Source organism: Finegoldia sp. BIOML-A2, assembly GCF_009678315.1.
GTDB classification, from domain to species: domain Bacteria; phylum Bacillota; class Clostridia; order Tissierellales; family Peptoniphilaceae; genus Finegoldia; species Finegoldia magna.
Map to the genome: position 1 here is coordinate 1 of NZ_WKZE01000011.1, position 49,721 is coordinate 49,721.

A 49,721-nucleotide genomic window follows, 5' to 3' on the forward strand; every position below is an offset into this window, starting at 1 on the left:
TGACATTTAAATGAAGATACCAAGATTTTTTCATCAGTTTTTTCACTCTTAGTTATATAATCTATTGCCAAATTTAGGGTTGATTTTATAGGATGTATTTTTGTAATTGCCATACTAATCACCAGAACCTTCTTTTGATTTATTAAGAAGTAGGGAATGGATCTGCCATATTTCTCTTGATAATTTTTCTATCTGCTTATTCATAGATTCAATTTCATTCTTGTAAATAACACCAGTTGTATTAGTAGCTTTTGCAATCTGGTTTATATTATTTGTTGCATTTGAAAGTAGCCATTGTAGGTTTCTGAATGGTTCTAAATCTACAACATAAATTTCTTTTTCTAAGACACATTTTCTAAGAAAGTGGGACATAGTTTTGCAATTAGCAAGTTTCATTTTTTTTTCAAAAACTTCTTTTTCTTCTTTGGTTAGTTTTATTTCTATTCTTTCATTTCTAAATCTATTTGCCATTTTATTCTCCTTTATAAAATATATTTCGGGGTCTTAGGGCTCTCCCTAACAAGGTAAAAATTAAAAAAATGGAGCATTCCGTAAAGGTTTGCTCCATTAATTTTTTCGTAAGTGTCCGTACACTTACTGTGCTTGCTATTAAAGTTATAAGCGTTAAGCGTTTATTCAGTTTTATTAATTATACCGCATTTAAAGAAATTAATAAAGAAGTATAAGCGAAGCTATTGACAATGATTATCAGAGTTGATACAATAATACCGACAAGAGTGTCGGTTTGGAGGTTATTTATGAAATGAAAATGGAAGCTGATGAAAGAAAAAAGCAGATTAGACAAGCAGCTATTAAAGTCTTTTTGGATAAGGGATTTAGAAATACAGTTATGAATGACATTATGGAAGCTACTGGGCTTTCTAGAGGTGGCTTGTATCATCATTATGGTTCTACGCATGAAATCTTATACGACATTATGATGGAAGGTAATTTAAATAGAAAAGATATTATTCAAAAATCAATTTATGATGAAGGATTAATATTAAGTCCACAGTTGTTTTCAAGAATGATTATAGACAAGATACTTGCAGATAATGATTATGTAAAGCTTTATGTTATGTTTTTATGTGAGTTAAAAGAAAATGATGATCTGAAAGAATTATATGTGAAAATAAAAAAAGAGTCCATACAAGTATTTAAAGAATTGTTTTCTACTTTGTTTAACGTGTTACCTTCTGATGAAACATTTGAATTTATGATTAATATTATGAATTCTGGATTGATGGCTTGCGAAATTTTGAATGCACGTGAGAATTTTACAAAAAATAAGATATATCTAACTGAAATGATAGAGACTTATTTTATAAATGTAATGAAAAAAGATGATGAAAGGAGTTAAATTTATGGATCTATTAAAAAAATACATTAAGAGAAATAAAGCACCATATTTTATTTCTGTCTTGTTTGCAATACTTGGAGTAATTTCAAATCTTTTTGTATATATTATTCTAAGTAAGATGATTATATCATTAATTGATGGTAGCCAAGATTTTTATTACTATATAAATAAAATTTTCTTGATACTTTCATGTCTTATAATCAAAGAAGTGTTTATGTTTTTGTCAACAATGATTTCTCATAAAACAGCCTATAAAATAATACGAGATATAAGAAAAAGCCTTATGGAAAAATTATTTAATATGCCATTAGGAGATATATTGAATGAATCTACTGGTAAGTTAAAAGACATAATTGTAAATCAAGTCGATAATACTGAAACAACATTGGCTCATATGATACCTGAGATGACAGCTAATTTAATCGGACCTATAATATTATTTGTTTACATGTTAATTTTAGATTATAGACTAAGTTTAATATCTTTAATTCCATTAGTTATTGGTGGATTTTTTATGACAGGGCCGATGAAAAGAATGAAGGTAAAGTTTCCACAAGCAGTTAAAATTGGCCAAGATATGAATAATTCCGTGGTTGAATATATAAATGGAATAGAGGTTATTAAAACATTTAATCAAGGCGAAAAATCTTATAGAAAATACAGGGACAATGTGTATAAAAAGGCAAATTACTATTATGATTGGATGGGAGAAAATACAAGAGACTATGCGATAAGTATGTCTATTGCTCCAGTTGGTATTTTGACAATTATACCATTTGGTTTATATTTCTGTATGAATGGTTCACTAGATGGTGGTGTATTTTTAACATTGATAATCCTTTCTTTTGGGACTATCCAAAATATTATGAGAGTAATGACTTTTGAAGATGATATTGGAAGAATGTCAACTATTTTCGAGGAGATTAAAAATATACTTTCTGCGAGAGAATTATCTCATAAAAATGCAAATTTAGATATAAAAAATCATAATATAGAGATGAAAAACGTAGATTTTTCTTATGAAAAAGACAAGCAAGTCCTAAGCAATATAAATTTAAACATAGAAGAAGGAAGTGTGAATGCTTTAGTAGGCGAATCGGGTTCGGGTAAGTCGACTATTGCAAAACTAATTTCAGGATTTTGGGACGTAGATAGTGGTTCTATAAGTATAGGAAATGTAAATATCAAAGATATGTCCCTTGAAAAGTTATCTACTGTTATTTCCTATGTAGCACAAGATAATTTTCTTTTTGATATGTCAATTAAAGATAACATCAGAATAGGAAATAAAAATGCCAGTGATGAGGAAATAATTGAAGTATGTAAGAAAGCAGCCTGCCATGATTTTATAATGAACTTGTCAGATGGATATGATACAAGGGTAGGAGAAGCTGGTAAACATTTGTCTGGAGGAGAAAGGCAAAGAATATCAATTGCAAGAGCTATGATAAAGAATGCTCCAATAGTTATTTTAGACGAGGCTACCTCTTATATCGATCCTGAAAATGAAGCCTTGATTCAAGATGCAATATCAGAGCTTGTTAAAGGGAAAACTCTAATTATAATTGCCCATCGTTTAAAGACAATAACAGATGTAGATAATATATTTGTAATTAAAAATGGAGAACTTGCATGTAAAGGAAGTCATGAAGAGCTTTTGAAGGAATCAAAAGATTATCACAATCTTTGGGAAACTGCCTTGAAAGGAGAAGAAAATGCTTAGTGTTTTTAAAAAAATATGGAATTTTTCTATTGAAGAACAAGTGTATCTAAAAAAATCAATCTTTGCTAATTTTTTCGGTTCTATTTTTAATGCTCTACAATTTGCAGCCATTTATTATGCGATTTTTGGGATAGTAAACAAGGATATAAGCTTTAAAACAATAGGAATATCAAGTTTATTTTTATTAATTAGTATAGCAGGAGTAATTATTTCAAAAAATTCCTCTATGCTCAAACAAACACATGCCGGATATTTTATGGCTGGACACAAGAGAATTGAATTAGGTGAAAAAATAAAAAAAGTTCCCATGGGATTCTTCTCAAGTTTAAGTTTAGGAAATTTAACAACTATTGCGACTACTAACTTAGATAATGTAGAGACTTGGGTTCCAACTTTGTGTATTATGGTTTTCGGTGGCATGCTTAATGCTATTGTTTTTATCTTATCCTTATTTTTGTTTTCTTATAAGGTAGGTATTGTAGCAATAGTTGGTTCTATTGTATTTTTAATGATCATTGCTCGTATGCAAAAAAGGTCAAGTAAAAATGCAGATAAGATTCATGAGATTCAGGTATCACTTACCAAAGAAGTCTTATCAACATTGCAAGGAATGCAAATTATAAAATCATATAATCTACGAGGAAGTAATAATAAAAAACTTGACAAGAGCTTTGATAGTGCTAGTGAATATTCTTTTGATTTAGAAAAAACTATAATGCCATATAGTTTATTAGCTAAAATCATAATAGCTATAACAATTTGTTTGATGTTGTTTATTTCAATAAAATTATATTTTGTTGAAAATGGTCAAATAGTCAATACTATTATGATACTTATAGCAAGTTTTGTAATATTTGACGGACTTATTACATCTGGATCTGCTATTGCAATGCTAAGAATGGTTGAGAATGCAATAGATTCTTATTCTTATGTAAATGATATGGAAGATATGAAAGAAGGAAGTATTACAGAGCCAATAAAAAATCACAATATAGTCTTTAAAAATGTTTCTTTTTCTTATGATGATAGACCAATTTTAAAAAATGTATCAGCAGAGATAAAAGAAAATACCATGACTGCTATTGTAGGACCATCTGGATCTGGCAAGACTACATTTTGCAATCTTATTGCAAGATTATGGGATGTAAATTCTGGCGAAATTTTAATAGGTGGAAAGAATATTAAGGACTATAAGATAGAAAACTTAATGAATTCTATTTCCATGGTATTTCAAGACGTCTATCTCTTTGAAGATACAATTGAAAACAATATAAAATTTGGAAAACAAAATGCAAGCCATGAAGAAGTAGTTCAAGCTGCAAAGAAGGCAAGGTGCCATGAATTTATAGAAGCTTTACCAGAAGGATATAACACTATCATTGGAGAAGGTGGAGCAAGTCTATCAGGCGGAGAAAAACAAAGAATTTCCATTGCAAGAGCCATGCTAAAAGACGCGGACATCATAATCTTTGATGAAGCAACAGCAAATATAGACCCGGAAAATGAAGATAAGCTTAAAGAAGCAATAGAATCATTAACAAAAAATAAGACAGTAATAATGATTGCTCATAGACTAAAGACAATTAGAAATGCTGACCAGATTTTAGTCTTAAAAGATGGAGAAATAGTAGAACGTGGTAATCATGAAGAACTGATTAAAAATAATGGACTTTATTCTGACCTTATAAATGCAAAAACTAAGGCGGAATCATGGAAATTAAATAATTGATAGGAAGAAATATTTAAAGTCTCTGAACATGAAAAATATTTAGAGCAGGTGGACAAGAAAAACCACTTGCTCTTTTTTTCGTTCCTAAATCAATATGGGAATTTTGAAGATAATCTAGAAGATAAAAATGTTGATGTAGAAAAAGTTGTAGCTACACCAATGATGATTGAAGCATAAAAAATGTATCAACCATTACCCTTTAAACAGGATTTAGGTTGATACACAAAATTATTTACAGACCCTGTTATTGTGTAATTAAGACTATAAGCGTTAAGCGTGTTATTTATAGTAAATAAAATTATACCATACTCAGAATATAATTTCAGGGCACTATTGACAAAAGTATAAGAAAATGATAATCTTTATTAAAGAACGAGTGTCGGTCAATAGGTGGTGAGGTTTTGGCAAAGAGAAATGTAAAAGATCCAGAAGAAAGAAAACAGGAGCTTATAAACATAGCATCCAGACTTTTTGAAAAGTATGGGTATGAGAAAGTTTCTGTTAGAGATATTCTCGCAGAAGTTAATGGAGCGCCGGGAATGTTTTATTATTATTTCAAATCAAAAGAAGATATTTTCTTGGAGTGTATGGAAACTTACTTTGATGAAAAATTAAAAAATAAGTTAGGTATCCTTCAAAACAAGGAAATAGATTACGAAGAAAGAATAAAAATTCTAAGAGAACTTATAGTAAAAGATATCGGTCAGTTCACGACTAGATATAATTTTTCAAAAGAGAATTCAATTACAGATAACTCGTACAGGCTATGGGAATTGATTCATTACATTGGGAAATTTATAGATGTCTATTCAGAGTTTATAATGGAAGGAATTGAAAATAAAAAAATAGAAAATAATATGGGAATAAACAGAGAAAATGTGAGAAGTTTCGCAGCTTTTATTTTATACGGAGCTGTTGGAACAATATATAATGACTATATTATTAAGGGAGAAAACAAAACAAATTCAAGTGAAGCCTTTGGAATAATAAGCGAACTATTTCAAAGACCTCATTAGAAAAAAATAAAATATAAGTATTTTACAAGGGAAACATCAATGGTGTTTTCCTTGTATTAGTTTTAAGGCAAATGAACGAACTCGTTCGGTAAGGAGGTATGTTTTAGATGAAAAAGAAGAAATCAATCAAAGATATTATTTCCTACAGTGAAATAAAAAAAGGACAACTTGTAGGAGGGATATTATTTGTTAGTCTTGGGATGCTATTAAGTATTTGTCCAATTTTGGTGATATACAAAGTCATAAAATCTCTATTTTTATATGGAAAATTAGAACAAAGTACAATACAGTTCTGCATCTATGGACTTGCAGCAGTGGTATTGTCATATTGCTTAACTTACATTGGCGGTATTTTATGCCATAAGTTTTCATATGTTTTAATAGCTAACTTAAAAAAGAAAATATTATTTCATATTGGAAATCTTCCTTTAGGGTTTTTTACCGGAGACAACAAGTCAAAAATAAGGCAAGTATTAGGATCGGACATGAATCAAATTGAGGGATATTTTTCTCATCAATTACCAAATTTAATTTCAACTTTAGTACTAATTTTAGCAATGATAATTGTTATGTTGAAGATAAATTTAATATTAGGTCTTACGACTTTGTTAATTATATTTGTTGGTTTAGGAATTCAGATTGCAATCATGGCAAAGATTATAAAGTCGGGTGGACTTGAGAAGAACTTTGCAATTCTGGATCAAATAAATTCAGCAACTACTGAATACGTTAAAGGTATGCCGGAAGTGAAAATATTTGGAACGGGAATAAAATCATTTAAAACTTTTTCAAAGTCAGTAGGAGAATATAGAGATTTTACAAGTTCGATGACATCAATGATAAGACCAGGATTTGTCTCATTTAGAATGTTTATTCTATCTGTTGCTACATTCATAGTTCCAGTAGGAATACTTTTAATGTCACGAAATAATAACTTGGATTTTGCTACAGTCTTTATTTTCTATTTGATTCTTGCACCTGCCATTAGCGTACCTGCATTAAAACTGAGAGATTTTGCAGAAGGAATGAATTTACTAAATGAAGTTGTTTTGAGAATCTACGAAATTATAGATCAAAAAGAATTTGCAATTGAAAATAGTGAGGAAGAGATAAAAGGTCATGATCTTGAATTTGAGAATGTAAGCTTTTCTTATGGAAATGAAGAGGTTTTAAAGAATATAAGCTTCTGTGCTAAACAAGGAGAAGTTACAGCATTAGTTGGATATTCGGGAGCAGGTAAATCTACTATTGGAACGCTAATACCGAGATTTTACGATCCTTCAGAAGGTTCTATTAAAATCGGTGGAGTTAATATAAAAAATATTCCGATAAACGCCTTAATGGACAAGATAGCATTTGTTTTTCAAGACAGTGATCTTATCACAGATACAGTCTTCAATAATGTTGCTATGGCAAAGACAGGTTCTACAAAGGAAGATGTCATAAAAGCTTGTAAAAAGGCAAGATGTCATGATTTTATTGTAAAACTTCCTGAAGGATATGACACAGTTTTGGGTAAAGGAACTTATTTATCTGGAGGAGAGAAACAACGTATTGCCGTAGCAAGAGCGATTTTAAAGGACGCACCAATATTAGTATTAGACGAAGCAACAAGTTTTGCTGATTCTGAAAATGAATATCTTATGCAGGAAGCTTTGTCTGAATTGGTTAAGGATAAGACGGTTATCATGATTGCTCATAGGTTAAATACCATAGAGCATGCAAATCAAATTTTAGTAATATCTGATGGAAAAATTGCAGAAAGAGGTAAGCATAAAGATTTAATCCTTGCAGATGGAATATATAAGCGACTCTTTGATATTTATAAGAAGACAAATATTTGGCAAATGGATATAGAAGGGAGTGAGAATGAATGATAAGAAATATTACATTAGGAAAGATGAATAATATAAGAAAATCAATTATTTTAAATGTTTTGGCATCTATTTCAAACCTTATACCATTTATTGCTTTGGCGAAAATTGTAGAAACACTATTTTTAAATAGAGGTGCAAATAGGATAGATACGAGCCTTTTATGGAAGTATTTTGGGATAATGGCAGTATTTTTCTTAATAACATTCATATTGGAAAATTTAGCCACAAAATATACCTATGAACTTGGATACAAGACAAGTGCAGATGGAAGAATAGAGCTTGCAGACCACATAAGAAAACTGCCAATAGGTTATATTTCAGGGAAAAGTTCAGCAGAGATTTTAGATACATTAATGAATGATTTTTTCAAAGTTGAAACGGCAGCAACTCATCAATTACCTCAATTTTTCAGTGGTATATGTGTAGCGGTTCTTTGCTCAATATTATTTTTGATAATCAATGTAAAAATGGGAATAGCAACTCTTATTGGACTACCTATTTCTGTTCTACTCCTCACACTCATGCAAAACTTTCAGAAGAAAATTTATTTAAAAACAAAGAAAATTAGGATAAAAGAGGAAGAAGATATAAACGAATATTTGGATGCCATTAAGACTCTAAAAGCTTATAACAGCTTAGATGATACATTAACAAAGCTTGAAGAAGATATAGATAACTCAAGAAATGCAAATATTAAGAGTGAGAAAGGGGTTGGTTCATTAACTACTATAGCAAGTATGATTTTAAGAATAGGACTTCCTTTGATGAGTTTAGTTGGTTCCTATTTATTTATAAATGGATCTTTGGAAATTGATACATTTTTAATGTTCTTATTTGTAGGCACAAGGATTTTTGATCCCTTGGAGCTTGCACTTGTAAATTATACAGGTCTACAAATGGCATCAGTTTCAGGAGAGAGAATCATTAACTTACTTAACGCTAAACCTATGTCAGGAAATTCCGATGTAAACGAAAGCAACAAAATTGAAATCTGCGATGTTTCATTTTCTTACAAGGAATCTAAGGTTATCGATAATGTTTCATTAGACATTAATGAAAATGAATTAACTGCTTTTGTTGGTTACTCTGGCTCTGGAAAATCTACACTAATTAAATTAATTTCCAGATTTTATGATCCTAATGAAGGGACAATTAAAATTGGTGGAGTAGATTTGCTAACAGCCGACCCTGATAAATTAATGGATAAATTTTCTGTTGTTTTTCAAGATGTGTATCTTTTTAAAGACACAATTTATAACAATATAAAATTTGGAAATGAAGATGCAAGTAAAGATGAAATCATGAATGCTGCAAAAATGGCAGGAGCTTATGACTTTATAGTCAATAAAGATGATGGATTTGACACTATGATTGGACAAGGAGGTGCGACTCTGTCTGGAGGTGAGAAACAAAGAATATCAATAGCGAGAGCAATATTAAAAAACGCCCCAATAATACTACTTGATGAAGCAACATCTTCGCTTGATCCTGAAAATGAACTTATTATACAAGAAGCAATATCAAATTTAATTAAAAATAAAACAGTTGTGGTTGTAGCTCATAAATTAAGGAGCGTAATGGGAGCTGATAAAATTGTTGTTTTAAACAAAGGAAAGGTAGAGGAAGTTGGGAAGCATGAAGAACTTATTAAAAATGAAGGACTATATAAAGACTTATGGAATTATCAAGAAAAGTCTAAAGAATGGAAGATTGTACAGTAACAATGAATTTTAAAGGAGGAAATTTATGAAAACACAAAAGAAATCATCAAAAAATGCAGTTACAGCCGGTGTTTTGATTGCACTTTACTTTGTAACATATGCAGTCATTGGGGCAATATCAATGCCTGTCCCTGTTTTATTTTTACTAATGCCTATGCTTGTAGCACTATTTGCTGCACCAACCTATCATATGCTTCTTGCAAAGACAAAGTCAGCTACTGCTATTGTAATCGCAGCTACTTTACCAAGTATTTTATTAGTTGCAACTGGACATATTCCAATTGCACCATTAGTGGCAGTGCCTGCCGGAATAATTGCTATGTTGATAGCAAAAGGTGGAAATTATACAGACTTTAAGAAAAATACAATTAGTCATATGTTTTTTTCTCTAAACTTATTTGGAGGATTCTTACCAATTTGGGTTATGAGAGAAGCATTTTTTGAAAGTGTAATAAAAGGTAAATTAGATCAAAGCTTTTGTAACACAGTAAGGGCATGGACACCAATATGGATGTTACCAGTTATGATTATAGGAACATTTATATTCTCTTTGATTGGTTCTTATTTTACAAAAAAAATACTGAATAAAAAGTTGGAATCCGCAGGAGTTTTATAATGGAAAATTCAAAGTTTGTTCTGGGGTCAAAATATGACCTCAGAACAAAACTTATCTTGCTTATAGGTGCGAATATTTTAATTTTTTTAGGGTTTGATTGGATCTATCAAAGCCTTATTACATTATTTTTCCTTGTCATTATTATTAGCGATGGTTATAAAAAATCCTCTATAAGGTATATTTTATTTTTTGTAATAAGTGTAGTATTGGAAAAATCTTTAGCCTATTTTAATATGAATTTTCTTTTGAATTTAATTATATTTATCTTAGCAATTGGAAGAAAATTTTTGCCATGTATTATCGTGGGTAAATGGATTTTAAATTCCACATCTGTTTCCAGTGCAGTAGCAACTTTACAAAAATTAAAACTTTCAAAAGACTCGCTCATAATGATTTCTGTAATATTTAGATGTTTGCCTACCATTAAAGAAGAATGGAGTCATATAAATATGGCGATGAAAACTCGAGGAATTAATTTTAACTTAATCAATTTAACAAGAAGACCAACATTAATTATGGAATATTTTTTTGTGCCATTGTTCGTAAGTGTGATAGAAATTGGGGATGAGCTCTCTCAATCAGCCATTATAAGGGGACTCGATGCTCCTGTTAACAAAACAAGTAGACACCTAATTAAGTTTAGAAAAAATGATATTGGTGTTCTAATTCTTATGATTTTAATTTTATCAATAGTAATATTTATGAAAGTGTCAGGGTGGGATTTATGATTGAAATTAGAGAATTAAGTTTTAAGTACAAGGGAGGATCTGATTACTCATTAAAAGATATAAACTTGAAAATCAAAAAAGGGGAATGCATTCTTCTATGTGGCAGGAGCGGTTGCGGAAAGTCGACTCTATTAAAGCTTATGAATGGTATAATACCTGAGTTTTATGATGGGGACATTTCCGGCAGTGTTATGGTCAATGGTATGAATACATTTACCACACCAATTTACAAGTTATCTAAGGATGTAGGTTCAGTTTTTCAAAATCCTAAAACACAATTTTATACAACTAATACAACCGATGAAATCGCTTTTGGTTTAGAAAATTACGGCATAGAAAGAGAAGTAATTAACAAAAGGATTGAAGAAGTTGAAAAAGAGCTTCATCTTGAAAACTTGATGAATAAAAATATATTCAATCTTTCTGGAGGAGAAAAGCAGAAGATTGCTATAGCAAGCATTTACGCATTAAACCCTGAGATATTTATTCTTGATGAACCATCTTCAAGCTTAGACATAGAGTCAATGAAAGAATTATCGCTTACAATAAAAAAGCTTAAATCTTTAGGAAAAACTATTATTATTGCAGAACACAGGTTGTGGTATTTAAAAGACATTGTTGATAGAGCAATATACTTAGAGGATGGAAAAATCATCAGAGAATATAGTATGGATGAAATTGAAAATCTAAGTGAAGATGAACGAATAAGAACAGGACTTAGGCATTCTGATTATAAAGCTATTGAAAGATTTGATGATTTTGAAACTTTAAATAAAGGGACTTTATTAGTGCTAAAAGATCTAATATTCAAAAGAAATACCAAAATAATTTTGTCCATTGAGGATCTTAATTTTTGCTATGGGAATATTATTGGGATTGTTGGAGAAAATGGAATTGGGAAGTCTACATTAGCAAAAATTATATGTGGCTTATACAAAGAAAATAAAGGTAAAATTTTAAAAGATGATGAGAATTTAAATATAAAAAGTAGGCTAAATGAGAGCCTGCTTATTATGCAGGAAGTGAACTGTCAGTTATTCACGGACACTGTCAAAGATGAAATAGTATTAACATCAAATATTAAAGATGATAATGCTTTAGATACTTGGTTAAAAGATATGGAGTTAAAAAATATCAGTGATAGGAATCCTCACACCTTGTCAGGAGGACAAAAACAGAGAGTAATTATCTTATCAGCTTTACTATCAGACAAGAAAATTCTATTTTTCGATGAACCAACCAGTGGATTGGACTATAGAAATATGAAAATAGTAGCTAAAAACATAAAGAAAGTAAAAGAAGAAGATAAGTTGATTTTAATAATATCCCATGATGTTGAGTTTTTAGAGTCAGTTTGTGATAAAGTGATTGATTTCACTTATTTATGAAAATGCATACATTAGTAAATTACAAGAGGGACATATGATAAAAACGCAAGAAAAACGAGAAGTTGTGAATAGTATTTTTTATAATATTCCATAAAATAAATTTTATAATATTTTTTCAATTTAGAGGATTTATGCCTAATAGCATAAGTCCTCATTTTTTTATGCTCAAATTAATCATTAAAACTCAAAAATACTATAAAAAATAAAAATTCAGGTTACCAAAGAGGTCAAATTTCACTATATAAGGTGAGGGGTATTTTGTCATCTTTTTATAAAAATCAAAATACTTTGAAGTGTGAATATTCTTGAAAATACTTATGTGAGATTAGTATATTTCAAATTTAATCCACTAACCATGGTAAAAAAATCAACTTATATAGGAGGTTAAAATGCAATCAATAAAGATTTATAGTATGAGAGTTGCTATGTTATGTAGACTTTATGATCTTAAATTAATTAATGATAAGGAATATACAAAAATTAAGAACAGGTTAGAAAATGATTATAAGAAGATGGATAGAAAGTAATTGTTCTTGTGATATAATAACACTGTAGAAAGATACATAATGGGAAGGAGGTAAAATGAATACTAAAGTAAAAGTAATAAAAGCTTCAAATACAGGAGCAAGAAATAGAAATGCACTACATTTAGATTTAAAACGTGTTGCAGCATATTGTCGAGTAAGCACAGATAGTAAAGACCAACTTGAATCATATAAATCGCAAGTTGATTATTATACAAATCTAATAAAAAATAATAAAAACTGGACTTTGGCTGGCATATACGCAGATGAAGCAACCACAGGAACAACTGCTACCAAAAGAGCTGATTTCATGAGACTAATTAGCGATTGTCAAAATGGAGATATAGACATGATAATTACTAAATCTATATCAAGATTCGCTAGAAATACATTAGATACCTTAAAGTATGTAAGACTATTAAAGGAAAACAATGTTGGTGTAGTATTTGAAGAAGAAAATATAGATACTTTGACAATGGATGGAGAGCTATTACTAACAATATTAAGTTCAGTAGCTCAACAAGAAGTAGAAAATACCTCAGCCCATGTAAAAAAAGGACTGAAAATGAAAATGGAAAAAGGGGAACTTATTGGTTTTCAAGGTTGCCTCGGATATGATTATGATCCCGCAACAAAAAGTATATCTATAAATGAAGAAGAAGCTAAAATTGTTAGATATATCTTCAAAAGATATTTAGAAGGCAATGGTGGTTCGGTCATTGGTAGGGAACTAGAAGAACAAGGATATCTCACCCCTAGAGGTAAAACAAAATGGTCTGATACTACAGTGTTAGGGGTAATTAAGAATGAAAAGTATATTGGCGATATACTAATGGGAAAAACTTTTACAGTTGATCCAATAACAAAAAGAAGACTAGCAAATTTTGGAGAATCTGATAAATACCATATTGAAAATAATCACGAGCCAATTATATCAAAAGAAGATTTTGAAAAGGCACAGGAGATTAGACTTAGAAGAGCACAAAATAGAAACACCATTGCTAATAAGGATAGGAAGAGAGAAAAACTATCAAGACAATATGCTTTTTCAAGTATGCTTGAATGTGGATTTTGTGGAGAGATACTTTCAAGAAGAACTTGGCACACAAGTTCAATATACAAAAAAATTAACTGGCAATGTGTAAGGTCAACTAAGAAAGGTAAAAAATATTGCCCTCATTCAAAAGGAATACAAGAAGCAGCAATAGAAAAAGCATTTGTTGAAAGCTATAGGCAATTATGCCATGCAGATTCAACAGTAATAGATGACTTTTTAAAAATTGTAGAAGAAGAAATAAATGATAATACTTTAGTCAAAGATTTGAAAAAGTTAGAAAACCAATTAAACAGAATCATTAGTCAAGAAAGAAAGTTAGTTGATCTTCATTTAGAAGATAGTATAGACGAAGAAGTTTATGCTAAAAAGTATAAAAAACTTACAAAACAAAAAGAAGAATTACATGATGAAAAGAAAACACTAGAGCTAACTATCAAAGATGAAAACTCTATTAAAGAAAGACTAAAGCAATTTAAGAGGGTCTTAGAAAATAGAGAAATTATAGAGGAATTTAACAGAACAGTATTTGAAAGCATAGTTGATAAAGTCGTGGTTGGAAGAATTGACAAAGACGAAACAGTTCATCCATATGACTTAACATTCTATTTCAAAACAGGGGTTAAAGATAGTCAAGATTCAAATAATTTTAAAGATAAAAGAAAAAATGCCAAAGACAATGACAGTGATAAATTGTGCTCCTACAAGGATGACGAGGATAAAAAATTATGTTCCCAAGCAAAAGACAACGCATGTGGAGACGGTAGCTCTGTTGTCCAAACTAAATACAGAACATCATTTAGATATAGAAATAGGGGAAGATGAATTATCTGAAATTGACTTTTCAAAAGACGCAACTTATGGAGAAATTAAAAAGTATGTGTTAGATAAATACGGACTAAAAGTTTCAAGCCTATATATTGCACAAATAAAAAGGAAACATGGTCTAATAGAGAGAGAAAATTATAATTTTAGTAAGAAAGAAAATCAAAGAGTGCCAAATTGCCCAGAAGAAAAAGAAAAAGCAATCGAAGATGCTTTAGAGCATTTTGGAATGATTTAAATAATATCTAAGATTGAAAATTTTAAAATTAAGACTTAAAAACTTTAAGATTAAAAAGATATGTACTTCTTATATAACCTAAGAAGATTAATTGAAAATCAGGGGAACGATGATGGTAAAATAAAAAATTTTAACAACTAAAGAAGAATTAGGCATTATTGCCAAAGAGGTTTTTATGAAGTTAAAAATACTGAAAAAGACTTGTTAGAATTGAAAATTTTAGATTATTGTGCAGGGTTTCGTGTCATAATAGTGATAGAGGCAAATAGTTATGTAAATATAAAGAGTTCAAGACTTCTACCAAAGTTTAAAACTCAAAAAATAAATAGTTGGTGTGCTGCTTAGAGTAACCATTTTGATAATGTGGATGCGAAACAAAAAGAGATAATCAGACTTCGTAAAAAATTGAAACAGGTTGAAATGGAGAATGATATTTTAAAGCAAGCTGCACTACTGTTAGGCAAAAAATAGACCTCATTATCTCGAACCGAGATAAATATAGAATTAGTGCAATGTGTAGACTACTTGGCGTCACAAGAAGTTTAGTCTATTATCATTTGAACAAAGAAAAAGATGTGAAATTAGATGACGATGAAAAACTAATAGAAGAAATAAAAGAAATATTCAGAAGAAGTAGAAACAACTATGGAACACGCAAAATAAAAAAAGAACTAGGGAAAATTGGATATAAAATATCGAGAAGAAAAATAGGCCGAATAATGAAGAAAAATGGCCTAGTCTCAAACTATACAGTAGCACAATATAAAGTAATAAGATCCAAATGCAACGAATAAGACATCCCTAACCTTTTAAATAGATAATTTGACAATAGAGACTATTTAGAAGCAATAGTAAGCGACCTAACATATGTAAGAGTAGGAAAAACATGGAATTATATATGTTTAATAATAGACTTAAACAGCCGTGAAATAATAGGATACTCATCAGGTAAAAACAAAGATGCAAATCTAGTAGCAGAAGCATTTTACTCAATAAGGCAGCTACTAAATCGTATAAAAATATTTCACACAGACAGAGGAAGAGAATTTAAAAATATAAAAATAGAAGAAATATTAAAGGTATTTGGGATAAAAAGATCGCTAAGTAAAAAAGGAAGCCCATATGATAACGCAGTAAGCGAAGCAGTCAATAAAGTAATGAAGACAGAATTCATATATCAGGAGAACTTTACTAATTTCCAAGAACTTAATCTAAAATTAGCAGAATACGTATATTGGTATAATAACCTAAGAATTCATGGATCTTTAGGATATAAAACACCAGTAGAATATAGAAAAGCAGAATAAAAAGCTCTGGAAGTTTCATAAATTAAATAAAATATATGAACAGACTGTCAAGGGCAAATTTCAACGAAATTTGGGCGAAGCCTTTACCCTTGATTGTCTGAGAATATATTTTATAATCTAAAGAAACTTTCAAGCTTGATAATGTTCGGTTATAAATTGTCTAAAAAAGGGTTGCCATTCCATGTATTTGGGTTCATTAGAAGAATGCCGAGCAATGGGTAACATGACGCTGATGTGTTTATACACAAAAAAGCTACACGTGCGTTGGCTGACAACAGGGAGCTAAGTAAATTAACACCAGCTAAAATGTTTGACGCTATTAATAAATGACAAGTATATGAAATTGGTTTTACCTAGTTTAAAAAAGAAATTATAATGAAAATATGGAGGCTAAGAATATGAAGATTAATAATGAATGTTGTTGTGGATGCAAAACAGAAAAGCCGGATCAAATTAAAGACAATTGTCCTGTATGTAATAATGAAGGGATTTCCGTTAGTAAAGTAACTGTTGAACATCTAGTGGTAGATGATTATCGTAATGCTGTTAACGAAGATCAATATAAGATTTGCATGAACGAGGACTGCGACGTTGTTTACTATAACTTAGATAATGAAATAAAATTCTTGAAAGACCAAGTTAGAGTTCCTATCTGGTTTAAGAAAGATGCAGATCCTAAGTATGCTTGTTATTGTAGCGAAGTCACAGAAAATCAGGTAATTGAAGCAGTTGTAAAGCATGGCGCGAAATCCGTAAAAGAAGTAAATGCCATCACTGGGGCAATGAAAAATTCTAATTGTAAAGAAAACAATCCGTTGGGAGTTTGTTGTCATAAGATTATTCAGGAAGCTATCGATAAAGGCTTGAAAATGAAATAATTACAGTCGATATGTTCCTACAAACGAGAGCAAATCTTTGATATGTTTCCATCTACGAGCGTGGATATGTTCCCCATAACCATAGGGGTTGAGACGGTAGTGATGTTGACAAGGAAATAAGAACATAGGATATTTTTACTTTATTTTAAAAATTTGGAGGAAATAATGATAAAGAAAATAGGAGTTGTGAGCTTATCAAGTGGTGTTTTGGGGGAAAGTTTTGTTGAGCATGAAATAAAAATAGGAATAGACAGATTAAATAAGCTAGGAGTCGAAATAGAGTTTTTACCTAATTCTTTGAAAGGCATTGATTTTTTAAAGAATCATCCGGAAGCTAGGGCAGATGATTTGCTGCTTGCTTTTGAAGATGACACTATTGATATGATTTTATGTGCTATTGGTGGAGAAGATACCTATAGATTAGCTCCTTATTTATTTGAAAGAGATAGATTAAAAAATATTGTTAAACAAAAACTTTTTTAGGCTTTTCTGACTCAACAATGAATCACTTTATGTTAAATAAGTTCGGCATAAGAACATTTTATGGTAAGGCTTTCTTGCCCGATGTGTGCGAACTATCTGCTAATATGTTAGCTTATACAGAAAAATACTTTTTGGAACTTATAAAAACAGGAAAAATAAATGAGATACATCCTAGTGAAGTTTGGTATGAGGCAAGGGAAGATTTTAGCGAGAAAGCTATAGGAGTAAAAATGAAAAGTCATAGTAATACTGGTTTTGAGCTTTTAAGCGGAAATCCTATATTTAGTGGAAAAATTTTAGGCGGATGCATAGAATCAATAGATGCATAGAATCAATATATGATATGTTCGATAATTCTAGATTTAACGATACAGTAGAAATTTGTAGCAAATATGATTTATTTCCAACCCTTGAGGAATGGGAGAATAAGATTTTACTAATAGAAACAAGCGAAGAAAAATCAAAACCAGATTTATATAGGAAAATGATACTTACTCTAAAAGACTACGGCTTATTTGATGTATTAGCAGGAGTATTAGTAGGAAAACCTCAAAATGAAATCTATTATGAGGAGTATAAATCTATTTTATTAGAAGAAATTACCAATAAAGATTTACCTATTGTCTATAATATAAATATTGGACACTCAACTCCAAGATGTATAATCCCTTTTGGGGTAGAAGCAGAAGTAAATGTAAGTAAACAAACTATATCCTTTAATTATTAAATAAAATTAAGCTAAGCCATGAGCTGTTTTTTCTACTTTAGAATGATTTAGTAAATTATAAGATGTTTATTGATCGGCATATTCCCACATACGAGGCTTTTGAAAAAAATAATTTTTATCCATACTAATCACTCAAGCCACTGTTAGAGTGTGGTATTGATGATTATGGAGAAAAATGAGCAAAAAGTAATGATATTTACTGATTTTTTAAGGCGGGAAACATTTTTAAAAAATTTAGTGCTAAAAGTTATGAGTTTCAGAGGTGTTAATGATAATGGGTTTAAAAGATGTAAGGATTGCAGAAACTCCTATATCCAATAATAGAAAAATTATAAATACAATTGCCGTATTCTTGCTAGGAATTATTTTGGGTACTTTTTCTAAATACTTGGACTTTCATCAATCTGAACTTCCAAGCGTGCTTATGGCAATAGATGAGATTTCAGATCTTCATAATTTTCTTGGACGTTTTGCAATTTGGGTGTTGATTGCGATGTTTATTTCTATTTACAGCAATTCAGCCATAAGAGCAGGTATTAATGTTTTTATATTTTTTGTCGCCATGGTTTCTAGCTACTATTTGTATTCAAATTTTATTGCTGGATTTTTTCCAAGGAGCTATGCAATGATTTGGGTTGGATTTACAGTTGTTTCTCCATTATTAGCTTCTGTGTGTTGGTATGCAGGTGGTAAAAGTAAGCCGGCATTTATTTTGTCGGTAACGATTTTGGCAGTCTTATTTAATATGTGCTTTGCATATGGATGGGGATATTTCGAAGCACGTTCCATTTTAGAATTGCTCGTCTTTATTCTCGGGTTTGTCCTTTTGAAAAGGGACTCATTTAAGAGTTCTCTTATAATGGGAACACTTAGTATCGTTCTTGCGTTTTTAATACAAATGGCTATTCCAATTCATTTTGGATAGATAAAAGACAAATCCATTTTGTGACATTTTGTCTACATCATAGAAGCTATCTTTTATGTATAGAAATAATATAAAAACCGATAGATGTTAGTATTTTAATTTGTTTATAATAGGTTTTAAATGGTTTACTCATATATGTATATCATAAAAATGTCCCACCACGTATGGTAAGGGTTGTTCTTAATTAAATTAAGGCATAAAGTTCGATTAAGTCAAGGTCTTACAGAAATAAAATTTGTATGCATAGAAACTATAAAGATATCTAGAGTATTTTTAATTAATCAATTAGAGGACATATTCCCACATACGAGGCTTTTGAAAAATAACCAATGTTATCCATACTGACCACTCAAGCCATGTGGAAAGCCTTGCTTTGTTGGAAAAGAAATAGAATTTAATTTAATAAGGAAAAAATATTTATAAGATAAGGATGAAAACAATGGAAAAGAAGTATTGGTTACACAGGATATCTCATCACGGAGAAGTGTCTTATGATTTGTTAAAGAAAGGTTATCTTACTATTGGGTGGTCTTTATTTTTAGATCATCCTGATAAACTCATTGAGACTATAAAAGATAAAGAAAGTGGCACAGATTTTAGAGACTATACAGAAAAACGCGGAATAACTACTAAAGGCAGGTGGTCCCTATGGTATTTTGGAAAAATGAAAGTAGGAGATACTGTATTAGTTCCTATGTATGGAGGCAAATTTGGAGTGTACAGAATACTAGAAGAAATGCAGCCTATTAGTAATTTGAAAATCGGTAAATTTAAAGCAAGCAACAAAGAAGAATTTGAAATTGTAGGTTCATACCTTGTAAATACTACTATTAATGAACCAGTGGACTTAGGTTTTTTTATAAAGGTCGAATCTATTCTGAAATATGAAGATCCAAAACCAAGGAATTTCGCTGAGTCTAAGTTAATTAGCAGAATGAAAAATAGACAAACAAACTCAGATATTACAGATCTTGCTAATGAGGTAGAGGATGCAATAGTTGTAAAAAAACCTCATGATGTCTATGATGTTTTTATAGAAGAAATAAAAAATAAATTTATTAAGGATAATATTTTTGGAGAATATACGCCAGAACAAATCGAGATGTTAGTGGATCAATACTTTAAAAAGGTAGGTGCAGATGATGTGAAAATTCTTGCTAAGAATGAGCCAGATAAACCAGAAGGTTCTGATGCTGATGTAGAAGCTACATTTACTGATTTAAAGACGACCTACTATGTGCAAGTAAAACATCATAGTGGCAAAACAGGAATAGAAGGCTTGAATCAAATAAAAGACTATATAGACAATATAAACAGCAATCCAGACGATGAAGATGAAGTAAATATAGCATGGCTACTAACAACAGGGATTTTTTCCGAGGAAGTTGAACAAAAGGCAAAAGAATATAAAGATAATGGGGAAGCGAATATTAGATTAGTAGATGGCAGGAAATTTGTAGAAATGATATTCAATGCAGGGATTGATTTGTTGGATTTAAAAAAATTTAACTAGATGGCTAAAGATTCTCTTGCACTAGTATATAAAAAATCTTAGACAACATTCATAAAAAATCTAGAAAGAAAAATCAATCTATTTATTTAATATGAAGGAATAATATGGATATTAAAGAAAAAGAAAAAGAAATTTTTGACAAGCTTAGAAAAATAGATCCTAGTATAGTTGAAGATGGAATTGTCAATGAAGAAGAATACTTAACTTCAAAATATAAAATAGTCTATATAATGAAAGAAGTTAATGGTGGTTCTGGTTGGAATTTAAAAGATTTTTTATCTGAAGGTGGTCGTTCTCAAACATGGGATAATGTAGCTAGGTGGACGGAAGGTGTACTTAATTTAAATCAAGAATATGACTGGGCTTATCTTGAAAAAAATAATGAAAAAAGAAGGAAAGATTATCTAAAAAAGATAGGAGTAATTAACTTAAAAAAGACACCAGGACACCATACTTCAGAATATAAAAAAATTTCTAAGGCAGCCTTTGAAAATAGAAAGCTTATAAAAAAACAAGTGGATCTGTATGATCCAGATATAATAATTTGTTGCGGCACAGCTGATGATTTCGTTAAAAACTATTTTGAGTCTAAGTTTGTCAATTGGAATATGACAAAAAGAGGGGTTCAGTTTATAAAATTTAAGGAGAAAATAATAGTTAGCTTTGCACACCCTGAAGCAAGAATAAGAGATGCATACTTATATTATTCTTTAATAGATGGAGTTCGCGAAATTCTAGAAAATTCATATTCTAATATAGATAAAAATATGATACTCTAGAATAAGATTTAGTTTTAAAAGTTTTACTCGAGCTAACAATATTTAGAAGACAAAAAGCATTTAAGGAAAACAGCTGCACAAGATAACACAAGAAAAACCTTTAATTAGAATAATATTATAAAGAAAAATCGAAAGTAGGGAAAAATGAAAATTGGTTACACAGATCGCCCAATACTTAACTTAAACGAAGATCTTTTAACCCTTAAAACAGTTTATATGCGTAGCCAAGAAAACAAGGAGGTTTTTATGAATATTAGAGAATTAGTTAGAAAAGCTGCACAAGAAAAATATCCTAATAATAAGTACGTAAAAGATAGGGTAGAGAGCGAACTAGGATATTTTGAGAAGAATGATTGGCTTAAGCAGATTGAAATTCTTTTAAAAATTAAAGAAATTTATAAAGGTCAAAATGTTTATATTTTTCCAATAGGACTGCTTTCACTTTATCTTTTAGAATTAGAGTATATAAATCCCATGCCTGCCCATTATTATGAACCGAATAAAAAAACTATTATATTTGATAATTCTGCATCTTATGGCGTAGACTTGCCTAAGAAAGATGGGTTTCATAGAGATGGATTTGATATTACAGGAGAATATATTTTAAATTTAAAAAGTAATAATGCCTTTAGATTGTATCTCTATGAGAAACACAGCGACGTAGTTAAAGATTTAATAGGAAATATTTATCCATTTAAATCTAGAATAATTTCTTGGAATGCCGAGGAAATTTCTTATGGATCAACAATCATTACATTCAAAGATAGTTTTGCTGATAATTTTCTTGGTAGGGATTTGATAAAACAAATAGACGTAGATGATTTTTTATTAAGTTTAAATCCTAAAAAACAGGATTTAAAAGATATAATGAGATTTTTTCTTGATGATAATATAGAAGTACTGGATGAGATAAAAAGTTTTGGGGAAATGGTAGAACTTTCGGCTATATTAAGATTAACTAGAAAAGCATATGTAGAGGTTAAGAAGACTTTAAATCCCAAATTTCCAAGAACTAGGGAAGATATTTTTCTTTATTTAAAAAACAATGGATACTCATCTGAAGAATCTGCTAAATTAGCCAACGACATATCTTTTGGCAAGAATACTGATTTAAACATAAAAGATAATATGATTAAAAAGTATTTACAATCCTTTAGCTATATTACACCTAAGGCATTTGTTTTGCACTTATATCTTAGAGATTATTTTATTGCATTAAATTAAAAAAAAGAAGAGACTAAGCTCTTCGATGAGTGGAAAACAAAGCATAAATAATTTGTTCCAGATGGATTAGTAAATGTTAATTCATATGTTTTTGCAAGACCAAAAATTACAGTTATCTTAAAAGAAGTAAATACTAAAAATAGCTTTGATTTAATGAATTTTCTAAGAAAAGGTGCAGAAGGCGGTAAAACATGGAATAATACTTCAAGATGGGTTGCTAATATATTATATGGCAAAGATTATGATAAAATTGACTATATAGGAGAAAAAGAAAGAAAAAAATATCTTGCTCCTATTTCTGTAATTAATTTAAAGAAAACACCTGGAGGTGGAACAGCTCATAATTCTGAGATAGATAAATTTGCAAAAACTGATAAGGAGTTCATAAAAAAACAACTTGAAATATATCACCCAGATATTATCATTTGTGGAGGAACAGGAGATATATTTATTCAAGATATTCTAGATTTAAATACTAGTGATTGGACTTATGTTTCTGATTATTTTAGCTATTTAATTTATAAAAATAAGATTATAGTTAGAACATACCATCCAGGTAGCAGAAAAAGCAAAACAGATTTTTTTGAAAAGGTAGCCTTACCAATTAAAGAATTATGGCGAAATCAATGATAGTGAGATTAGAGCATCTACAAAAGTAGGTGCTTTTCTTATACTTAAATTTAGAAGGTGGTAATATAAACATTTTGAATAGAATGTTTCCCCATAAGAGCACAGGTGAGTCGAGAGACAAACCAAAAGACGGGGAGAGAATATCTTCATCCTCTTTTTTATTTGGGATAACACCAGCGAGAAGGAATGTCAACGAATTTACTGCTATGCAGATGACAGAAGTTTATTAATGTGTGTGATTTCTTACTGAAACCCTAGAAAGAATTCATCATTTTTATATAAAAAAGGTTAATTTTTTGTAAAGTAGCTAGTATAAAAGAGAATAAAAATAATTGAATTATTCCAAAATATGAGGTTTTTGAAAAATATGAAATTTATTCATACTGACCACTCAAGCCGTGTTGAAGCCTAGCCCTACTTGTCAAGAAGCGAAGCTACACTGAAAAGTAGAGGCAGGTCTCATGCAAAGATTTCCCAAGAGAAGCGATTGAATAGGAAGCTTTGATTGGCAGAAATCGACTGCTGAAGCTATAGCGTTGATACAAAAGATGTAAATTTAGAAATCCTGCATTTTAAGCAGTTTTATAAGTATTTTGTATTTGAAAAAGATGAAGAAGGATATGTCAAAAAGACTCAAAAAAACTACATGGACGTAAGAGTTGTTTTGAGACTGGTATGAGGAAACACAAAAAATATAATTAACTCATTTTGTACTTTCTAAAAGAGTAGCTTAAAAAGCTGCTCTTTTTTTATTAAAGGGTGTAAGGTTTCGTTACATCCTAAAAAGAAAAATCTAAGACGACTCATAAAATACAGCAGACTATTTAAAATAGAAGATGAAATTAGAAAATATATGGAGGTATTATCGTGATTGATATCGAGGCCATAAAGAGCAAGATAAGAAGTCTGGCAGAGAAGAAAAATAGTATAAACATGTGGTGCTATAATATTTGTATTAGCATTATCGGGTATAATTTAATAAATCCTTGTACAATTTAAATTAAAGGTGGTGGAAATATGGATATAATGAAATCTTTTAACTTAGCAATAGACTATATTGAAGATAACTTAATGAAAAAGAAATAACACGGATAACAGGATATTCATTTCCAATGTTTTCAAGAATATTTTCAATCGTATCAGGATATTCATTATATGAATATATAAGGTCAAGAAAGATGACAAATGCTGCAATTGATTTAAAAAATTCAGATAAAAGAATTATAGACATCGCAATAAAATATGGTTATAATTCTCAGGATTCTTTTGCCTTAGCTTTTAAAAGTTTTCATAAGCTAACTCCAGGTCAAGTAAAAAAAGGAGAAAAGTATCAATATTTCCCAAGAATCTACTTTTCAATTTCAGTTCAAGGAGGAAATCAAATGGATATTAAGATTGAGAAAAAGAAAGTGTTTATTAGGTTTTATTAATTATACCGCATTTAAAGAAATTAATTAAGAAGTATAAAGGGCGTTCAAGCAAATATCTTAAATAAGATTACTGAAATTTAAAATAATTCATGTATTGAAATTAATTATCAAATGAGTTATAATAAAACTGACGATAGCGTCGGAATTATTTATTGACAGGAGATAAAGTTTTGAATGATAAAAAATTGAAAGTTGGAGAAAAAAGGAAGTTAGAAATTCTGGAAGCGGCAAAGAAATGTTTCTTAGAAAAGGGTTTCCAAAATACAACTATGGAAGATGTAATAGAAAAAGTAAGTTTAAGTAAAGGTGGTGTTTACTATCATTATGGCTCAACCTATGAAATGATTTATGATTTTATGAAATTAGGTATCAAATATAGAGGTGAAAAAAACAAAACTATCGATACATCTAAGTTAACGAGTTTAGACGCAATTACTGAGATGATGATGGAAAGAATTTATGATGAAAATGAATTTAAAAGCATATATGCAATTTTTTTGAAACTACAAAATGAAGATAAAAGATTGTGTGAAATGTTTGAAAATTTAAAAGAAACAAACACCGAAATTTTATCGTCTGCATTTCCTCCAAACGATAAGCTCTCATCTATTTTTGAAGATGAGTTTTTAGTGACCTTTGTAAATACTTTGATTTTAGGATATGAAAGTTTAAATCAAAAAGAAATTTTTATTGAAAATAAAAAAGCAATCAAAAAGATGTTAGAAGAATATTTGAAAAATAAATTTCCTGAATTATTAGGCTGATCTTAAATTATGGTATAAAGATGAATACAAAAAAGACATTTTTAAAAAAATTTTATGAGCTAATAATTACATTATTAATTGTTAGTGTTTTATCATTTGTTTTAATGAAATTATCTCCCGTCGATCCAGCCACTGCATATGCTAAAAGACATATCGGAAGTCCATCACCTGAGCAAATTGAAGAAGTAAGAATAAGATTTGGTTTTGACAAACCTGTATATAAGCAATATTTTAACTGGATTAAAAATCTTTTTTCTCTAGACTTAGGACAGTCTTTAAGCAATGGTAAACCAGTCTGGGATAATATAATGTTGGCGTTGCCAAAAACTTTATCTGTTGTTTTCTTTTCCGCAATATTGCAGGTAATTTTGGTTTTATCTTTGGGATGTATTACTTTCTTATGGAAGAGCAAGATAATCAATAAGCTTATAAATCTTTTATGCCTTATTGGTGTTTCAATTCCTAGCTTTTATATTGCTATTATCTTACTTGATATATTTGCAGTAAAGTGGGATTTGCTATCAGTAGCAGGTAATATTGGCATTACAAACTATCTACTTCCTGCAATAACTTTAGGGATATTTGGGGCTTCTTTTTATTATCCACTATTTAAAGATGCTTTAGACAAAGAGAATGGTGAATATTATATTATGTTTTTTAGAGCAAATGGTCTAAAGGAATTTACTTTGTTCGTGAAACATATATTGCCAAACTCAATAGTAAAGTTAATTCCAAATTTCTTTCAGAGTATTGGACTTATGATTGCAAATGTGGCAATAGTTGAGGGAGTTTTTTCTATTCCAGGATTTGGATATTTGATTGTAAATTCTGTAATAAATCGTGATGCAACGATGATTCATGGGTTGGTTTTCTTTCTAGCATTATTTATTGCACTTGCTAATATAATATCAGATTTGATAAACGATCTTTTGATAAAGGAAAGGGGAGATTAATGAAAATAAACAAAAGGACATTATTTGCTTTCCTAGTGATTTTATTTATATTTTTTGGAAGTTTTTTTGCCCCTAATGATCCCTTAGAAGTTAATCTTCCCCTTAGATTTGCAAATCCAAGTTCTAAGTATCTTTTGGGAAATGATAGCATGGGTAGGTGCGTTTTATCGAGAATACTGTACGGGGGGAAAACTACATTATTTATGGTTATGACGGCATCAATTATTGTTTTTACTTTAGGTTTGCTTTTAGGTACACTAACGTCAAAAGTTACCATGAAAAAGAATGTAATAGTAGATTCGATTATTAATGCTGTAACGGCTATACCACCAATTGCTTATTTAATCATATTTATAGCATCTTGGGGAAATGGAATAAAAACTACATTGATCGCTTTGGTTGTTTCATATATATTGAGATTTTTAAGACTTGTTAGAACTCAAATAAATATTGAATATGATAAAGCTTATTGCACTTGTATGATTTCACTTGGTGCTTCAAAGACTAGGTTGGTTCTAGTTCATATACTACCAAATATATTATTAGATTTAGTTCATTATATTTGTTTGTCCTGTGCGGATATGATTTTAGCAATTACTGGTTTTTCATTTATAGGAATTGGACTTGGAGAAAATGTTGTAGAGTGGGGTTCTATGATTTTAGAAGCGAGAGATTCTATATTTATTAAGCCAGAACTCATAATTTACCCGATTTTTGCAGTTTTTATTACTACAATGTCTTTTAATATTATTGCAAAAGAAGCGAATAGAAGGTGAAGATATGATTTTGGTTAATCAATTACAAGTTACAGATAAAAAAGGAAACAATCTTTTAAATAATATTTCTCTTAGAATCCCTATGGGAAAAATTATTGGTCTCACTGGACCCAGTGGTGCTGGGAAGACTACATTAGTAAACACAATACTTGGGATTTTATCAGAGGATTTAAAAGTAAGTTCTGGAACTATTACTATAGATGATTTCGATATATTGGGAAAAGACAATATCAATAGCAACAATAGAAACATCGCTTTTATTCCTCAACTTCCCATGATTTCTTTTGACAAAAGAAAAAAGATAAAAAGTCAAATGGTTGAAATATATATTGCTAATCTTAATATAAATAAATCAGAAGCATTAAGTATAGCAAAAGATAAGCTCAAAAGCGTCAATCTTGAATATGAAAGAGTTTTAGATTCATATCCAACTGAACTCTCTGGAGGCATGATTCAGCGTGTTATTTTAGCGATATCTATGGGACTAAATACTGATTATATAATTGCTGATGAACCAACATCAGCCTTAGACAATTATAACTCATCATTATTTTTTGAATTGATTAAAGCAAATTTCAAAGGCAAAGGAATTTTGTTAATAACACACGATGCCGAAATTCTTAAAAAATATAGCGACTGCATCTATGTGATAGAAAATGGGTGTGTTATAGAAAAGGGGAGTAGTAAAGATATATTTGAAAGTCCTAAAGAGGAATGGACAAGAAAATTTGTTGAATGTAGTCAGAAGATATTAGATTCTGGAGGTGAATGGGAGTGGACGAAATAGCTATGAGTAACGTTAGTCTTTCTTTTGAAACAGTAAAGGGGACATTTAAAGCTCTAGATCAAATTTCCTTTTCACTTAAAAGGGGAGATAACTTAAGTTTAATTGGTGAAAGCGGATCTGGTAAAAGCACCATTGCAAAAGCATTAATAGGATTAGAAAGAATAGATGAAGGATCTATACTCTATGATTCTGTAGATATCTCAAAATTAAAATTAAAAAAAATAAGAAAATATAGAAAAAATATCCAGTCTGTTTTCCAGGATACATCTGGTACTTTAAATCCTGGTATAAGCACTTTTAAAAATTTGGAAGAAGGGCTTATTAATTTAACAAACTTGTCGAAAAAGGAAAGAAAGGAAAAGGTGTTATTATTTTGCGAGGATTTACATTTAAAAAAGGAAATATTAGATGTGCCCGTTCACCAACTATCTGGAGGCGAGCAAAGAAGATTGTCGCTCATAAGAGCCCTTATTGTTAATCCTGATTTTTTAATACTAGATGAGGTTACGGCTGGGCTTGACTTATTGACGATTGAAAAAGTACTAAACTTACTTTTTTATTATCAATCTAAGCATAGTATTTCTTATATTTTTATCACTCATGATATAAATCAAGCAAAACAGATTTCAGATTATATCATAGAGATAAAGAAAGGAAAAATATTGAGAGAAGGAAAATTGCAAAGGAGATAGAAATGATCAAACTTAGAAAAAATATGATGGTTTTATTGGCACTTGTATTTAGTTTTTCAATTTTACTAGGAGGTTGCCAAAAGAATCAAGAAAAAGCACAAGAAAATTCAAATGTAGCAAGTGAAAACACAAAAGATGAAAGCAAGAAGGTTTTAACCTTATGTACTGCTAAAGAACTGACAAACCTTACGACTTTAACAATGAATAAGGAAAATAATATGGCTTGTGGTTTAATTTACGAAACCCTAGTAGCTTATGAAAACGGTGAAATTGTACCAAAACTTGCTGAAAGCTTTGAATATAAAGATGGTGGCAAAACTTTAGTCTTTAAATTAAAGGATGGGGTAAAGTTTTCAGATGGTGAAGATTTTAATGCTGATGCAGTAAAAAAGATATTAGATTTTGATAAGTCTAACCCTAATTTTGCAGGCATTAGGGCTGTTGCAGAGATAAAATCAACAGAAGTTATTGATGATAATACGATTGCTGTTCACTATGAAAATCCGTCTAAATTTTATATAAATGGCTTTTGTTTCCAAAATGTATTGGGGATGCCATCTCCAAAGTCATTTACTGAGGGAAACTTTGAGACATTTAACGAAAATATAGGAACAGGTCCTTATGTACAAGAAGAATTTAAATCTGGAGAATATACAAAATTTGTTAGAAATGAAAATTATCATGGGGAAAAACCTTATTATGATGAAGTTATTGTCAAATATATTCCCGATGCTTCCTCAAGACTTCAAGCCTTAAATAAGGGGGAAATAGATTTAATTTATGGAGCAGATTTAATAAATTATGATGACTTCAAAAAAGGTTCTGAAATTAAGGATGTTACTGGAGAAGTCAATAAAAATAGGACTTTGACTAAGAATCTAATTTTAAATCCAAGTAAAAAAGAATTAGAAGATTTAAAAGTTCGTCAAGCAATTAATTATGCAATTAACAAAAAAGACATTGTCGACAGTTTAACATACTCACATGAAGATGTAGCTGAAACTTTATTCCCTAAAGATGTAGCTTATTGTGATGCAAATTATCCAACTAATTATAGTTATGCTCCTGAAAAGGCAAATAGCTTGCTAGATGAAGCGGGTTGGAAACTCAATAAAGATACAGGAATTAGAGAAAAGGATGGAAGTCCATTAAAGCTTCAATATGTTTACTGGTCAGATTTAGTACTTGCTAAGGAAACTGCACTTGCAATAAAGACGCAATTAAAAGAAGTAGGTATAGATGTTGACCTAGTTGAAAAAGATCAAATGTCATGGTGGACAGATGGTATAAAGGGAGAATTCCATTTGACAACCTGGAATACAGAGGGTTCTTATACTGAACCTCATAAGTTCTTACAAGAATCAATCACTGAAATGGATCCACATTTGATGCCGTTAAAAGCACTTTCTGATTCAAACATATATATTGATGCAATAAAGAAGGCTTCCACTTCTACAAACGAAGGGGAGATTAAAGATAATATACAAAAAGCTATAGTATATTCAAACGAAAACGCTATGGATTTGCCTCTTTCTTATTCAAAAGAAATGATTTTGTATAGGAATGACAAAATTGGTGGATATGATTTTACAAGTACACCACAATTTTTCAATATTTATAATGTAAAAGCTAAATGAGAATAGGTTAATAAATTGAATTTAAGGCAGGTCTATCTATAAAGTAGTGAATGGATAGACCTATCTTATTATTACGAAGTTTTATTAAGGAGGGGATTTGATGGATCTAATAAAACAATATGTAAAAAAGAGAAAAGGCTCATATTTTATGTCAATCTTACTGGCAATAATTGGAGTATTGGCTGGGCTTTTTTCTTATATTTTTATGGCGAAAATTATTGTGAATTTGATTAATGGCATAAGGGATATGAGCTTATACACTCCACTTTGCATAAGTATTTTAATAACATTTGTTATTAAAGAAGTGGCAGCAGGAATATCAACAAGTATTTCTCATACGGCAACCTTTAATTCATTAGGAGAAATTAGAAATGATATTTCCAAAAAATTATTTAAGATGCCATTGGGAGATGTACTATCAAGATCATCTGGAGAATTAAAAAATATTATAGTTGAGCAAGTTGATTCTATGGAAACATCCCTTGCCCACTTAGTGCCAGAATTTACTGCAAACTTAGTAGGACCTGTTCTATTATTTATTTATATGTTTACCTTAGATTGGCGATTGACCTTGCTATCACTAATTCCATTTGTGGTGGGAATGGCTACCATGATGTCTGTTATGAATGCTCATTATAAAGAAATGTTTGGAAAGTCAGTTGCCATTGGTCAACATATGAATAATTCCATTGTTGAGTATATAAATGGGATAGAAGTAATAAAGACATTTAATCAAAGCGAATCATCTTATAAAAAATATGCTGATGCAGTTTATGACAATGCAAGCTTTTATTATAACTGGATGGGTGAATCTATGAATAGGGTTGCCATAGGTAGATTACTTTCTCCTATGGGAATTATTACCATCATACCTTTTGGGATTTTATTTTATATAAATGGAAGTATTGATTTAGGAAATTTAATTACCTTAATCGTCTTATCCTTTGCTACAGTTTCTAGCATTTTAAAAATCATGAACTATATGGATGATATGTCAAGAATATCAACTATAACTTCTGAAATAGGAAAAATTTTAGATTCAAGAGAGTTAGAAAATATTGACAAGGGAGAAAAAATAGAATCCTATAATATAGAACTTCAAGACGTAGACTTTTCTTACGATGGAAAAAAGAAAGTCATTGATAATCTTTCTATGGAAATAAAAGAATCTAATGTTTCAGCCCTCGTTGGTCCTTCTGGGTCAGGTAAGTCCACAATAGCAAAACTCATTGCTGGATTTTGGAATGTAGATAAGGGATCTATTAAAATTGGCGGAGTAGAAACAAAAGATGTGTCGCTCGAAAATTTGTCTTCACTTATTTCTTTTGTATCCCAAGACAATTTCCTCTTTGATATGACTATAAAGGAAAATATTAGGCTTGGAAATAAGAATGCCTCTGACGAAGAAATCATAGAGGTATGTAAAAAATCTGCCTGCCATGATTTTATTATGAATCTATCTAATGGTTATGATACAAGAGTTGGTGAAGGTGGAGGTCATCTGTCTGGAGGAGAAAGACAAAGAATATCTATTGCTCGTGCCATGCTAAAGAATGCACCAATCGTAATTCTAGATGAAGCAACTTCTTATATAGATCCTGAAAATGAAGCTCTCATACAAAACGCCTTGGCAAATCTAGTTAAGGGTAAAACTTTAATCATAATCGCTCATAGGTTAAAGACAATTGTTGATGCAGATAGGATATTTGTTATAAAAGATGGCAAATTAAATTCTTATGGTAGTCATGAAGAACTATTAAAGTCATCAGAACTTTATAAGGAAATGTATGCTGCAAATTTAAGGGGTGATGAAAATGCTTAATGTGTTTAAAAAGATATGGAATTTTTCAAAAGAAGAACAGGTATATATTAAGAAATCTATTCTCGCTGGATTTTTGCACGCAGTATTTAATGCCCTTGAGTTTGGAGCAATTTACTATATGCTGGTAAATATATTTTCTAAAACTTTAGATTATAAGGCTATCTTTGTTTGTCTTGGAATATTAGTTATATCCCTTGTTGGAAAGATAATGACACAAAAATCATCACAAATGGCACAAACACACGCTGGATATTTTATGGCAGCTCATAAGAGGATAGAAATAGGAGAAAAAATAAAAAGAGTTCCTATGGGTTTCTTTTCAAGCTTTTCACTAGGAAGATTAACTACTATTGCTACATCTTCACTTTCCCAAGCAGAAATGTGGGTGCCTATGCTTTTGGTTCTTGTACTTGGTGGAGTTTTAAATACTCTAGTCTTTGTCCTTGGAACTTTAATTTTTAACGTAAAGGTAGGACTGGTTGCTGTAGCAGGTGTAATAGTATTCTTTATAGTTACATCAATGATGGAGAAAAAATCATCAGCTAATGCAGACAAGATGACAGAAACACAAACAAGACTTACAAAAGAAGTATTAGCAACTTTACAAGGTATGCAGATTATAAAATCCTATAATCTTGGTGGAGAAAATAACAGGGCTTTAAGAAAGTCTATAAAAGATACATCAAATATACTTTTAGATTTAGAAATATCTGTAGCACCATACACAGTAATTCAAAGAATTGTAATGGGAATAACAACAGTAGCTATGGTCTATGTATCATTAAAATTAAATTTATCTGGTGAACTTCCACTTGCTGAAACAATTCTTATGATTATGGCATCATTTATTATCTTTGAAGGATTAATCGGGGCAGGATCAAACATGGCAATCCTAAGAGCTTGCGAAAATGCCATAGATTCTGTAGGTTTTATCGACTCTATGCCTGATATGAGAGAAGGAAGTATTACAGAGCCTATAAAAAATCATGATATAGTCTTTAAAAATATTTCTTTCTCCTATGATGACAGACCAATTTTAAAAAATGTATCAGCAGAGATAAAAGAAAATACCATGACTGCCATAGTTGGTCCATCTGGATCTGGTAAAACAACATTTTGTAATCTCATAGCAAGATTTTGGGATGTAAATTCTGGAGAAATTTTAATAGGTGGAAAGAATATTAAGGACTATATGATAGAAAACTTAATGAATTCTATTTCCATGGTCTTTCAAGACGTCTATCTCTTTGAAGATACAATTGAAAACAATATAAAATTTGGAAAACAAAATGCATGCCATGAAGAAGTTGTAGAAGCTGCAAAAAAAGCAAGATGTCATGAATTTATAGAAGCTTTACCAGAAGGATATAACACTATCATCGGAGAAGGTGGAGCAAGTCTATCTGGTGGAGAAAAACAAAGAATCTCAATAGCTAGAGCCATGCTAAAAGATGCGGACATCATAATCTTTGATGAAGCCACAGCAAGTATAGATCCAGAAAATGAAGATAAGCTTAAAGAAGCAATAGAATCATTAACAAAAAATAAGACAGTAATAATGATTGCCCACAGACTAAAGACAATAAGAAATGCAAATCAGATTATAGTCTTAAAAGATGGAGAAATAGTAGAACGTGGAAATCACGAAGAACTGATTAAAAATAATGGGCTTTATTCTGATCTTATCAATGCAAAAGCTAAGGCGGAATCATGGAAATTAAATAATTAATATAAAAGAAATATTTAAAGTCTTTGAATAAGAAAATATAGATACTTTGACAATGAATGGAGAATTACTATTAACAATATTAAGTTCAGTAGCTCAACAAGAAGTAGAAAATAACTCAGCCCATGTAAAAAAGGATTGAAAATGAAAATGGAAAAGGGGGAGCTTATTGGTTTTCAAGGTTGCCTTAGTTATGATTATGACCCTACAACAAAAAGTATCTTTATAAAAGAAGAAATAAATGATAATACTTTAGTCAAAGATTTGAAAAAGTTAGAAAACCAATTAAATAGAATCATTAGTCAAGAAAGAAAGTTAGTTGATCTTCATTTAGAAGATAATATAGATGAAGAAGTTTATACTAAAAAGTATAAAAACTTACAAAACAAAAAGAAGAATTACTTGATGAAAAGAAAACACTGGAACTAACAATAAAAGATGAAAGTTTTATTAAAGAAAGACTAAAGCAATTTAAAAAGATCTTAGAGAATAGAGAAATTATAGAGGAATTTAACAGAATAGTATTTGAAAGCATAGTTGAAAAAGTTGTGGTAGGCAGAATTGACAAAGAAGGAACAGTCCATCCATATGACTTAACATCCTATTTCAAAACAGGAGTAAAAGATAGTCTAGATTCAAATAATTTCAAAGATAAAAGAAAAAATGCCAAAGACAATGATATTGATAAATTGTGCTCCCACAAGAATGACGAGGATAAAAAATTATGTTCCCAAGTAAAAGGCAACGCACGTTGAAGCCCTAGCCCTACTTGTCAAGAAGCGAAGATACACTGAAAAGTAGAGGCAGGTCTCATGCAAAGATTTCCCAGGAGAAGCGACCGAATAGGAAGCTTTGATTGGCAGAAATCGACTGCTGAAGCTGTAGCGTTAATACAAAAGATGTAAATTTAGAAATCCTGCATTTTAAGCAGTTTTATAAGCATTTTGTATTTGAAAAAGATAAAGAAGGATATGTAAAAAAGACTCAAAAAAACTACATGGACGTAAGAGTAGTTTTGAGACTAGTATGAGGAAACACAAAAAATACAATTAGAGACTGTGAAATAGTTTGTGTATAGAATCCTCCTGATATAATAATAATCAGGAGGATTTTAAAATGCCAAGAAAAAGACCAGAAACAAGACTCAACAAAATATCCAAGATGTTAATCGAAGAGTATCAACCAGAAACAGTACAAGATCTTCAAGAAGCTTTGAAAGATCTTCTAGGCGATACAATGGAGCAAATGTTAAAAGCAGAGTTAGATGAACATCTAGATTATGAATATGGTGAAAAACCACTGTCATTAAACACAAGAAATGGATCAAGTAAAAAAACAGTTAAATCATCATACGGAAACATAGACCTAAACATCCCACGAGACAGAGAAGGATCCTTTGAGCCACAAGCATTGAAAAAATATCAAAAAGACATATCAAACATAGAAAACCAAATAATATCTATGTATGCAAAAGGGATGACAACAAGAGATATATCAACACACATAAAAGAAATCTATGGATTTGAAATATCAGAATCCATGGTAAGCAAAATAACAAATAAAATACTACCAATTATTGAAGAATGGCAAAATAGACCACTTGAAAAAGTATATCCATTTGTATTTTTAGATGTAATACACTATCATGTAAGAGAAAATAACATAGTAGTAAAAAAAGCAGTATATATAGCACTAGGATACAATACCGAAGGATACAAAGAAATCCTTGGAATGTGGGTAGGAGAAAACGAATCAAGTAAATACTGGCTATTGGTATTAAATCAATTAAAAGAACGAGGATTAGAAGATATATTAATAGTTTCAACAGATAATTTATCGGGATTTAGCCAAGCAATAGAAAGTGTATACCCAAAAACAGAAATCCAAAAATGCGTAATTCATCAAATAAGAAATTCAACAAAATTCGTATCATATAGAGATATAAAAGAGCTAATGAAAGACTTAAAAACAGTATACAAAGCATCAACAGAAAAACTAATACTAAGTAATCTAGATATATTTGAAGAAAAATGGGGCAAAAAATACCCAATGTGTGTGAATTCACGGAGAAACAATTGGGCTGAATTAGCAACATATTTCAAATATCCAGAAGGAATAAGAAAACTAATATATACAACAAATAGCATAGAAAATTTTAATAGACAACTTAGAAAAGTAACAAAAAACAAAACAATATTTCCAAACGACTACGCCCTACAAAAAAGCTTGTATCTAGCAATGGTAGATGCTTCAAGTAAATGGACGAGTAGAATAAGAGGATGGAATCAAATACTGTCACAACTATCAATATTTTTTGAAGGCAGAATCTAAATTTTGCCATCAAAATAATAAAAAATTTGAATCTTTAAATCAAGAGTAAAGGCATAGCCCTGGTCTGACGACCAGCTCTTGACAGAAATCTTCAAATTTTTAAGAAAATCAATTAGGCAAAAAGGGGGATTTTTAGAAAAATCTTGACCTTTTAGTTTAATTGTGCCAAAATTAGGTTACAAATATCTGAACTTTCAGATTTCAGTAATAAAAGTATATTTTTTTAAAAATCAAAAAAATATCAGCTCACAACCTATCAGGAGGAGCTGATACACAAAACTTTTCACATACCCTACAATTAACTCATTTTGTATTTTCTACAAGAGTAGCTTAAATTAGGCTGCTCTTTTTGCTTTTTACCAAATTTATATATACCTATACAAATATCTATAAACTCATATAAGATAAAGGTGTATAAATATAAAAATAATTTTAATCACAATAATCGCATTTTAAATTGAGATGTTTGCAAGCTAAATTACGGACCTCACTAGGAAGTTTTCCTTTATATCTTTTGTAATAAATAGAAAATTTGCTATGGGATGTGTATCCAACAGATTCTGCAATTTCCTTTATAGGTAGATCGGTATTTAAGAGAAGAGTCTCAGCCACATTCATTCTTTTTCTTTGAGTGTATTCTGTAATGCTTTGACGATATTTTTCTTTGAACAAATTTTTTAATTTGGTTCCACTCATTTTAGATATTTTTTCAAGGGTTTCTTGATTTACATTCATGGCGAAATGATCATCTAAGAATCTTGCTACATCTTCAAGTGCTTTATTATCATCAGACTCAATTTTATATTTCTTCCTATTTAAGTAGGTATCTATTACTATACTCACCCATTCATTTGCTTTGGCTTTAAAGAAAAAATCTGCGGCAGGGGCATCCATCTTGCAATTCAAGATTTCCATTGCCACTTTTTCTAGGGCCTTTGTAAGTATAATTTGATTAGTTTGAAATAAGTTCGAATAAAAAGATTCTGGATCAATATTAATGGATGATAGGTGCTTTTCCAAAAGTTCTCTTTTAAAGCCTATAGAAACAGCAAGATAATAGCAGTTCTCGTGTAATAAAAATAGGAAGTCATCTTTTATATTATCAAAATCAAGAGTACATAAAGAGTTTGCGGTAAGCGTTTGATACGGACTGAATTTCTCCCCGTTTGCGCTGACTATGTAGCTTGTGTATATTGAAACATAGTCTGAGATATTATAAGTACTTTCTTTAATTAATTCTTCACTTATATAAAAGTCATGGATATCAATAATAAATCCATCTCCTTCATAAAACCAATACAAGCCTTCTGCATAAGTTAAATCTTCTTTACTCCAACAAAAAGTGTGTCCTGCGCTTGAATACTTTTTATTGTTTTTACACTCATCTACTTTCATATAATCTTTTACAAAATCGTAATATGTCATAATACACCTATCCCTTTTAGACAATATTCCAATTAGCCTTATTATTTTAAAACCATTGTATTAGTAATTATAGCCGATGTATAATAAAAACGCAATGATAGCTATTATCAGCTAAGTAAATTTATACCTAAAAGGAACATCAAAGAAAGGGGAGATGATTATGAAGATTTACAAAAAACTATTTGCTTATGTACAGGATAAAAAATATCTTGGGGTTTTAGCTATAGTATTTTCTGCTATATCTGCTGTACTTACGGTATATGGATATTATTTAATCTACAAATTTCTGGATAAGTTAATAATTAATTCAAATTTATCTGGTGCAGAGAGCTTAGCATTAAAATCTGTTATTACACTAACAATTGGAGCGGTATTTTATTTTGTTTCAGGAATGTTTTCACACATCTTGGGATTTAGGCTTGAAACAAATTTGAGGAAAAGAGGGATAGATGGTTTAGAGAAAGCTAGTTTTAGGTTCTTTGACTTGAATCCATCTGGTCAAATAAGAAAGATAATAGATGACAACGCCGCACAAACTCATCAGGTAGTAGCGCACATGATTCCCGATAGCTCGCAAGCAATAATTACACCCATACTTGTACTTGCGCTTGGTTTTATAGTAAGTATAAGAGTTGGCATAACCTTGCTTGCTCTTACAATAATTGGCGGCTTAATTTTAGGGGCAATGATGGGCGAGCAAAAATTTATGAAGATATACCAAGAAGCGCTATCTAAATTAAGTGCAGAGACTGTTGAATACGTTAGAGGAATGCAAGTTGTAAAAATATTTAGAGCAAATGTAGAGTCATTTAAAAGTTTTTACAAGGCGATAAAAGATTACTCAAAGTATGCTTACGATTATTCACTATCTTGTAGAAAACCTTATGTTTTGTATCAATGGCTATTTTTTGGACTGATTGCAATTTTAATTATTCCTATAGTTTATTTTATTGCTAGCTTGGGTAACGCAAAGGTGATTTTACTTGAGCTTATTATGATTTTATTTTTATCAGGAGTTCTCTTCGTTTCATTTATGAGAATGATGTGGTACTCTATGTACATTTCTCAAGGCAATTATGCAGTAGATACTTTAGAGGCGCTTTACGAAGATATGCAAAAAGACAAATTGGTGCATGGCAATGTCAATAATTTTAAAAACTACAATATAGAATTTGAGAATGTTAGCTTTGCTTATAACGATAAAGCTGTCATTGAAAATTTATCCTTTAAATTAGAAGAGGGAAAGTCCTATGCACTAGTCGGTTCATCTGGATCAGGGAAATCTACAGTAGCAAAACTTATATCGGGTTTTTACAATGTTAATGAAGGAAAAATAAAGATAGGTGGGATTCCAATAAGTGAATATTCTGACGAAGCCTTAATTAAAGCTATTTCCTTTGTTTTTCAAGATTCAAAATTATTCAAAAGAAGTATTTATGATAATGTTTTTTTAGCTAATAAAGATGCGACAAGAGATGACGTTATGAGAGCCTTAAAATTAGCAGGATGCGATCTGATATTAGACAAATTCCCAGAAAGAGAAAATACTATCATAGGATCAAAAGGAGTTTATTTATCCGGAGGAGAAAAACAAAGAATTGCAATTGCTAGAGCAATTTTAAAGGATTCCAAAATTATTATTATGGACGAAGCATCAGCATCAATTGACCCAGATAACGAGTTTGAACTACAAAAAGCTTTCAAAAATCTTATGAAGGATAAAACAGTTATCATGATTGCACATAGGTTATCAACAATTAAAGACCTTGATGAAATACTTGTAATGAATAGTGGGAAAATTATAGAAAGAGGCTCTGACAAAAAATTAATGTCAAGAGATACAAGCTATAAGAGACTGCAAGAGATGTTTAACAGTGCGAATGAATGGAGGGTTTCAAATGAAGGAGTTTTATAAAAAAAGATTTGCCCTTACAGATAAGGGAGCGGGAAATTTGACTAAAGCAACACTATCCTCATTTCTTACTTATTGCATAAACATGCTTCCTGCCATTTTACTTATGATTTTTGCTCAGGAAGTTTTGGAAAATATGGGCAAAAGCAAGGGCTTTTATATAGTATTCTCAGCCTTGACCTTGCTAGCAATGTATATTTTGCTTTCTATCGAATACGATAAATTATATAGCACAACCTATCAAGAAAGTGCAGATTTAAGAATAAGGACAGCGGAATATTTATCAAAACTGCCTCTATCATACTTTTCTAAACATGACATTTCCGACCTTTCACAAACAATCATGTCTGATATTGAAGGTATAGAGCATGCAATGAGCCATTCAATACCAAAGGTAGGCGGCATGGCACTCTTCTTCCCGCTTATATCCGTCATGATGCTAATGGGTAATGTCAAGATGGGCTTAGCTGTAATTATTCCATCTCTTTTAAGCTTTATATTCATACCCTTATCTAAAAAATATCAGGTTAAGGGACATAAAAGATATTATGATATTCTAAGAAAAAACTCAGAAAGTTTTCAGGAAAATATAGAAATGCAAATGGAGATTAAAGCATACGGCTTATCAGAGGAAATGAAAGAAAAGCTATATGAAAAAATGGATAAAAGTGAAAAAGTGCACTTAAAAGCGGAAATAACTACAATTTTAACTATGTCTATATCTTCAATATTTAGTTTTATTTCCCTTGCTGTCGTAATATTTGTTGGCGTAAATCTAATTATTAGTAAAGAGATAAGCCCTCTCTATCTTGTAGGCTATTTACTAGCGGCGATAAAGCTAAAAGACTCTCTAGATGCATCTAAAGAGGGCATGATGGAGATATTTTATTTATCGCCTAAAATTGAAAGACTAAAAGAAATTCAAAATCAAAATTTACAGGAAGGCGAAGACTATAATTTGAAAAAATTTGATATTGATCTAAAAGATGTTGAGTTTGCCTACAATAAAGACGCAAAAGTTTTAAATGGGGTAAGCTTTAGAGCTAAGCAGGGAGAGGTTACTGCTTTAGTAGGTGCAAGCGGCTGTGGCAAAACAACTATCTTGAAACTTATATCAAGACTTTATGATTACGACGAGGGAGAAATCCTAATCGACGGCAAAGATATAAAAGAAATATCAACAGAATCTCTTTTTGACAAGGTCTCAATAGTTTTCCAAGATGTAGTTCTCTTTAATCAAAGCGTTATGGAAAATATTAGAATCGGAAAGCAAAATGCAAGTGACGAAGAAGTTAAAAGGGCAGCAAAACTTGCAAACTGCACAGATTTTATAGAAAGGATGGATAAGGGTTTCGATACAGTTATTGGTGAGAACGGCGCTGAGCTATCAGGCGGAGAAAGACAAAGGTTATCAATAGCCAGAGCCTTCTTAAAAGATGCGCCGATATTGATTTTAGATGAGATAGCAGCAAGCCTTGATGTTGACAACGAGAAAAAGATTCAAGAGTCTTTAAATAATTTAGTTAAAGATAAAACTGTTGTCATCATTTCACACAGAATGAAATCCATAGAAAATGCAGACAAGATAGTAGTTCTTAAAAACGGAAAAGTAGAAAGTGAAGGCAAACATGAAGAGCTTTTACAAAAATCAAAAGTTTACAAGAATTTAATAGAAAAAACAAAAATGGCAGAAGAATTTATTTATTGAGGGGATTAAAAATGAAACAAAACATGAAAGAACAGTTGTTAACCAAGAAGCCATTGTCTTTGATGTTTCAACTATCTATACCAGCAGTAATTGGGATGGTAGTTATAGGACTATATCCACTTATGGATGGAATATTTGCTGGACAAATAATTGGTGAGAATGCTATGGCGGCCTGCTCAATAGCTATGCCACTTACATTTTTTAATAATGGGATTGCAACGCTTATAGGGATAGGTTCGGCATCAATTTTATCAAGATCCATGGGAAAGGGTGATAAAGATACAATAGACAAACTTATGGGAAATCTTATCTATTGGGTTATCTTTTTTTCAACGATTATAACAATAGGAGGAATACTTCTAGGACCATATTTTTTAGATTTAGTTGGAGCAACAGGAGAAATAAAGGCATTAGGAATAAGGTATTTAAGAGTAATATTTATAGGTTCAATATTTGTAAACTTTACCCAGTCAGCTAATATGGTAATGCGTGGTGAAGGTCTTATGAAAAGAGCAATGATTATTATGGGACTTGGTGCCTTTATCAATATAGCTCTTGATCCAATACTAATGAAATTAATGGGTGATTATGCCATTGAGGGAGCAGCTATAGCCACTGTAACAGCACAAATAATTCAAGCTGTCATTACTCTTTATTATTTTAAAAATAAAAGTGAAAATGTAAAAATAGGGAAAATAAAAAAAGAAAAAGATATATCAAAGGAAATGTTTGGAGTAGGAGTATCAGCTATGATCATGCAAGTATTTTTCATGGTTCAGCAAACATTGCTTTATAGACAAGCTTTTAAATACGGAGGAGATCCAAATGCAATATTAATGTCAGCAACTTTGAGATTTTATGGGTTTTCATTTATACCAATTTGGGGAATGAGTCAGGGGTTACAGCCGATTATTGGCACAAACTTTGGAGCAAAACAATATAATAGAGTAAAGGAAACTATGAAGATATTTTCTATAGGAGGAACAGTACTTGCAGCAATTTTTTGGTTACCAGCACAAGTATTTTCAAAACAGTTACTTGGTTTATTTAAAGTAAGTCAGGATATAATTTCAAGCGGAGTTAATAATTTCAGAATATTCTATTCAGTATTTATTCTTTATGGAATTATGATTATGACAATAACTTTTTTTCAAGCGATTGGGGATGGGAAAAAAGCTGGAATGATTGTAATGCTAAGGCAGTTAATACTACTTGCTCCAGCCTTACTTATATTGCCAAGAATATTTGGAGCAGGGGCTGTTTGGTGGACAGAACCAGTTGTAGATTTTACTATGATAATGGTAGGTTTAGCAATGCAAGCCAAGGCTCTTTCAAATATGAATGTAAATAATTAAAAATAAAATAATGAGAAAAAACAAAAATACCAGAAGAATTTATTTATTAGGAGGTTAAAATGGATAATAAAAAATTAAAAGTAAAAGATTTAGTAAGCATCGGTGTTTTTGGCGTAATTTATTTCGCCTTGATGTTTGGAATTGGCATGATGGGCATGATTCCGATATTGTTTTTAATATACCCGACAGTATTAGCCATAGTTGCAGGAACTGTAGTTATGTTATTTATGACTAAGGTTCAAAAACCATGGGCGTTATTTATATTCGGTATGATATCACCGCTTGTGATGTTTGCTGCTGGACATACTTATGTAGTTGTAGTTTTATCGCTTATAGTAATGATAATAGCAGAATTAATTAGAAAGATTGGCAATTACAATTCTTTTAAATACAATATGCTTTCTTATGCAATCTTCAGCACATGGATATGTAGCTCTTTAATGCAAATGCTTTTAGCAAAAGAAAAATATTTGAAAATGTCTATTGAAATGATGGGAAAAGATTATGTTGATGCAATGGAAAAACTAATAACATATCCTCACATGGCCTTAGTAGCCTTAGGTGCTTTTCTAGGAGGAATAATTGGAGCATATATAGGCAAGGCTCTATTGAAAAAACACTTTGAAAAAGCAGGCATTGTATAATGCCTACCTTTTCTTCAAATGCTCCCTTTAATCCCAATCCAATAAGTAAGATATTAGTAGTATTTCTTACAGGATTAACTGTTGCGCATAGCATAAACATCCGTTTTGAACTAGCGATTGTTTGTCTTATTGGTATTTTGTTTTATTTGAATGGGTACAAAAAAACACTTTTTAAATGGATAATTTTATGTATAGCATTATATTCTTTACCTAATTTTATGATTCTATCTACACTAAACCCGATACTCAAGATGTTTTTAAGTATACCTATAGTCTTTAGAATGTTTTTATTGCCATTTATGGCAGCTAGTCTTATGATAAAAACATCTGATGTAGGTGCAATAATCTCGTCAATGGATAAGCTTAAAATTCCAAAAAATCTTTCCATACCTATTGCGGTTATGTTTAGATTTTTCCCATCTTTTAAAGAGGAGAAGAAAAACATCAAAATGGCTATGAAGGTAAGAGGGATAAATTTTAAAAATCCAATCAAATATCTTGAATATGTTTCAGTGCCACTACTAATTATATCTTCAAATATTGCAGATGACATTGCAAAAGCGGCAGAAACAAAGGCGATAGAAAATCCAATTGCCAAGACCAGATATATCAGTGTAAAGATACAGCTAATTGATTTTGTTTATGTTATAGCAGTTGCTGGACTTATTGTGGGAGGCTTAATATGGTAAAAATAAAAAATTTAAGTCTTGATTATGGAAAAGAACATATATTGGACGATATATCACTATCCATATCCGAGGGAGAGTGTGTGCTATTTACAGGAAAAAGCGGAAGCGGTAAGTCATCTTTAATAAATTCTATCAACGGACTAGCTGTAAGGTATGATAACGCAAAAACAAAGGGCGAAATAATTATTGATGGTAAAAATATAAAAGAGTTGGAGCTTTATCAAATCTCAATGCTTGTCTCAACTGTTTTTCAAAATCCTAAGACATATTTCTTTAATGTTAATACGACATTAGAATTATTGTTTTATTTAGAAAATATTGGCCTTGCAAGAGAAGAGATGGACAGGCGTTTAAGTGATATGCTTGAGATATTCCCGATAAAAAATCTTTTGAATAGAAATATATTTAATCTATCCGGCGGTGAAAAACAAATTCTTTGCATTGCTGCTTCTTATATAGCGGGCACAAAGATTATAGTTATGGATGAGCCTTCATCAAATTTGGATATTAAAAGCATAAGTGTTTTGACACAAATGCTTAAAACACTAAAAGAAAAAGGCATAAGCATAATTGTAGCAGAGCATAGAATTTATTATTTGATGGACATAGTTGATCGTGTATTTTTGATAGATAAAGGCAAACTTAAAAAAACTTATACAAGAAGTGAATTTTTAAAGTTTGATAAAAATGAATTGAACGCTTTAAGTTTAAGAGATAAAGAATTAAGCGAATTAGAAGTTCCTTATTTAAAAGATGGTGGAGAATATCAGATAAAAAATCTTAGCTACAAATTTACTGATGATGAATATTTAAGTGTAAAAAACATTTCTTTTAAACTTGGTAAAATTTATGGCATAATAGGATCCAATGGACGTGGAAAATCAACGCTTTTTAGATGTTTAATAGGTCTTGAGAAAAAATCAAAAGAAGAAATTTATTTTAAAGGAGAAAAACTATCTAAAAAAGGAAGACTTAAAAATTCTTCACTTGTTATGCAAGACGTAAATCATCAATTATTTACAGATGAAGTATTCAAAGAGCTTAGCCTAGGTGTAAAGAATTTTGATGAAGGAAAGGCGAAAATCATTTTAAAAGATTTAGGTCTGGACGAATTTATTGAAAGGCATCCGATGAGTTTATCAGGAGGACAAAAGCAAAGACTTGCAATAGCGTCCATAATGTGTAAAGACTCTACTTTTATTTACTATGATGAGCCAACTAGTGGGATGGATTATGCTAATATGATAAAAATATCTGAGCTAATCAAAAAATATAGAAATAAAGATAAAATAATTTTTATTGTTTCCCATGATATAGAATTTTTAAATGAAGTGGCAGATGAGATTTTTGAATTGTAAATAGAGCATGAGAGCTAAGTCTATAGAACTGGATGGTGGTTTGAAAAAATTGACAAATCAAGGTAATTACTATATTATATAAGCAACAGTACCCGACACGCCTCTTAAAGCGGTGTAAGTCGGGTCTTTTGATTATAAGGAGTAATAACGTGAAGAAATCGCCATTTATACAAAACTTCAAAGAAAACTATTCAAGGAGAATAAATGAGAATAGATAGAATCAATACATATGATGACAATCGCTTCAGTCAAGAAGCACTATATCAGCACGGTTGCTACATTGTAGATGGCGATGTGCCTGTAGAAATTAAAATCATATCACAGACCGAGGCACTTATAAAAGGAGAAGAAGCATATTTTGACGAGGTCATTGAAGAGTTTCGATTTAATGCAGAGCACATCACAAATTTTTATGATGAAAGTGGTAAGCTTATTAAGAAATTCAAAGACGTGGAGGTTTTTAAGCTTGATCTAGATAAAATCCAGCCGATACAGTTCTTTATAGATAGTGATAAATTAGAGGCAGTTAAGAGCTTTGTCAATAGAGAAGAAGACGTGATTATCCCAGTTACAAAACGCGAAGACACATACACGTCCCTAGATGGGCACACACGCCTCTACCTTGCATATAGCCTTGGATTCAAGTACGTATACGCCTATCTTAGTGAAACCTTCTGTGGATTTGACTATTTCTTTGATGAAGCAAGAAAAAGAAATATATTTACAGCAAAAGACTTGACCTTGCTCACACATGATGACTATACAGTTAAGTGGGATAAGTTTTGCGATGAGTATTATATGAGTATAGAGTGTGAATAGACGAGTGTATTGCTCGTGTAAAATAGTAAATAATATTAAGATAAACTAGTAAAATTCTGAACTGATTTTAGAAATCAAGGACTTGATGGGCTTAAACCAAAACAGAGAGGAAGACCTTCAAGTATGACTAAAGGTTTCAAATCTTTATATATACAAATTCCGCTGAAAAATAAAAGCTGACAAAGAAAAATCTACCGAAAAGATAGATGGAGTTATTGCTATGGTGAGCAATAAGGTGTAAAATGGACAAGTCAATCGGTTTAAGATGATAGAGGGTTTATTGTTTTTTATGGGTATAAATTATTAAATAGTAGTAGGAGGTACAGACAAATGAACAATATATATAGTCTTATAAATAACTAAGAGAGGAAAAATCCTCTCAAAAAAACATAGGAGGATTTATGATATATATACAAAACTTAATAAAAACTTTACCAGATAAAAAACTATTTGAAATTGATAGTTTATCAATAAATGAAAATGATAAGATAGCCTTAATAGGTGACAATGGAACGGGCAAAACTACTCTTTTAAGAATAATATTAGGACTTGATAACGACTATACTGGTCAAGTAAGAGTAGATAGAGATTTAGGATATTTATTAAATTATGATATTCAAGCTAAGAATTTTTCTGATGAAATCTATTCCAAATCTCAGTTAAAGATTGATGACGATTATAGTCCGGGTGAGGAACAAAGATTAAAACTAACAGATATTTTATCAGATAGTTTTAAGTTTATTTTAATAGATGAGCCTACATCTCATTTAGATTTAAAGCAAAAGGAAGAACTTATAGAAAAGCTTAATTCAAGAAAAACAGGATACCTTATAATTTCGCATGATCGTGATTTCATAAATAGAACTTGTAAAAAGATTCTAGAATTAAAGAACGGAAAATTTGAAGAATATAATGGGGACTACAATTTCTATCTTGAAGAAAGAGAAAAAAGACAAAAGTTTCAAGATAAAGAGTATTCGAATTTTATAAAAGAAAAAAGACGACTAGAAAATCTAGCCATAAATATAAAGGAACAATCATCAAAAGTAAGAACCACGCCTAAAAGGATGGGAAATTCAGAAGCAAGACTCCATAAGATGGGTGGTCAAGGAAACAAGAAAAAATTAGACAAACAAGTAAAAGCTGTAGAATCTAGGATAAATCAACTTGATATAAAAGAAAAACCTAAAGAAGAAAAAGAGATACAACTATCCATTCCAGATAATAAACGAATTCATTCTAAAATATTGATAAGAGCGGAAAACATAAATAAAAAGTTTGGAAATAAGGTTTTGTTTGAAAAATCCAACTTCCAAATAAATAACAATTCTAAAATAGCGATAATTGGAGAAAACGGAAGTGGGAAAACTACTCTTTTAAAGATGATTCTTAATAAAGAAAATATATGGGTGCATCCAAATCTTAAGATAGGTTATTTTAGTCAAATGAGTGATATTTTAGAAGAAAATTCCAGCATCTTAAAAAATGTATCAAATACGTCTATATATGATGAAACAATGACAAGAATTGTTCTTGCAAGACTAGGGTTTAAGACTAACGATGTATATAAGATTATAAATGTATTAAGCGATGGAGAAAAAGCTAAGGTAAAATTGGCTAAAATTTTAACATCTGACTTTAATTACCTTATATTTGATGAACCAACAAACTTTTTGGATATAAGAGCAATAGAAAGTTTAGAAAATCTATTGAAATCTTATGATAGACCATTTATTTTTGTAAGTCATGATGAGGAGTTTATAAATAAAATAGCTGATACACTTCTGATTATAGAAAATAAAAGAATCAAAAATTTTAAAGGTAATTTATCACAATACAAAAATAGAAAAAAGAAGACAAAAATTAGCAAGGATAGAGATAGTTTATTACTTGATTTTAGAATATCATCTATCAGTTCTAGACTAGCAATGGAGATACCCAAAGAGGAAAGAGAAAAACTAGAAGAAGAGTATAATAATCTTATTAAAGAAAAAAATAAATAAATTTTAGCATCTTTTATCAATAGGACAATTAATTTGTTTTGGTTGTGTATGCAGTGATATATAAACTAGTATAGATTAGATAAATAGAATTTTGAAGGAGAAAATTTTTAATGAATATCACAGTTTATCTTGGGGCAAACGAAGGAAATGACCCTTGTTTACGAAAAGCAGTTGAACAATTGGGTGCATGGATTGGAAACAGTGGAAATGTACTAGTCTATGGAGGCTCCAAATCTGGTCTGATGGGTGCGATTGCTGACAGTGTTTTGAAGGCTGGTGGTGAAGTTATAGGTGTAGAGACGAAATTTTTTGTCGAAAACGAATTTCAACATGACGGATTAACTAAGTTAATCGTGACCGAGGATATGACAGAACGCAAAAACAAAATGATTGAGCTGGGTGAGGCCTTTATTGCTTTTCCAGGTGGTACGGGAACATTAGAAGAAATCTCAGAAGTAATGTCGAAAGTGTCATTGAAACAGATGAATTCACCTTGCATTATTTACAACCTGAACGGTTACTACAATGATTTGAAAGCATTTCTGAATCATATGATTGAAAAAGGACTTTCTTCCAACAAGAGACAAGAGGGAATTTATTTTGCTGAAAATCTCAACGATATAAAACAAATCTTGAAATTAGTGTAAATCTCGTCAATAGAATTATAAAATCTGAATTTGGAGGAAATAATATGATAATAGATAGTTTTGATAATGAAACAGAGCCACTTATCAGTCTAAAAGACTTTTATGGAGAAAAGAAAAATATTGCAGAAAAATGTTTGATAATATATTCAAAAAGCATAATAGAATATTTGCTTGATAATTTTGAATGCGAAGAAATTGGAAATATAGGATCTGTAAATGGGTCAAGATCAGTATATAAAAGTAGCTTTGAAGGTCAAGAATTTGTATTTTATCTTACTATGATGGGTTCGGCTCTTGCTTCAGGAGGTTGTGTAGAAGTTAATTGGATTACAGGTGCAAATAAATTTATTATGTTTGGATCTTGTGGCAGTCTTGATAAGGAAAAAACTTTTGGAAAGTACATTATACCAACAGAGGCTTATAGAGGTGAGGGAGCATCTTATTACTATGCGGCTCCTTCAGATTATCTTGATATTAAAAACCATGATAAGCTTGAAGAATTTTTTATTAAGGAAAAAGCTCCCTACACTAAGGGAAAAGTCTGGACTACAGATGTTATGCTTCGTGAGACACGCGGACTCGTTTCAAAGAGAAAGGCAGAAGGATGTATAGCAGTAGAAATGGAGCTTGCAGGTGTTCAAGCAGCTTGTGATTTTTATGGATTTGAACTTTATAACTTTCTTGAAGCAGGAGATGTATTAGATGAGAGCTGTTATGAGGTCGAAGGACTCCATAATGCCAACCATGATCTTGGAAAATTGTATTTGGCATTAAAATTTTTAAAAGAAATATAAGATAAACAAATCTAGAGGTTAGTATTGAAATAAATGGTTTTTAGGATTTAAAAGAAATCTTAAAAGCCGTTTTTTATTTAGATAATTTATCATAACAAGTGCAACACAAAATAACTCATAGCTAATCAGCTGTGTTAATATGTAAGTGACCAAACAAAACATATTAAAAGGAGCGATTAACTAT

40 protein-coding genes and 6 pseudogenes are annotated in these 49,721 nt (G+C 30.5%); 43 read left to right on the plus strand and 3 right to left on the minus strand.

Annotation, left to right across the window (positions count from 1 at the left end; translation table 11 throughout):
• Positions 1-113, minus strand: a pseudogene (locus GKF99_RS07695) (relaxase); the annotation flags it as partial.
• A gap of 1 nt (position 114) precedes the next feature.
• Positions 115-471: a plasmid mobilization relaxosome protein MobC gene (gene mobC / locus GKF99_RS07700; protein ID WP_036755837.1), complete on the minus strand. Its 357-nt coding sequence runs from the start codon at positions 469-471 to the stop codon at positions 115-117.
• Between the two features lie 292 nt (positions 472-763).
• Between mobC and GKF99_RS07705 the strand changes: the two genes are divergently transcribed.
• The 33 genes and pseudogenes from GKF99_RS07705 to GKF99_RS07865 all read left to right on the plus strand — a co-directional run bounded on the left by GKF99_RS07705 (position 764) and on the right by GKF99_RS07865 (position 36,183).
• Complete coding sequence (locus GKF99_RS07705; protein ID WP_004827281.1) at positions 764-1,360, plus strand: TetR/AcrR family transcriptional regulator; 597 nt, start codon at positions 764-766, stop codon at positions 1,358-1,360.
• A 4-nt stretch (positions 1,361-1,364) separates the two neighbouring features.
• Positions 1,365-3,083, plus strand: coding sequence for an ABC transporter ATP-binding protein (locus GKF99_RS07710; RefSeq protein WP_154273064.1), 1,719 nt, complete (start codon positions 1,365-1,367; stop codon positions 3,081-3,083).
• On the plus strand, positions 3,076-4,812 hold the full coding sequence (locus GKF99_RS07715) for an ABC transporter ATP-binding protein (protein WP_154273065.1): 1,737 nt from the start codon (positions 3,076-3,078) through the stop codon (positions 4,810-4,812). The genes GKF99_RS07710 and GKF99_RS07715 overlap by 8 nt, the downstream gene beginning before the upstream one ends.
• A 24-nt stretch (positions 4,813-4,836) precedes the next feature.
• Positions 4,837-4,986 (plus strand): annotated as a pseudogene (locus tag GKF99_RS08735) (sigma-70 family RNA polymerase sigma factor); the annotation flags it as partial.
• A gap of 227 nt (positions 4,987-5,213) precedes the next feature.
• Positions 5,214-5,828: a TetR/AcrR family transcriptional regulator gene (locus GKF99_RS07720; RefSeq protein WP_023060302.1), complete on the plus strand. Its 615-nt coding sequence runs from the start codon at positions 5,214-5,216 to the stop codon at positions 5,826-5,828.
• A gap of 107 nt (positions 5,829-5,935) precedes the next feature.
• Complete coding sequence (locus GKF99_RS07725) at positions 5,936-7,705, plus strand: ABC transporter ATP-binding protein (protein WP_154273066.1); 1,770 nt, start codon at positions 5,936-5,938, stop codon at positions 7,703-7,705.
• Positions 7,702-9,426, plus strand: a complete 1,725-nt coding sequence (locus GKF99_RS07730; RefSeq protein WP_154273067.1) for an ABC transporter ATP-binding protein — start codon at positions 7,702-7,704, stop codon at positions 9,424-9,426. Before GKF99_RS07725 ends, GKF99_RS07730 begins: the two co-directional genes overlap by 4 nt.
• A gap of 25 nt (positions 9,427-9,451) precedes the next feature.
• Entirely contained in the window at positions 9,452-10,042 is a 591-nt protein-coding gene (locus GKF99_RS07735; protein WP_154273068.1) for an MptD family putative ECF transporter S component, read from the plus strand.
• Positions 10,042-10,770, plus strand: a complete 729-nt coding sequence (locus GKF99_RS07740) for an energy-coupling factor transporter transmembrane component T (protein WP_154273069.1) — start codon at positions 10,042-10,044, stop codon at positions 10,768-10,770. The genes GKF99_RS07735 and GKF99_RS07740 overlap by 1 nt, the downstream gene beginning before the upstream one ends.
• The gene (locus tag GKF99_RS07745) at positions 10,767-12,158 is read left to right on the plus strand and encodes an ABC transporter ATP-binding protein (RefSeq protein WP_009430618.1); all 1,392 of its coding nucleotides are present in this window, start codon (positions 10,767-10,769) and stop codon (positions 12,156-12,158) included. The genes GKF99_RS07740 and GKF99_RS07745 overlap by 4 nt, the downstream gene beginning before the upstream one ends.
• A gap of 389 nt (positions 12,159-12,547) precedes the next feature.
• Positions 12,548-12,685 carry a hypothetical protein gene (locus GKF99_RS08610; RefSeq protein ID WP_009344898.1) on the plus strand — a complete coding sequence of 46 codons (138 nt, stop codon included), beginning with the start codon at positions 12,548-12,550 and terminating at the stop codon, positions 12,683-12,685.
• 55 nt (positions 12,686-12,740) lie between these two features.
• Positions 12,741-14,561 (plus strand): recombinase family protein, encoded by a 1,821-nt coding sequence (locus tag GKF99_RS07750; protein WP_154273070.1) that lies wholly within the window; start codon positions 12,741-12,743, stop codon positions 14,559-14,561.
• Positions 14,509-14,799, plus strand: coding sequence for a hypothetical protein (locus GKF99_RS07755; RefSeq protein WP_002846220.1), 291 nt, complete (start codon positions 14,509-14,511; stop codon positions 14,797-14,799). Before GKF99_RS07750 ends, GKF99_RS07755 begins: the two co-directional genes overlap by 53 nt.
• Positions 14,800-15,171: 372 nt before the next feature.
• Positions 15,172-16,106: pseudogene (locus GKF99_RS08740) on the plus strand (IS3 family transposase); the annotation flags it as partial.
• A 398-nt stretch (positions 16,107-16,504) separates the two neighbouring features.
• The gene (locus GKF99_RS07770; protein WP_154273072.1) at positions 16,505-16,984 is read left to right on the plus strand and encodes a Csac_0668 family 2Fe-2S cluster-binding (seleno)protein; all 480 of its coding nucleotides are present in this window, start codon (positions 16,505-16,507) and stop codon (positions 16,982-16,984) included.
• Between the two features lie 165 nt (positions 16,985-17,149).
• Positions 17,150-18,194 (plus strand): annotated as a pseudogene (locus tag GKF99_RS08860) (S66 peptidase family protein).
• A gap of 268 nt (positions 18,195-18,462) precedes the next feature.
• Positions 18,463-19,119, plus strand: a complete 657-nt coding sequence (locus GKF99_RS07780) for a hypothetical protein (RefSeq protein WP_154273073.1) — start codon at positions 18,463-18,465, stop codon at positions 19,117-19,119.
• Positions 19,120-19,558: 439 nt separating this feature from the next.
• The gene (locus tag GKF99_RS07785; protein WP_172976437.1) at positions 19,559-20,632 is read left to right on the plus strand and encodes a restriction endonuclease; all 1,074 of its coding nucleotides are present in this window, start codon (positions 19,559-19,561) and stop codon (positions 20,630-20,632) included.
• A gap of 104 nt (positions 20,633-20,736) precedes the next feature.
• On the plus strand, positions 20,737-21,411 hold the full coding sequence (locus GKF99_RS07790) for a hypothetical protein (protein ID WP_154273075.1): 675 nt from the start codon (positions 20,737-20,739) through the stop codon (positions 21,409-21,411).
• A gap of 246 nt (positions 21,412-21,657) precedes the next feature.
• A complete protein-coding gene (locus GKF99_RS07795) occupies positions 21,658-22,635 on the plus strand; it encodes a hypothetical protein (RefSeq protein ID WP_154273076.1) in 978 nt (325 codons plus the stop codon).
• A 153-nt stretch (positions 22,636-22,788) separates the two neighbouring features.
• The gene (locus GKF99_RS07800) at positions 22,789-23,265 is read left to right on the plus strand and encodes a hypothetical protein (RefSeq protein ID WP_206670680.1); all 477 of its coding nucleotides are present in this window, start codon (positions 22,789-22,791) and stop codon (positions 23,263-23,265) included.
• Positions 23,266-24,052: 787 nt separating this feature from the next.
• Positions 24,053-24,136, plus strand: a pseudogene (locus GKF99_RS07810) (transcriptional regulator); the annotation flags it as partial.
• Positions 24,137-24,377: 241 nt separating this feature from the next.
• Positions 24,378-24,695: a helix-turn-helix transcriptional regulator gene (locus GKF99_RS07815; RefSeq protein ID WP_241673595.1), complete on the plus strand. Its 318-nt coding sequence runs from the start codon at positions 24,378-24,380 to the stop codon at positions 24,693-24,695.
• A gap of 170 nt (positions 24,696-24,865) precedes the next feature.
• Complete coding sequence (locus tag GKF99_RS07820) at positions 24,866-25,459, plus strand: TetR/AcrR family transcriptional regulator (protein WP_154273077.1); 594 nt, start codon at positions 24,866-24,868, stop codon at positions 25,457-25,459.
• Positions 25,460-25,479: 20 nt separating this feature from the next.
• On the plus strand, positions 25,480-26,412 hold the full coding sequence (locus GKF99_RS07825) for an ABC transporter permease (protein WP_154273078.1): 933 nt from the start codon (positions 25,480-25,482) through the stop codon (positions 26,410-26,412).
• Complete coding sequence (locus GKF99_RS07830; protein ID WP_154273079.1) at positions 26,412-27,188, plus strand: ABC transporter permease; 777 nt, start codon at positions 26,412-26,414, stop codon at positions 27,186-27,188. The genes GKF99_RS07825 and GKF99_RS07830 overlap by 1 nt, the downstream gene beginning before the upstream one ends.
• Before the next feature lie 4 nt (positions 27,189-27,192).
• Positions 27,193-27,975, plus strand: coding sequence for an ATP-binding cassette domain-containing protein (locus tag GKF99_RS07835; RefSeq protein ID WP_154273080.1), 783 nt, complete (start codon positions 27,193-27,195; stop codon positions 27,973-27,975).
• Positions 27,957-28,667 (plus strand): dipeptide/oligopeptide/nickel ABC transporter ATP-binding protein, encoded by a 711-nt coding sequence (locus tag GKF99_RS07840; protein WP_154273081.1) that lies wholly within the window; start codon positions 27,957-27,959, stop codon positions 28,665-28,667. The genes GKF99_RS07835 and GKF99_RS07840 overlap by 19 nt, the downstream gene beginning before the upstream one ends.
• 2 nt (positions 28,668-28,669) lie before the next feature.
• Positions 28,670-30,304: an ABC transporter substrate-binding protein gene (locus GKF99_RS07845; protein ID WP_154273082.1), complete on the plus strand. Its 1,635-nt coding sequence runs from the start codon at positions 28,670-28,672 to the stop codon at positions 30,302-30,304.
• 100 nt (positions 30,305-30,404) lie between these two features.
• The gene (locus tag GKF99_RS07850; protein ID WP_154273095.1) at positions 30,405-32,126 is read left to right on the plus strand and encodes an ABC transporter ATP-binding protein; all 1,722 of its coding nucleotides are present in this window, start codon (positions 30,405-30,407) and stop codon (positions 32,124-32,126) included.
• Positions 32,119-33,855, plus strand: a complete 1,737-nt coding sequence (locus GKF99_RS07855; RefSeq protein ID WP_154273094.1) for an ABC transporter ATP-binding protein — start codon at positions 32,119-32,121, stop codon at positions 33,853-33,855. The genes GKF99_RS07850 and GKF99_RS07855 overlap by 8 nt, the downstream gene beginning before the upstream one ends.
• 19 nt (positions 33,856-33,874) lie before the next feature.
• Positions 33,875-34,607, plus strand: a pseudogene (locus GKF99_RS07860) (hypothetical protein); the annotation flags it as partial.
• 406 nt (positions 34,608-35,013) lie between these two features.
• Positions 35,014-36,183, plus strand: coding sequence for an IS256 family transposase (locus GKF99_RS07865; RefSeq protein WP_172976440.1), 1,170 nt, complete (start codon positions 35,014-35,016; stop codon positions 36,181-36,183).
• Between the two features lie 432 nt (positions 36,184-36,615).
• On the opposite strand, the gene GKF99_RS07870 is transcribed toward GKF99_RS07865, so the two are convergent.
• Positions 36,616-37,608 carry an AraC family transcriptional regulator gene (locus GKF99_RS07870; RefSeq protein WP_154273084.1) on the minus strand — a complete coding sequence of 331 codons (993 nt, stop codon included), beginning with the start codon at positions 37,606-37,608 and terminating at the stop codon, positions 36,616-36,618.
• A 160-nt stretch (positions 37,609-37,768) separates the two neighbouring features.
• Between GKF99_RS07870 and GKF99_RS07875 the strand changes: the two genes are divergently transcribed.
• The 10 genes from GKF99_RS07875 to GKF99_RS07920 all read left to right on the plus strand — a co-directional run bounded on the left by GKF99_RS07875 (position 37,769) and on the right by GKF99_RS07920 (position 49,537).
• On the plus strand, positions 37,769-39,523 hold the full coding sequence (locus GKF99_RS07875) for an ABC transporter ATP-binding protein (protein WP_154273085.1): 1,755 nt from the start codon (positions 37,769-37,771) through the stop codon (positions 39,521-39,523).
• Complete coding sequence (locus tag GKF99_RS07880) at positions 39,507-41,228, plus strand: ABC transporter ATP-binding protein (RefSeq protein ID WP_154273086.1); 1,722 nt, start codon at positions 39,507-39,509, stop codon at positions 41,226-41,228. Before GKF99_RS07875 ends, GKF99_RS07880 begins: the two co-directional genes overlap by 17 nt.
• Positions 41,229-41,239: 11 nt before the next feature.
• Entirely contained in the window at positions 41,240-42,583 is a 1,344-nt protein-coding gene (locus GKF99_RS07885) for an MATE family efflux transporter (protein ID WP_154273087.1), read from the plus strand.
• Between the two features lie 59 nt (positions 42,584-42,642).
• A complete protein-coding gene (locus GKF99_RS07890) occupies positions 42,643-43,227 on the plus strand; it encodes an MptD family putative ECF transporter S component (RefSeq protein ID WP_154273088.1) in 585 nt (194 codons plus the stop codon).
• A complete protein-coding gene (locus GKF99_RS07895) occupies positions 43,227-43,916 on the plus strand; it encodes an energy-coupling factor transporter transmembrane component T (RefSeq protein ID WP_154273089.1) in 690 nt (229 codons plus the stop codon). The genes GKF99_RS07890 and GKF99_RS07895 overlap by 1 nt, the downstream gene beginning before the upstream one ends.
• Positions 43,910-45,274, plus strand: coding sequence for an ABC transporter ATP-binding protein (locus tag GKF99_RS07900; protein ID WP_154273090.1), 1,365 nt, complete (start codon positions 43,910-43,912; stop codon positions 45,272-45,274). The genes GKF99_RS07895 and GKF99_RS07900 overlap by 7 nt, the downstream gene beginning before the upstream one ends.
• A 204-nt stretch (positions 45,275-45,478) precedes the next feature.
• The gene (locus GKF99_RS07905; RefSeq protein WP_154273091.1) at positions 45,479-46,093 is read left to right on the plus strand and encodes a hypothetical protein; all 615 of its coding nucleotides are present in this window, start codon (positions 45,479-45,481) and stop codon (positions 46,091-46,093) included.
• 401 nt (positions 46,094-46,494) lie between these two features.
• The gene (abc-f, locus tag GKF99_RS07910; RefSeq protein ID WP_154273092.1) at positions 46,495-48,096 is read left to right on the plus strand and encodes a ribosomal protection-like ABC-F family protein; all 1,602 of its coding nucleotides are present in this window, start codon (positions 46,495-46,497) and stop codon (positions 48,094-48,096) included.
• 110 nt (positions 48,097-48,206) lie between these two features.
• Complete coding sequence (locus GKF99_RS07915; RefSeq protein WP_154272131.1) at positions 48,207-48,743, plus strand: TIGR00730 family Rossman fold protein; 537 nt, start codon at positions 48,207-48,209, stop codon at positions 48,741-48,743.
• Between the two features lie 44 nt (positions 48,744-48,787).
• Positions 48,788-49,537, plus strand: a complete 750-nt coding sequence (locus GKF99_RS07920; protein WP_154273093.1) for a nucleoside phosphorylase — start codon at positions 48,788-48,790, stop codon at positions 49,535-49,537.
• Positions 49,538-49,721: the final 184 nt, after the last annotated feature.

Coding starts and splice junctions, on each gene's coding strand:
- GKF99_RS07880 (WP_154273086.1), top strand. CDS start 39,507: ATGAAGGAGTTTTATAAAAAAAGATTTGCCCTTACAGATAAGGGAGCG.
- mobC (WP_036755837.1), bottom strand. CDS start 471: ATGGCAAATAGATTTAGAAATGAAAGAATAGAAATAAAACTAACCAAA.
- GKF99_RS07865 (WP_172976440.1), top strand. CDS start 35,014: ATGTTAATCGAAGAGTATCAACCAGAAACAGTACAAGATCTTCAAGAA.
- GKF99_RS07795 (WP_154273076.1), top strand. CDS start 21,658: ATGAATATTAGAGAATTAGTTAGAAAAGCTGCACAAGAAAAATATCCT.
- GKF99_RS07715 (WP_154273065.1), top strand. CDS start 3,076: ATGCTTAGTGTTTTTAAAAAAATATGGAATTTTTCTATTGAAGAACAA.
- GKF99_RS07740 (WP_154273069.1), top strand. CDS start 10,042: ATGGAAAATTCAAAGTTTGTTCTGGGGTCAAAATATGACCTCAGAACA.
- GKF99_RS07730 (WP_154273067.1), top strand. CDS start 7,702: ATGATAAGAAATATTACATTAGGAAAGATGAATAATATAAGAAAATCA.
- GKF99_RS07735 (WP_154273068.1), top strand. CDS start 9,452: ATGAAAACACAAAAGAAATCATCAAAAAATGCAGTTACAGCCGGTGTT.
- GKF99_RS07705 (WP_004827281.1), top strand. CDS start 764: ATGAAAATGGAAGCTGATGAAAGAAAAAAGCAGATTAGACAAGCAGCT.
- GKF99_RS07890 (WP_154273088.1), top strand. CDS start 42,643: ATGGATAATAAAAAATTAAAAGTAAAAGATTTAGTAAGCATCGGTGTT.
- GKF99_RS07780 (WP_154273073.1), top strand. CDS start 18,463: ATGATAATGGGTTTAAAAGATGTAAGGATTGCAGAAACTCCTATATCC.
- GKF99_RS07850 (WP_154273095.1), top strand. CDS start 30,405: ATGGATCTAATAAAACAATATGTAAAAAAGAGAAAAGGCTCATATTTT.
- GKF99_RS07745 (WP_009430618.1), top strand. CDS start 10,767: ATGATTGAAATTAGAGAATTAAGTTTTAAGTACAAGGGAGGATCTGAT.
- GKF99_RS07785 (WP_172976437.1), top strand. CDS start 19,559: ATGGAAAAGAAGTATTGGTTACACAGGATATCTCATCACGGAGAAGTG.
- GKF99_RS07770 (WP_154273072.1), top strand. CDS start 16,505: ATGAAGATTAATAATGAATGTTGTTGTGGATGCAAAACAGAAAAGCCG.
- GKF99_RS07870 (WP_154273084.1), bottom strand. CDS start 37,608: ATGACATATTACGATTTTGTAAAAGATTATATGAAAGTAGATGAGTGT.
- GKF99_RS07750 (WP_154273070.1), top strand. CDS start 12,741: ATGAATACTAAAGTAAAAGTAATAAAAGCTTCAAATACAGGAGCAAGA.
- GKF99_RS07835 (WP_154273080.1), top strand. CDS start 27,193: ATGATTTTGGTTAATCAATTACAAGTTACAGATAAAAAAGGAAACAAT.
- GKF99_RS07710 (WP_154273064.1), top strand. CDS start 1,365: ATGGATCTATTAAAAAAATACATTAAGAGAAATAAAGCACCATATTTT.
- GKF99_RS07905 (WP_154273091.1), top strand. CDS start 45,479: ATGAGAATAGATAGAATCAATACATATGATGACAATCGCTTCAGTCAA.
- GKF99_RS07885 (WP_154273087.1), top strand. CDS start 41,240: ATGAAACAAAACATGAAAGAACAGTTGTTAACCAAGAAGCCATTGTCT.
- GKF99_RS07725 (WP_154273066.1), top strand. CDS start 5,936: ATGAAAAAGAAGAAATCAATCAAAGATATTATTTCCTACAGTGAAATA.
- GKF99_RS07920 (WP_154273093.1), top strand. CDS start 48,788: ATGATAATAGATAGTTTTGATAATGAAACAGAGCCACTTATCAGTCTA.
- GKF99_RS07845 (WP_154273082.1), top strand. CDS start 28,670: ATGATCAAACTTAGAAAAAATATGATGGTTTTATTGGCACTTGTATTT.
- GKF99_RS07900 (WP_154273090.1), top strand. CDS start 43,910: ATGGTAAAAATAAAAAATTTAAGTCTTGATTATGGAAAAGAACATATA.
- GKF99_RS07825 (WP_154273078.1), top strand. CDS start 25,480: ATGAATACAAAAAAGACATTTTTAAAAAAATTTTATGAGCTAATAATT.
- GKF99_RS07815 (WP_241673595.1), top strand. CDS start 24,378: ATGTTTTCAAGAATATTTTCAATCGTATCAGGATATTCATTATATGAA.
- GKF99_RS07790 (WP_154273075.1), top strand. CDS start 20,737: ATGGATATTAAAGAAAAAGAAAAAGAAATTTTTGACAAGCTTAGAAAA.
- abc-f (WP_154273092.1), top strand. CDS start 46,495: ATGATATATATACAAAACTTAATAAAAACTTTACCAGATAAAAAACTA.
- GKF99_RS07855 (WP_154273094.1), top strand. CDS start 32,119: ATGCTTAATGTGTTTAAAAAGATATGGAATTTTTCAAAAGAAGAACAG.
- GKF99_RS07830 (WP_154273079.1), top strand. CDS start 26,412: ATGAAAATAAACAAAAGGACATTATTTGCTTTCCTAGTGATTTTATTT.
- GKF99_RS07875 (WP_154273085.1), top strand. CDS start 37,769: ATGAAGATTTACAAAAAACTATTTGCTTATGTACAGGATAAAAAATAT.
- GKF99_RS07915 (WP_154272131.1), top strand. CDS start 48,207: ATGAATATCACAGTTTATCTTGGGGCAAACGAAGGAAATGACCCTTGT.
- GKF99_RS08610 (WP_009344898.1), top strand. CDS start 12,548: ATGCAATCAATAAAGATTTATAGTATGAGAGTTGCTATGTTATGTAGA.
- GKF99_RS07800 (WP_206670680.1), top strand. CDS start 22,789: ATGAATTTTCTAAGAAAAGGTGCAGAAGGCGGTAAAACATGGAATAAT.
- GKF99_RS07840 (WP_154273081.1), top strand. CDS start 27,957: ATGGGAGTGGACGAAATAGCTATGAGTAACGTTAGTCTTTCTTTTGAA.
- GKF99_RS07895 (WP_154273089.1), top strand. CDS start 43,227: ATGCCTACCTTTTCTTCAAATGCTCCCTTTAATCCCAATCCAATAAGT.